Annotated in this window: 59 protein-coding genes (2 of these 59 cut by a window edge); 39 read left to right on the top strand and 20 right to left on the bottom strand. The window is 63.9% G+C overall.

The window, feature by feature from the left end:
* The 4 genes from MYCSM_RS01320 to MYCSM_RS01305 all read left to right on the top strand — a co-directional run.
* A protein-coding gene (locus tag MYCSM_RS01320) for an APC family permease (protein ID WP_015304316.1) crosses the window boundary here: on the top strand, positions 1-260 show its 3' portion. It extends 1,237 nt beyond the left edge of the window; only the last 260 of its 1,497 coding nucleotides appear in the window; its start codon lies beyond the left edge, outside the window; the stop codon is at positions 258-260.
* A gap of 25 nt (positions 261-285) precedes the next feature.
* The gene (locus MYCSM_RS01315) at positions 286-1,302 is read left to right on the top strand and encodes an aminotransferase class IV (protein WP_015304315.1); all 1,017 of its coding nucleotides are present in this window, start codon (positions 286-288) and stop codon (positions 1,300-1,302) included.
* 63 nt (positions 1,303-1,365) lie between these two features.
* Positions 1,366-1,647, top strand: a complete 282-nt coding sequence (locus MYCSM_RS01310; RefSeq protein ID WP_015304314.1) for a hypothetical protein — start codon at positions 1,366-1,368, stop codon at positions 1,645-1,647.
* Between the two features lie 35 nt (positions 1,648-1,682).
* The gene (locus tag MYCSM_RS01305; RefSeq protein WP_015304313.1) at positions 1,683-1,994 is read left to right on the top strand and encodes a hypothetical protein; all 312 of its coding nucleotides are present in this window, start codon (positions 1,683-1,685) and stop codon (positions 1,992-1,994) included.
* Positions 1,995-2,139: 145 nt separating this feature from the next.
* Here MYCSM_RS01305 and fadD2 read toward each other — a convergent pair whose 3' ends face one another.
* Entirely contained in the window at positions 2,140-3,837 is a 1,698-nt protein-coding gene (gene fadD2 / locus MYCSM_RS01300; protein ID WP_015304312.1) for a long-chain-fatty-acid--CoA ligase FadD2, read from the bottom strand.
* Positions 3,838-3,891: 54 nt separating this feature from the next.
* Between fadD2 and MYCSM_RS01295 the strand changes: the two genes are divergently transcribed.
* From MYCSM_RS01295 to MYCSM_RS01280, 4 genes are all read left to right on the top strand, one after another.
* Positions 3,892-5,127 carry a DNA polymerase domain-containing protein gene (locus tag MYCSM_RS01295; RefSeq protein ID WP_015304311.1) on the top strand — a complete coding sequence of 412 codons (1,236 nt, stop codon included), beginning with the start codon at positions 3,892-3,894 and terminating at the stop codon, positions 5,125-5,127.
* A gap of 116 nt (positions 5,128-5,243) precedes the next feature.
* Positions 5,244-5,657, top strand: a complete 414-nt coding sequence (locus MYCSM_RS01290) for an STAS domain-containing protein (RefSeq protein ID WP_015304310.1) — start codon at positions 5,244-5,246, stop codon at positions 5,655-5,657.
* A gap of 133 nt (positions 5,658-5,790) precedes the next feature.
* On the top strand, positions 5,791-6,465 hold the full coding sequence (locus MYCSM_RS01285) for a GAP family protein (protein ID WP_015304309.1): 675 nt from the start codon (positions 5,791-5,793) through the stop codon (positions 6,463-6,465).
* 29 nt (positions 6,466-6,494) lie between these two features.
* Positions 6,495-6,845 (top strand): hypothetical protein, encoded by a 351-nt coding sequence (locus MYCSM_RS01280; RefSeq protein WP_015304308.1) that lies wholly within the window; start codon positions 6,495-6,497, stop codon positions 6,843-6,845.
* A gap of 3 nt (positions 6,846-6,848) precedes the next feature.
* Here MYCSM_RS01280 and MYCSM_RS01275 read toward each other — a convergent pair whose 3' ends face one another.
* The gene (locus MYCSM_RS01275) at positions 6,849-8,060 is read right to left on the bottom strand and encodes an acyl-CoA dehydrogenase family protein (protein ID WP_015304307.1); all 1,212 of its coding nucleotides are present in this window, start codon (positions 8,058-8,060) and stop codon (positions 6,849-6,851) included.
* Positions 8,061-8,134: 74 nt separating this feature from the next.
* On the opposite strand from MYCSM_RS01275, the gene MYCSM_RS38860 reads away from it, so the two are divergent.
* On the top strand, positions 8,135-8,344 hold the full coding sequence (locus MYCSM_RS38860; protein WP_041311161.1) for a DUF5078 domain-containing protein: 210 nt from the start codon (positions 8,135-8,137) through the stop codon (positions 8,342-8,344).
* Between the two features lie 10 nt (positions 8,345-8,354).
* Complete coding sequence (locus MYCSM_RS01265; RefSeq protein WP_015304306.1) at positions 8,355-9,767, top strand: NCS2 family permease; 1,413 nt, start codon at positions 8,355-8,357, stop codon at positions 9,765-9,767.
* Here MYCSM_RS01265 and MYCSM_RS01260 read toward each other — a convergent pair whose 3' ends face one another.
* From MYCSM_RS01260 to MYCSM_RS01250, 3 genes are all read right to left on the bottom strand, one after another.
* On the bottom strand, positions 9,768-10,259 hold the full coding sequence (locus MYCSM_RS01260) for a hypothetical protein (RefSeq protein WP_015304305.1): 492 nt from the start codon (positions 10,257-10,259) through the stop codon (positions 9,768-9,770).
* 65 nt (positions 10,260-10,324) lie between these two features.
* Entirely contained in the window at positions 10,325-10,981 is a 657-nt protein-coding gene (locus tag MYCSM_RS01255; protein WP_015304304.1) for a hypothetical protein, read from the bottom strand.
* On the bottom strand, positions 10,978-11,523 hold the full coding sequence (locus MYCSM_RS01250; RefSeq protein ID WP_015304303.1) for a CsbD family protein: 546 nt from the start codon (positions 11,521-11,523) through the stop codon (positions 10,978-10,980). Before MYCSM_RS01250 ends, MYCSM_RS01255 begins: the two co-directional genes overlap by 4 nt.
* A 112-nt stretch (positions 11,524-11,635) precedes the next feature.
* Between MYCSM_RS01250 and ligD the strand changes: the two genes are divergently transcribed.
* Complete coding sequence (gene ligD, locus MYCSM_RS01245) at positions 11,636-12,592, top strand: non-homologous end-joining DNA ligase (RefSeq protein WP_015304302.1); 957 nt, start codon at positions 11,636-11,638, stop codon at positions 12,590-12,592.
* Positions 12,589-13,965 carry an MFS transporter gene (locus MYCSM_RS01240; protein WP_015304301.1) on the top strand — a complete coding sequence of 459 codons (1,377 nt, stop codon included), beginning with the start codon at positions 12,589-12,591 and terminating at the stop codon, positions 13,963-13,965. The genes ligD and MYCSM_RS01240 overlap by 4 nt, the downstream gene beginning before the upstream one ends.
* Before the next feature lie 38 nt (positions 13,966-14,003).
* Here the strand turns inward: MYCSM_RS01240 and MYCSM_RS01235 are convergent, their stop codons facing one another.
* Together MYCSM_RS01235 and MYCSM_RS01230 are read right to left on the bottom strand one after the other, a co-directional pair.
* Entirely contained in the window at positions 14,004-15,350 is a 1,347-nt protein-coding gene (locus MYCSM_RS01235) for an MFS transporter (protein ID WP_015304300.1), read from the bottom strand.
* Positions 15,351-15,578: 228 nt separating this feature from the next.
* Positions 15,579-17,006 carry a S1C family serine protease gene (locus tag MYCSM_RS01230; RefSeq protein ID WP_015304299.1) on the bottom strand — a complete coding sequence of 476 codons (1,428 nt, stop codon included), beginning with the start codon at positions 17,004-17,006 and terminating at the stop codon, positions 15,579-15,581.
* A gap of 542 nt (positions 17,007-17,548) precedes the next feature.
* Here MYCSM_RS01230 and MYCSM_RS01225 point away from each other — a divergent pair.
* Both MYCSM_RS01225 and MYCSM_RS01215 read left to right on the top strand, forming a co-directional pair.
* Positions 17,549-18,616 carry a magnesium and cobalt transport protein CorA gene (locus MYCSM_RS01225; protein WP_015304298.1) on the top strand — a complete coding sequence of 356 codons (1,068 nt, stop codon included), beginning with the start codon at positions 17,549-17,551 and terminating at the stop codon, positions 18,614-18,616.
* 789 nt (positions 18,617-19,405) lie between these two features.
* On the top strand, positions 19,406-20,146 hold the full coding sequence (locus tag MYCSM_RS01215; RefSeq protein WP_015297690.1) for a zf-HC2 domain-containing protein: 741 nt from the start codon (positions 19,406-19,408) through the stop codon (positions 20,144-20,146).
* 236 nt (positions 20,147-20,382) lie between these two features.
* Here MYCSM_RS01215 and MYCSM_RS01210 read toward each other — a convergent pair whose 3' ends face one another.
* The 3 genes from MYCSM_RS01210 to MYCSM_RS01200 form a co-directional block, all read right to left on the bottom strand.
* Positions 20,383-21,033 carry a DUF1345 domain-containing protein gene (locus MYCSM_RS01210; protein ID WP_015304297.1) on the bottom strand — a complete coding sequence of 217 codons (651 nt, stop codon included), beginning with the start codon at positions 21,031-21,033 and terminating at the stop codon, positions 20,383-20,385.
* A 46-nt stretch (positions 21,034-21,079) separates the two neighbouring features.
* Positions 21,080-21,229 carry a hypothetical protein gene (locus tag MYCSM_RS35650; protein WP_015304296.1) on the bottom strand — a complete coding sequence of 50 codons (150 nt, stop codon included), beginning with the start codon at positions 21,227-21,229 and terminating at the stop codon, positions 21,080-21,082.
* Between the two features lie 1,616 nt (positions 21,230-22,845).
* On the bottom strand, positions 22,846-23,787 hold the full coding sequence (locus tag MYCSM_RS01200) for a LysR family transcriptional regulator ArgP (protein ID WP_015304294.1): 942 nt from the start codon (positions 23,785-23,787) through the stop codon (positions 22,846-22,848).
* A gap of 147 nt (positions 23,788-23,934) precedes the next feature.
* On the opposite strand from MYCSM_RS01200, the gene lysE reads away from it, so the two are divergent.
* Positions 23,935-24,534 (top strand): L-lysine exporter, encoded by a 600-nt coding sequence (gene lysE / locus MYCSM_RS01195; RefSeq protein WP_015304293.1) that lies wholly within the window; start codon positions 23,935-23,937, stop codon positions 24,532-24,534.
* A gap of 26 nt (positions 24,535-24,560) precedes the next feature.
* Positions 24,561-25,163: an acyl-CoA-like ligand-binding transcription factor gene (locus MYCSM_RS01190; RefSeq protein ID WP_015304292.1), complete on the top strand. Its 603-nt coding sequence runs from the start codon at positions 24,561-24,563 to the stop codon at positions 25,161-25,163.
* 695 nt (positions 25,164-25,858) lie between these two features.
* Here the strand turns inward: MYCSM_RS01190 and MYCSM_RS01180 are convergent.
* The gene (locus tag MYCSM_RS01180) at positions 25,859-26,203 is read right to left on the bottom strand and encodes a heme-binding protein (protein WP_015304290.1); all 345 of its coding nucleotides are present in this window, start codon (positions 26,201-26,203) and stop codon (positions 25,859-25,861) included.
* Positions 26,204-26,243: 40 nt separating this feature from the next.
* Positions 26,244-26,534, bottom strand: a complete 291-nt coding sequence (locus MYCSM_RS01175) for a hypothetical protein (RefSeq protein WP_015304289.1) — start codon at positions 26,532-26,534, stop codon at positions 26,244-26,246.
* 282 nt (positions 26,535-26,816) lie between these two features.
* Between MYCSM_RS01175 and MYCSM_RS01170 the strand changes: the two genes are divergently transcribed.
* The 17 genes from MYCSM_RS01170 (at position 26,817) to MYCSM_RS01090 (ending at position 42,499) form a co-directional block, all read left to right on the top strand.
* A complete protein-coding gene (locus tag MYCSM_RS01170) occupies positions 26,817-27,371 on the top strand; it encodes a hypothetical protein (protein ID WP_015304288.1) in 555 nt (184 codons plus the stop codon).
* Positions 27,372-27,428: 57 nt separating this feature from the next.
* Entirely contained in the window at positions 27,429-28,754 is a 1,326-nt protein-coding gene (locus tag MYCSM_RS01165; protein ID WP_041312954.1) for a Dyp-type peroxidase, read from the top strand.
* A gap of 10 nt (positions 28,755-28,764) precedes the next feature.
* Positions 28,765-29,766, top strand: a complete 1,002-nt coding sequence (locus MYCSM_RS01160; protein WP_015304286.1) for a hypothetical protein — start codon at positions 28,765-28,767, stop codon at positions 29,764-29,766.
* Between the two features lie 22 nt (positions 29,767-29,788).
* Entirely contained in the window at positions 29,789-30,589 is an 801-nt protein-coding gene (locus MYCSM_RS01155) for an SDR family oxidoreductase (RefSeq protein ID WP_015304285.1), read from the top strand.
* A gap of 34 nt (positions 30,590-30,623) precedes the next feature.
* Positions 30,624-31,715: an AMP-binding protein gene (locus MYCSM_RS01150; protein WP_015304284.1), complete on the top strand. Its 1,092-nt coding sequence runs from the start codon at positions 30,624-30,626 to the stop codon at positions 31,713-31,715.
* Between the two features lie 2 nt (positions 31,716-31,717).
* A complete protein-coding gene (locus MYCSM_RS01145) occupies positions 31,718-33,091 on the top strand; it encodes an aldehyde dehydrogenase family protein (RefSeq protein WP_015304283.1) in 1,374 nt (457 codons plus the stop codon).
* A gap of 19 nt (positions 33,092-33,110) precedes the next feature.
* Complete coding sequence (locus MYCSM_RS01140) at positions 33,111-33,395, top strand: EF-Tu/IF-2/RF-3 family GTPase (RefSeq protein ID WP_015304282.1); 285 nt, start codon at positions 33,111-33,113, stop codon at positions 33,393-33,395.
* Positions 33,396-33,498: 103 nt separating this feature from the next.
* Positions 33,499-34,455 (top strand): ABC transporter substrate-binding protein, encoded by a 957-nt coding sequence (locus MYCSM_RS01135; protein WP_041311149.1) that lies wholly within the window; start codon positions 33,499-33,501, stop codon positions 34,453-34,455.
* Positions 34,456-34,467: 12 nt separating this feature from the next.
* Positions 34,468-35,160: a queuosine precursor transporter gene (locus tag MYCSM_RS01130; RefSeq protein ID WP_015304280.1), complete on the top strand. Its 693-nt coding sequence runs from the start codon at positions 34,468-34,470 to the stop codon at positions 35,158-35,160.
* A gap of 75 nt (positions 35,161-35,235) precedes the next feature.
* Entirely contained in the window at positions 35,236-35,907 is a 672-nt protein-coding gene (locus MYCSM_RS01125; RefSeq protein ID WP_015304279.1) for a 5-oxoprolinase subunit B family protein, read from the top strand.
* Entirely contained in the window at positions 35,904-36,815 is a 912-nt protein-coding gene (locus MYCSM_RS01120; RefSeq protein WP_015304278.1) for a 5-oxoprolinase/urea amidolyase family protein, read from the top strand. The genes MYCSM_RS01125 and MYCSM_RS01120 overlap by 4 nt, the downstream gene beginning before the upstream one ends.
* 100 nt (positions 36,816-36,915) lie before the next feature.
* Complete coding sequence (locus MYCSM_RS01115; protein WP_095532437.1) at positions 36,916-37,500, top strand: GNAT family N-acetyltransferase; 585 nt, start codon at positions 36,916-36,918, stop codon at positions 37,498-37,500.
* Positions 37,501-37,519: 19 nt separating this feature from the next.
* The gene (locus tag MYCSM_RS01110) at positions 37,520-38,296 is read left to right on the top strand and encodes a class I SAM-dependent methyltransferase (RefSeq protein WP_015304276.1); all 777 of its coding nucleotides are present in this window, start codon (positions 37,520-37,522) and stop codon (positions 38,294-38,296) included.
* Positions 38,297-38,392: 96 nt separating this feature from the next.
* Positions 38,393-39,787, top strand: coding sequence for a nitrate/nitrite transporter (locus tag MYCSM_RS01105; protein WP_015304275.1), 1,395 nt, complete (start codon positions 38,393-38,395; stop codon positions 39,785-39,787).
* A gap of 83 nt (positions 39,788-39,870) precedes the next feature.
* Positions 39,871-41,019 carry a uroporphyrinogen-III synthase gene (locus MYCSM_RS01100; RefSeq protein ID WP_015304274.1) on the top strand — a complete coding sequence of 383 codons (1,149 nt, stop codon included), beginning with the start codon at positions 39,871-39,873 and terminating at the stop codon, positions 41,017-41,019.
* On the top strand, positions 41,016-41,696 hold the full coding sequence (locus MYCSM_RS01095) for a sirohydrochlorin chelatase (protein ID WP_015304273.1): 681 nt from the start codon (positions 41,016-41,018) through the stop codon (positions 41,694-41,696). The genes MYCSM_RS01100 and MYCSM_RS01095 overlap by 4 nt, the downstream gene beginning before the upstream one ends.
* Positions 41,697-41,749: 53 nt before the next feature.
* Positions 41,750-42,499, top strand: a complete 750-nt coding sequence (locus tag MYCSM_RS01090; RefSeq protein WP_015304272.1) for a superoxide dismutase family protein — start codon at positions 41,750-41,752, stop codon at positions 42,497-42,499.
* Positions 42,500-42,614: 115 nt separating this feature from the next.
* Here the strand turns inward: MYCSM_RS01090 and nirD are convergent, their stop codons facing one another.
* The 4 genes from nirD to MYCSM_RS01070 form a co-directional block, all read right to left on the bottom strand.
* On the bottom strand, positions 42,615-42,959 hold the full coding sequence (nirD, locus tag MYCSM_RS01085) for a nitrite reductase small subunit NirD (RefSeq protein ID WP_015304271.1): 345 nt from the start codon (positions 42,957-42,959) through the stop codon (positions 42,615-42,617).
* Between the two features lie 8 nt (positions 42,960-42,967).
* Entirely contained in the window at positions 42,968-45,520 is a 2,553-nt protein-coding gene (gene nirB, locus MYCSM_RS01080; RefSeq protein WP_041312950.1) for a nitrite reductase large subunit NirB, read from the bottom strand.
* A gap of 291 nt (positions 45,521-45,811) precedes the next feature.
* Complete coding sequence (locus MYCSM_RS01075) at positions 45,812-46,180, bottom strand: hypothetical protein (protein ID WP_015304269.1); 369 nt, start codon at positions 46,178-46,180, stop codon at positions 45,812-45,814.
* Between the two features lie 9 nt (positions 46,181-46,189).
* On the bottom strand, positions 46,190-46,948 hold the full coding sequence (locus MYCSM_RS01070; protein WP_015304268.1) for an isocitrate lyase/PEP mutase family protein: 759 nt from the start codon (positions 46,946-46,948) through the stop codon (positions 46,190-46,192).
* Between the two features lie 111 nt (positions 46,949-47,059).
* On the opposite strand from MYCSM_RS01070, the gene MYCSM_RS01065 reads away from it, so the two are divergent.
* The 5 genes from MYCSM_RS01065 (at position 47,060) to MYCSM_RS37675 (ending at position 51,164) form a co-directional block, all read left to right on the top strand.
* Positions 47,060-47,350, top strand: coding sequence for a hypothetical protein (locus MYCSM_RS01065; protein WP_015304267.1), 291 nt, complete (start codon positions 47,060-47,062; stop codon positions 47,348-47,350).
* A 45-nt stretch (positions 47,351-47,395) separates the two neighbouring features.
* Positions 47,396-48,217, top strand: coding sequence for a hypothetical protein (locus MYCSM_RS01060; RefSeq protein WP_015304266.1), 822 nt, complete (start codon positions 47,396-47,398; stop codon positions 48,215-48,217).
* A gap of 37 nt (positions 48,218-48,254) precedes the next feature.
* Positions 48,255-50,168, top strand: a complete 1,914-nt coding sequence (locus MYCSM_RS01055) for a fumarate reductase/succinate dehydrogenase flavoprotein subunit (RefSeq protein ID WP_015304265.1) — start codon at positions 48,255-48,257, stop codon at positions 50,166-50,168.
* On the top strand, positions 50,169-50,921 hold the full coding sequence (locus tag MYCSM_RS01050) for a succinate dehydrogenase/fumarate reductase iron-sulfur subunit (protein WP_015304264.1): 753 nt from the start codon (positions 50,169-50,171) through the stop codon (positions 50,919-50,921). It abuts the gene before it with no gap.
* 81 nt (positions 50,922-51,002) lie between these two features.
* A complete protein-coding gene (locus MYCSM_RS37675; RefSeq protein WP_015304263.1) occupies positions 51,003-51,164 on the top strand; it encodes a hypothetical protein in 162 nt (53 codons plus the stop codon).
* On the opposite strand, the gene MYCSM_RS01045 is transcribed toward MYCSM_RS37675, so the two are convergent.
* Positions 51,165-51,650: a flavin reductase family protein gene (locus MYCSM_RS01045; protein WP_041312948.1), complete on the bottom strand. Its 486-nt coding sequence runs from the start codon at positions 51,648-51,650 to the stop codon at positions 51,165-51,167.
* Positions 51,651-51,727: 77 nt separating this feature from the next.
* On the opposite strand from MYCSM_RS01045, the gene MYCSM_RS01040 reads away from it, so the two are divergent.
* Positions 51,728-52,369, top strand: coding sequence for a GAP family protein (locus tag MYCSM_RS01040; protein WP_015304261.1), 642 nt, complete (start codon positions 51,728-51,730; stop codon positions 52,367-52,369).
* Here MYCSM_RS01040 and pe read toward each other — a convergent pair.
* The 3 genes in view from pe to MYCSM_RS01025 are tightly spaced (at most 51 nt apart) and all read right to left on the bottom strand, a layout consistent with a single transcriptional unit that may run on beyond the window.
* The gene (gene pe / locus MYCSM_RS01035; protein ID WP_041312946.1) at positions 52,366-53,505 is read right to left on the bottom strand and encodes an acyltransferase PE; all 1,140 of its coding nucleotides are present in this window, start codon (positions 53,503-53,505) and stop codon (positions 52,366-52,368) included. The genes MYCSM_RS01040 and pe overlap by 4 nt on opposite strands.
* Positions 53,506-53,534: 29 nt before the next feature.
* Entirely contained in the window at positions 53,535-55,295 is a 1,761-nt protein-coding gene (locus MYCSM_RS01030) for an AMP-binding protein (protein WP_257720723.1), read from the bottom strand.
* 51 nt (positions 55,296-55,346) lie between these two features.
* On the bottom strand, positions 55,347-56,305 hold the 3' end of the coding sequence (locus MYCSM_RS01025; RefSeq protein ID WP_015304258.1) for an MMPL/RND family transporter. It continues 2,041 nt past the right edge of the window; the window shows 959 of its 3,000 coding nt (coding positions 2,042-3,000); its start codon lies off the right edge, out of view; it ends in the stop codon at positions 55,347-55,349.

Genomic DNA, 56,305 nt, shown 5'->3' with positions numbered 1-56,305 from the left:
GCCATCGCCGCGGCACGATCCCCGCGGCGGAAGCCGGCACGTTCGATCTGGGTCGGGCGCGCATGCCCGTGTACATCCTCGGCCTCATCGCATTCACCCTGGTGTGTGCCGCGCTGATCTTCCTTCCACAGTTCGTCAACAACGGCTACGTCTTCCTCGGACTTGTGGTGCTTGCCGGCCTTTGGGCCGTCACCGGACTGCGCAAGCGCCTGGCCAACGGGGACGCCGGACCGAACTACGCCATGACCCACCTCTCCTGAATCCTTCGAAAGGACAACACTTCTCATGACCGTCGTAGACCAGGGCACCAGCAACCTCGTGGCCGTCGAGCCGGGCGCCATCCGGGAGGATACCCCGCCCGGATCGGTGATCCAGTACAGCAACTACGAGCTGGACACCTCGAGCCCCTACGCCGGCGGAGTGGCGTGGATCGAAGGCGAGTACATGCCGGCCTCAGAGGCACGTATCTCGATCTTCGACACCGGCTTCGGCCACTCCGACTTGACGTACACCGTTGCACATGTGTGGCACGGCAACATCTTCCGGCTCGGCGACCACCTGGACCGGCTGCTGGACGGAGCACGCAAGTTGCGACTCGATCCCGGGATGACAAAGGACCAGATCGCAGAAATCACGAAGCGCTGTGTGGCCATGTCACAGCTGCGCGAGTCGTTCGTCAACCTGACTGTCACGCGGGGATACGGAAAACGCAAGGGCGAGAAGGACTTATCGAAGCTGACCCATCAGGTCTACATTTATGCGATCCCGTATCTGTGGGCGTTCCCTCCGCATGAGCAGATCTTCGGCACAACGGCGATCGTGCCGCGTCATGTGCGACGCGCCGGCCGCAACACCGTTGACCCGACCATCAAGAACTATCAGTGGGGCGACCTGACCGCGGCCAGTTTCGAGGCCAAGGACCGCGGTGCGCGCACGGCGATTCTGATGGACGCCGACAACTGTGTCGCCGAGGGCCCGGGCTTCAACGTCGTGATCGTCAAGGACGGCAAGCTCGCGTCGCCGTCGCGAAATGCGTTGCCTGGTATCACCCGCAAGACCGTGTTCGAACTTGCAGACGCCATGGGGATCGAGGCGACGCTGCGCGACGTCACCAGCCACGAGTTGTACGAGGCCGACGAGTTGATGGCGGTCACCACAGCGGGCGGAGTCACCCCGATCAATACGCTCGATGGCGAACCGATCGGTGACGGCACGCCTGGTCCGCTCACAGTCGCGATCCGTGACCGGTTCTGGGCGCTGATGGACGAGCCGTCACCGCTGATCGAAACGATTGATTACTGACGATTACGTCGAATCGGGTCTACGATTGAAATAGTCGATAGCCCCAGGTCGTTGGGATCAGTTATGAGCACAATCCGACGACGCATCATGCGCCTCACTCTCGGTGGAGCCGCGGCCGTCGCAATCGTCTCTGCCCCCGCCGTCCTGTTCACCGTTGGTGCGCCGGCCGCGTTGGCGCAACCCTGCTACAACGGCGTCCTCCCGTGGGGGCCGTACGTTCCGAGCTGCACACTGCCCGGTCCGCAAGGCGCCAAGGTGCCCGGATCCGCGCCCGACGCCAACGCGATCATCGCCTGCCGCAACCGTCCCGGCTGCCTGTCCTGGTACGTGAACGGCGGCCCGTAGCGTGTCTGCTCTCGTGAGCAGGCAACCCTAAAGCCATGACGCACGACGTTGAGAAGCGTTTCGACCGGCCCGGCACCTTCCATCAGGCCGCGCTGTATGTCGGTGCGGTCGTCGCGTTCGCAGGCATCATGTTCGCCGTTTGGGCAACGACCTGGCGAGAGAACGTGATCGTCGCATCGTTCGTGCCCGCGATCCTGTTCGGTGGCGGCATCGGCGCATTCGTCAAGACGTACCGGGTCTGGAAGGAAGAGGGCGCCTGGCCGGCATGGCAAGGCGCAGGCTGGTTCTTGCTTACCCTGATGCTGGTGAGCCTGGCCATTCCGGGCGCAGCGATCATGGCGCCCTAGTTCGTGCTAGCGCGAAATTGCGCTCAGGGCTGTGGTTTTCACGTTTTCGCGACCGTGAACGCAAAATTGAGCATCCACTTGTGACCGGGGACCGTCAGTTCTTCTCGTCGTCTCGCCGACTATGACTTCTCGTCGTCTCCGCCGACTATGACTTCTCGTCGTCTCCGCCAACGGAAATCTCGCGCAACTCGCGCTTCAATACCTTGCCCGTCGGATTACGCGGTAGTTCGTCGAGGAAGACCACTTCGCGCGGCACCTTGTAGCGCGCCAGATGCTCTTTGACGTACGACTTGATGTCGTCCTCGCCGATGCTGGCGCCGTCGGTCTTGACGACGAACGCACGCAGTCGATGGCCCCACTCCTTGTCCTCGACGCCAAGCGCCGTCGCCTCAACGACGTCCGGGTGGCCGCTGATCAGATCCTCGACCTCTGCGGGGAACACGTTTTCGCCACCGGACACGATCATCTCGTCGTCGCGGCCACTGACGTAGAGCAGGCCGTTTTCGTCGAAATAACCCACGTCGCCCGACGACATCAGGCCATCGATGATCTGCTTGTGCCCACCGCCGGTGTAACCCTCGAACGGGAATGTGTTGCCGACGAAGATCCGGCCGACCTCTCCCTGGGGCAACTCGTTGCCGTTCTCGTCGAGGATCTTCACCTTGACGCCCTTGACGACTGGGCCAACGGTCGCCGGGTTCTTCTCCAGGTCCTGCGGCCGGGCGATGGTGGCGAACGCGATTTCCGTTGAGCCGTAAAGGTTGTAGACAACCGGACCGATGTCTTTGAGCGCACGCTGCGCCAGCTCGGCGCCGAGCTGCGAGCCGGACACGAACACGATCCGCAGGCTGGATAGGTCCGGTTTGGAGTCCATCTTCTCCAGCGCGTCGAGCATCCTGGACAACATCACCGGCACGACAACCACCGCGGTCACCTTGTGTTTCTCGATGTCCTCGAACACGGTCGGCGGCTTGAAGCGGCGCCGCAGCACCAGGGTGTCTCCGAGCATCATGGCGATGGTGGCGTGCAGGTAGCCGAGCGCATGGAACATCGGTGCCGGCAGCGATGTCACCTCGCCGGCTTTGAACGGCACATGCGACAGAATGCCGCCGATCGGCGCCAGCGACGGTGGCGTGCTGCGATTGGCACCCTTGGGAGTTCCGGTGGTGCCGCTGGTCAAAATGATGATCGACGAATGCTTCGTCACCTTGGGTGCAGGCTTGCCCGAACTCCGTGCGACGAAGTCTTCCAGCGTCTCGTCAGTGCTGTTCGACGACTCGTCCTTATCCGGGTTGGTGCCGAGCGCCCGCAACTTGCCCAATTCCGGCTCTGCTTTGGACACGGCATCGAAGTACTCGTCGTCGTAGATGATCAGCTTGGCGCCTTCCCGCTCGGACACCTCCTTGATCTGCGGTCCGGAGAACTCGCTGTTGAGCAGGATTATGCGTGCTCCCGCACGCGCCGCCCCGTACACGGCGATCAAGAACCACCGGTGGTTTCGGGCCAGGATGGCCACCCCGTCGCCGCCCTTGACCCCCTTTTCCAGCAGGCCGTTGGCCACTTCGTGGGCAGCTTCGTCGAGTTCGGAGAACGTGATCTCGCCGAAGTCGTCGATGATCGCGGTGCGGTTGGGCGTGCGACGCGCGTTGAGCGCGGGGATCATCCCGAATTCGCCCCAGCGTCGAATGTCGGCGAGCATCGCGGCAATGTTCTGCGGCGGCTCGAGCTTGAACGCTCCTGCCTCCATCATCTTGCGGAAGTAGTGAAGTTCGGCGGACCCTCGCTCGGCGAACTGCTGGACTTTTGCGACTGCCTGCAACGGAAGATCAGTGAGCTTAGGCATGACCCCACCCTAGTGACGAGCATCTCCGCGCGACCGGGAAATTACCATGACGGTATGGCCGCTCCCATGTCGCTGGACGTGGACGGTCGGCAGGTGTTGATCACCCACCCTGACAAGGTCGTTTTCCCGGATATCGGGGTTACGAAACTCGACTTGATCCACTACTACCTCGCCGTGGCCCCAGGCGCGCTGCGCGGTGCGAGCGATCGGCCGATGATTCTCAAGCGGTTCGTCAAGGGCATCACCGAAGAAGCCGTCTTTCAGAAGCGCGCACCGGAGAAACGGCCCGACTTCATCGACGTGGCCGAGCTGAAGTACGCATCGGGCACCTCGGCCAAGGAGGCCGTCATCCACGACGCAGCCGGCCTGGCGTGGGCGATCAACATGGGCTGCGTCGACCTCAATCCGCATCCGGTGCGCGCAGACGACCTTGCCCATCCGGACGAATTGCGCGTCGACCTCGACCCGATGCCCGGTGTGCAATGGCGCCAGATCGTCGACGTGGCCCTGATCGCGCGCGAGGTTCTCGAGGAGCACGGCCTAACGGCCTGGCCAAAGACGTCGGGCTCCCGCGGGTTTCACATCTACGCGCGCATTCAGCGGCGGTGGCCGTTCAAATTCGTCCGGCTTGCGGCGCAGACTGTGGCCCGCGAGGTCGAACGCCGCGCACCCGAACTCGCGACCGCGCGGTGGTGGAAAGAGGAGCGCGAAGGCGTGTTCGTCGACTTCAACCAGAACGCCTTCGATCGCACGGTCGCCTCGGCGTACTCGGTTCGGGCCACGCCAGACGCCCGGGTGTCGACGCCGCTGTTCTGGGATGAGGTCGCCGACTGCCAACCTGAGCGCTTCACGATCGCGACAGTGCCCAAGCGTTTCGAGGAGCACGGTGATCCGTGGGAGGGAATCGACGACCAGGCGGGCACGCTGGACGCGCTGCTCGAGCATGCCGACCGGCTGGGACCGGCCGAGAAGGCGCCGCGCGGCGCCAAGAAAGGCACCGGCCGCCGTGAGTCGGCGATGCCACTGATCGAGATCGCCAGAACCAAAACCAAAGACGAAGCGATGGCCGCACTCGACGAATGGCGCGGACGTTACCCGGCAGTAGCCGAAAAGCTCCAGCCTGCAGACATTTTGGTCGACGGAATGCGGGGGCCCAGCTCGATCTGGTACCGAATCCGGATCAACCTGCAGCATGTGCCGGAGAATCAGCGGCCACCGCAGGAACCGCTGCTGGCCGACTACAACCCCTGGGAAAATTACTCAGGACCGCAATGGATGCGGCGCGGGTGAGCTGTTTGCTGATCGACGCAAAACCGGTTCTTAATAAAGTATTAGCGGTTACTCCCCGTTGCCTTAAATCGGCTCCGTAGCTTCGGTAATAGTTACCGATCGAGGGGAGGCGCCAGATGTACGGCAATCCGGCATTCGACTGCGATGGCGCCCAGGTCCGGGTGTGCAGTCGCCAGCTAGCAACCGTGGTGACGGTCACGGGCGATCTCGACGACGCGAGCCTCGACAAGGTCTGCGCATACGCGAAGCGCTTCGTGCTACGGGAGAAGCCCGTCGTGCTCGACTTGAGCGGCGTGAATTCCGCTACACCACACATCATTTCGTTGTTGAGCGACCTCGACGACGCCTGCATCGCCGCAGGAGTCGAGTGGTCACTGATCGCGAGCCAGCCGGTCAATCGCGCGGTACAAACCTTTGACGACCGAGTCGAGCTGCCCACGGTGGCCTCGGTCGCAGACGCACTGCACAATTTCGCCGACGCCATACTCGAACGGCGTCGCCTACTTCCGCTCCTTACCAAGAGCGCTTAGAGACGGGATCGCTTCGGTGCTTATCGACATTCGGTGGCTGGCCTACCTGGTGCATGGCCGGCACAAGCCGCGTTCGCGGCCCCTGGCGCTCACGGCCCGCTGATCTCGCCATAGCTGATTAAGATCGCTGCCCATGTCGGGTAGTTGGACGGCGATGCTCGGCCAGCTGATTCCGCTGGCGTTGGTGGTTGCGATGTCGCCGCTGACGATCGTCCCGGCAATCGTTCTGGTGCTGCAGTCCGACCGCGCCCGGTCCACCGGCCTGGCCTTTATGTTCGGCTGGCTCATCGGGCTTGCAGCGACGACGGCGTTGTTCGTCCAGTTGCCTCGCCTGCTCGACGGGCTCAACCGGCCCGTCCCGACCTGGGCGGCGTGGGTGCGGCTCGCGGTCGGCATCGCGCTGATCGTCTTCGGTGTGTGGCGGTGGCTGACCCGTCATCAGGTCACCCGGCAGCCGGCGTGGTTGAACAGGCTGAGCAGGTTGACGCCCGTCGGCGCCGGCGCCGTCGCGGTGGGGCTGATTCTGGTCAATCCCAAGGTGCTCGTGATGAACGCCGCCGCGGGCCTGGTGATCGGCACAGCGTCGCTGGAGATGCCCGGCATCTGGGTCGCCGTCCTTTACTACACCGTCATCGCCGGTTCATCGGTGCTGCTTCCGATACTTGCGTATGCGATCGCCGGTCACCGGGTGGACCACCAGCTCGAGCGGATGAAGCAGTGGATGGAACGCCAGCACGCAGCGCTGATGGCGGGCTTCCTGGTCATCGTCGGTTTGTTGTTGGTGTACACGGGGATTCGCGCGGTTTGAGGCGCCCGGCCGCAGGGTACGCGGCGACAGTGACCGCGATCGACCGGCCAGACAGCCGCGAAGCGGGGCGCACGGCCCGCGTGGTGAATTGGGTCCTCGCCCTGGCCACGATTCCAGGCGCCATCGCGGTCGTCGTATTCCTCTATATGCAGATCCTCGGGACGGCGGGCTGCAACAAGCAGCCGTGCCCACGACAGGGCCCTGGTGAGCTGGGTTTCACGCTCATTCAATACGGCGCGCCCGCAGTCGCGGTCGTCGCCGTCATACTGTCGTTCTTCACCGCACGACGGCGAGGCGGGATCGTGGTTCCGGTCGTGGCGTGGTTGTTGTTGATCGCCGCCTTTGGGGTGCTTGCGTTTTCGTTCACCCCGACCGGATAGCAGCTATCGAATCGGCAGCCCGGTGATCGCCCTGCCCATGACGAGCCGCTGAATCTCGCTGGTGCCCTCGAAGATCGTGAAGATCTTGGCGTCGCGGTGCATGCGCTCGACGGGGTATTCGCGGGTGTAGCCGTTACCGCCGAGGATCTGGATGGCCTCATCGGTTACGTAGACGGCAGTTTCACTGGCGACAAGCTTGGCCATCGAACCTTCGGCGTTGGTGAACGGTTTGTTGTTGCGCGCCATCCAACCTGCGCGCCACACCAACAGCCGCGCGGCGTCGATTCGGGTCTTCATGTCGGCCAACTTGAACGCAATCGCTTGGAAGTCACCGATTTTGCGCCCGAACTGCTCTCGCTGTTGCGCGTAGTCCAGCGCATACTCGTACGCAGCGCGCGCCACGCCGAGGGCCATGGCACCGACGGCAGGGCGGGTGCGTTCGAACGTCTTCATCGCCGCTTGCCCTGCGGCACTTTGGCCTTCGCGGATGCGGGCGATTCGCTCGTCGAACTTGTCCTTGCCGCCGACGAGGAGACGGCCGGGCAGTCGCACGTCTTCGAGAATCACTTCAGCGGTGTGCGACGCCCGAATTCCGTGCTTCTTGAACTTCTGCCCCTGTTTGAACCCAGGTGTGTTCGGCGGGATGATGAACGTCGCCTGTCCGCGGCTGCCGAGATCGGGGTGGACAGAGGCAACGACGATGTGCACGTTGGCAATTCCGCCGTTTGTGGCCCACGTTTTCACGCCGTTGAGGACCCACTCGTCGTTCGCTTCGTCGTAGACGGCACGGGTGAGGATGGCGCCGACGTCGGACCCGGCGGCGGGTTCTGAGGAGCAGAACGACGCAAGCAACGGATCCTCGGGCGTGCCGAACATCTGTGGCAGCCATTCACCCAACTGTTCGGGCGTGCCGTTCGCGGCGAGAGACGCCGCGGCCAGCCCGGTGCCTAGGATCGACAACGCGATGCCCGCGTCGCCCCAGAACAACTCCTCAAACACGGTCAGCGTGCCGAGGCCCGACGGTTCGGCGGCCTGGGTGGCGAACAAGTCCATCGAGTAGAGCCCGACCTTGGCCGCCTCCTGGATGATCGGCCACGGAGTCTCTTCGCGCTCGTCCCATTCAGCCGCTGCCGGGCGCACGACGTCGGCCGCGAATTCGTGGACCCAGTCCCTGACCTGGATCACGTCCTCCGACAGTTCAAGAGAAAACGACACGGTTCACCCGCCCTTTCTACGATTCGGTGAACAACTGTACACCGATACTTACCGCTCGGTAAGGTCCATCTGCTGTGGGTTGCCTCACCACCGTCGACCAGTACATCGCCGCCGTGCGCGACGTCGAGTCGGTCTACTACGAGCAGATGGTCACCCACTGGGGCATCTGGGCCAAACTGCTCTTCAACAATTGCGTAGCCGCCCACGGCACCGACATCTGCATGAACTACCCCCGACCGACCAATCCGGGTGGAACTGGTAACGACCTAACGCAGTCCTCCTAGGGTCTGAGGCGTGGGTCGCCTCGATCGATTCTTCGAAATCTCGGTACGCAAGTCGTCGGTCGCCGCGGAGGTACGCGGCGGGGTGGTCACGTTCATCGCGATGGCCTACATCATCGTGCTGAACCCGATCATCCTGTCGAGTGCTCCAGATGTCACCGGCCACAAGCTGGAGTTCACTCAGGTCTCCGCGATGACCTCGCTCGCCGCGGGTGTGATGACGATCCTGTTCGGGGTCATCGCGCGGTTACCGTTCGCGTTCGCGGCGGGGCTGGGCATCAACTCGTTCCTGGCGACAACGGTGGTCGGCTCGCTGAGTTGGCCCGAGGCGATGGGCCTGGTGGTCATCGACGGGCTGATCATCGTGCTGCTGGCGGTGACGGGGCTGCGCAGAATGGTGTTCGACGCAGTGCCGATGCAGCTGAAGCTGGCCATCACCGCGGGCATCGGACTGTTCATCCTGTTCATCGGACTTGTCGACGCCGGCTTCATCGGTTCGACCGGAAAGCCTTCGCCGCCAGTCGGTCTGGGGCACGGCGGCATCGGTTCGATCACCACCGTTCCTGCAATCGTGTTCGTGTTCACGCTGTTGGTGACCGCCATCCTCGTCGTACGCCGGGTGCGTGGCGGCATCCTCATCGGGCTGGTGATCGGCACCCTCGTCGCTGTCGCCATCGAGGCGATCTGGCATCTGGGGTCGTCGACGAAGAATCCTGGCGGCTGGAGCCTGTCGGTGCCGACGTTGTCGGGCTCCCCGTTCGCGCTGCCCGACCTGTCTCTCGCAGGCGACGTCAGCCTCGGCAGCTTCGGACGGATCGGCGTGCTCGCCACGGTCATGCTGGTGTTCACGCTGGTTTTCGCGAACTTCTTCGATGCCATGGGAACGTTCACCGGGCTGGCCCGCGAGGCAGGACTGGCCGACGCGCAGGGCACCTTCCCGCGATTGCGTGCGGCGCTGATCGTCGAGGGTGCGGGCGCGGTCGTAGGTGGGGCGACATCGTCGTCGTCCAACACCGTGTTCATCGAGTCGGGCGCAGGCATCGAGGAAGGCGCGCGCACCGGTTTGGCGAATCTCGTTACGGGCGTGCTGTTTGTGGCCGCGATGTTCGTCTCGCCGCTCGCGTCGATCGTGCCGACGGAGGTGGCTGCGGCGGCGCTGATCATCGTCGGCGTGATGATGATGGCGCAGTTGCGCTACATCGACATCTCGGAGTTTTCCGTGGGATTGCCGGTCGTCCTCACGGTCGCGGTGATGCCGTTCTCGTACTCGATCGCCAACGGCATCGGTGTCGGCTTCATCGCGTGGGTCGTGCTGCGTTCGGCGGCTGGCAAGGTGCGCGAGATCAGCCCGCTGCTGTGGATCGTGGCCGCAGGTTTCGTTCTATATTTTGCGCGCAACGGGATCGAGTCGCTCATCGGCCTGTGATTAGCGGCCGCCGACTTCCGCCGGCAATGGCGGCGGCAACTGCGTAGTCGGAGTTGTGGTCGTCGGGGCGGGCGGGGCCGGCGCTGACGATGCTTGCTGCCCGTGCGAGTCAACCATCGTCTCCTCACGAATCACGTTGCCGCCCTGGCTGATAATCAGTGACGTCGCAGTGACGGTGTAACTGACGCCGTTGCTGTTCGCTACGAACCCTTCGCCAGTCTGCGAGGCGGACAGGATCAACTCGGCGCCGTCTCGCACGCGCACGCCGCGGTACTCGTACTGACCGTCAGGCGCTTTGCAGATCGCCACACGCGAGGAGTCTGTGCTGCCGAAGAGGACCACCACGCTCGGCGACGCGCATCGTGCGGTGGAGTCGACGTAGCCCTGAGGGTCAGTGCCGGGTGCGGCAATGGCGGAAGGTGACGCGAACACCACCGAACACGCCGCCGCAGCGGCGATCATTCGGGCTTTGCGCATCCGCGAAGAAGGCATCACCTCTCACGGCAGCACGGCGAACCGATGAAAGCGAGCGTCGACACCGAAACACGACACAATTGTTAGCTTCGGCGCTCCTTCTCGCTGTCGGCCAATTCCGCCAAACGGTCGGCCTGTGCAACCTTGCTTGCCGCGGTGTCGCGCTTGTCCTGAGCGTCCTCCAGTTTCGCATCGGCGGCTGCGGTGGCGTTTTGTTCGGCCGCGCGACTGATCGCCAGCTCCTCGCGCTTGGCCGCTTCGACAGCCCCTACTCGCGCGGTGGCCGCTTCGTCGGCCCGCTCCTTACCTGAGACGATGCGCTTTTCGGCGTTCGCCACCGCATCGCGTTTGCGGTTCTGCGCCTCGACGCGGGCGTTCTTGACAGCGGACTCCTTCTCGGCGTGTGCGTCTTCACGTTCTTGATCGGCCTTTTCGCGAGTAGCCCTGACGTTCGAGCCCGCGGCCTTGATGTTCTCGGATGCCGCCGCGTCGAGTCGGGCCGCGCGGCGCAGTGCGTCGCTGCGCGCGATCAACGCAGTGCCTCGCTGCTCGAATTCCGGTGCCCGCAGTGCGTTTCCGATCGTCACGTCGAGCATCCCGAGCGAACGCTCGAAGAACAGCCGCGCAGGTGCGTCCGACTCCATCCGGCCGAACACCGTTTCGTCGACCAACTGAAGCGGCAGCCGCGCTAGTCGATACTGAATCTTCAAAACTGCGAACGACAAATCGGTGATGCTCATCGGTCGCTCCTCGTGTCGGCCTGCTGCCTTAACCGGTCTGCTTCGGCGCGTGCCTTTGCGGATTCCCGCACCGCATCCTGGTGGTCATCAAGTGCGTCGATGACCTCCTCATCCGCAGCGCGGATGGCTTCGCGCTCCTGCGCCTTCGCGTTCTCGATGCGGCGCGCGGCATCGCGTTCGGCATCGGACTGTTGCTTGGCCAGGTCAAGATGCGCCGCCTGCTCGGTCGCTCGCTTTTGCGAAGCGCTTTCCGTGCGGATGGCGGTTTCTTCCGCCGCGGCCTCTGCGTTGACCGCACTCCGCTCAGCGGCACCTTCGAGCTTGGCGTTCGTGGCCTGCTCCCGAGCCTTCCTGGCCTCCGCGTCCGCGATCGCCTCCGCCGTACTGGCTTCCCTGCGCTTCTGCGCCTCGGTCTGCTCCAGTTGTCCCTCGGCGGTCAGCGAATCGTTGCCGGTCACCGCACCGATGACTTCCTTTGCCTTCCCTTTCACGGAGTCGATCAACCCGTGACGTGCCTGATCGGCTTTTCCAGAATCAGTCATCCCAGTCCTCTCGTGGTCGTCGCTTGCGGCACACATTCCACTGATCAGGCACCTCGAAACATGATGTGGTGGGAGCCGCGAGCACCGCCCCGACCCGGATATGGTCGGGGATATGAGCGGCGGAGAGCAGCGCGCCGGTGTCGACCTGACCAACCTCGATCAGCCGCTGAGCCCGGATGCCGGGGCCACGAAGCGGGATCTGGTCGACTATCTGGACGCCGTGGCAGATCGGATGTTGCCGGGTTTGGTCGATCGGCCGCTGACGGTGATGCGGGTGCTACGTGGGCAATCCCCGTTCATGCAGAAGAACGCGCCGAAGTACACCCCCAACTGGGTGAAGACCGTGCCGATCTGGGCTGAGGCCTCAAAGAGGGAGGTGCGTTACCCGCTCTGCAACGACCGGCGCACGCTGTTGTGGCTTGCCAACCAGCGGGCCGTCGAATATCACCCATCTTTGGGCCTGGCCGACAACATCTACCGCCCAACACATTTGGTGCTCGACTTGGACCCGCCCGCCGGCAACGACTTCCGCGCGGTGGTGGCCGTCGCCTCGCTGGTTCGTCAAGCGCTAGCCGACAGCGGTCTTGCCGGCGCCCTGAAGACCAGCGGCGCAAAGGGGGTGCATATTTTCGTCCCGGTCGACGACTACGCCCCGGCCGATGATGTCGCGGCAGCTACCCGCGCGCTGGCTGCGCGGGCCGAGGCGCTCGATCCTTCCTTGGCCACAACGGCTTTCATCGTCGAGGACCGAGCAGGAAAAGTATTCGTGGATTCGACTCGCTCCGGCGGTGCGACGATCGTCGCCGCCTACAGTCCTCGCCTGCGGGCGGGCGCACCCGTGTCATTCCCGTTGAGCTGGGCCGATCTTGACGACGTCAACCCCTCCGATTTTACGATCCACACAGCGGTTGACGCCCTTGCCGGGCGCGACCCTTGGTCGGACACGATGCCCGCACCCCAGCGGCTGCCGAGCGACCTCATCGAGCACGGCCGGACGATTCCGGTCGCTCGGGTGGCTGCCATGCACGAAGGAAAGCGCCGCGCCCGTGCGGCGAGGAGGCGTCCATGACGGTTAGCGAATCGGTGACGGTGTCGTCTGTCCTGGACGGGCTTCCGGTCACCCGGTGGCATTGGCGCCTGGTGGTGTTCGTCGGCCTCGGGTCGTTCTTCGATCTCTACGAGGTGTTCCTCGGCGGTGTGCTCGCGCCGGTGTTGGCCGCCGAGTTCAAGCTGGGCACCATCGGGAAGGCGATGGTGATCGCAGCCGGGTTCGCCGGCATGTTCGTCGGCGCAAATGTGCTGTCGATAGTCGCTGACCGGCTCGGCCGGCGTCGGGTATTCATCCTCAATCTGCTTGTCTACTCACTGTTTTCGCTGGCTGCCGCGTTCTCGCCGAACGTCGAGACATTTCTGGTGCTGCGCTTCCTGGCCGGCATCGGGCTTGGTGCCGAGCTCGTGCTGGTCGACACCTACCTGGCCGAGTTCGTCCCCGCCCGGGTCCGTGGCCGGATGACGGCTTGGGCGTACACGATCGGCTTTCTCGGCGTGCCGTTGGCGGCACTGCTCGGCGGAAAACTCGTTGCACACCACCAGCTGCTCGGCATCGACGGGTGGCGGTGGCTGCTGGTGTTCGGCGGGCTCGGCGCGGTGTTCGTGTTGGCGGTCCGGACGCTGCTGCCCGAGTCGCCGCGCTGGTTGGAAAGCCGCGGCCGCGACGCTGAAGCACGTCGGGTCGTCGCGTCGGTGGTGGCCAAGGTCGCACCGGGCACACCCATTCCGGAACAACTGCCCGCCAACGCTGCGCACGCCGGCGACGATGCCCGTAGCGTGGCCGAGGTGCTGCGGATCGCCTTTCGCGATTACCGCAAGCGCACCGTCATGCTGGTGATCTTTCAGATCCTGCAGACAGTCGCGTATTACGGCTTTGGCACATTGGCGCCGCTGGTACTCGTGAGCAAGGGTTTCGAAGTGACCCAGTCCCTTGGATATGCGGCACTCACCTTCGCCGGCTACCCCCTGGGCTCACTTCTTTCCATACCACTAGTGGAACGATTCGAGCGTAAGCACCTGATCATCGTCTCCGCATTGGGAATCGCCGTGTGCGGCATAGTATTCGCCGCGGCAGATCATGTCGTGGTGATCGTCGCTGCAGGGTTCCTGCTCACCGCCGTATCGAACATATTCTCCAATGCATTCCACATCTATCAGGCTGAAATCTTCCCGACGGCCATCCGCAGTACGGCGAGCGGCATCTGCTACTCGCTGTCACGAGCGACCTCGACAGTGCTGCCGTTCGTGGCAGTGCCGGCACTCGCGATGTTCGGCCCAGTGGCGGTGTTCTCCGGTTCGGCGGCGCTCGTCATCTTGCTGTGCCTCGATGTCGGTCTGCTCGGCCCGCGCAGCACAGGACGTCAGTTGGAGCAGGTCGACAAGATCGGTTGACACTCGCGGCCTCAAATTGACCGCCCATACGCCACCACTTAGGTGCGGCTGTAGACCGCCAAGTCGTCGATGTCGGCGCGCGACCGGTCAGGCAGGGCAAGACAACAGATCACCGTGACGACCGCTGCTACGACGATGTAGACCGAGATCGAATACGGAGTTCCGGTCTCGTGGAGCAGCCAGGTGGCCAGCAGCGGAGCGGGTCCGCCTGCAAACACCGATGCCAGCTGGTAGCCGAGACCGGCTCCGCCGTAACGCAAACGCGTCGGGAAGCTCTCGCCGATCAGCGCCGCCTGCGGTCCGTACATCATGGAGTGCACCACCATCGACAGCACGACCGCGATGAATATCGGTGCCTGCCCGCCATGGGTGAGCACAGCAAAGTAGGGGAACGCGCCAAGCCCGGCAATCACTGCGCCGGCGAGGTAAACCCGTTTTCGACCCACCGAATCCGACAGGTGCGAGAAGAACGGAATCGTCGCGAGCTCCACGACGGCACCGAGCAGCACCGCGGTCAGCACGAACGTCTTGCTGTAGTGGTGGCGCTGGACAACGAAGGTCAACACGAATGTGGTGAAGAGATAGAAAGGCATCTGCTCCGCGAACCGCAGACCGGCGGACAGCAGTATCTCGCGCCAGTGCCGCCGGATCACCTCAGCGACGGGCGCGGTTGCAGCCTTGCCTTCCTCCAGCACCTTGCTGAACATCGGCGTCTCGAGAATTTTCAGCCGGATCATCAGGCCCACGGCGACGAGGATCAGGCTGGCAAGGAACGGCACCCGCCAACCCCACGAGTTGAACGCATCGTCGGACATCGTCGCGGACAGCAGCGTCATGCCGCCGGTGCCGAGCACCAAGCCGACCGGCACCCCGACCTGAGCGAAACTGCCGAGCAGCCCGCGTCTCTTCTGATCGCCCCATTCCATGGTGAGCAGCACCGAACCGCTCCACTCACCGCCGACGGCAATGCCCTGCAGTACGCGCAGGGTAACGAGCAGCAGTGGTGCCGCAACGCCGATGCTTGCGGTGCCGGGCAGGAGGCCGATGACCGCCGACGCGAGACCCATCACGAGCAGCGTGATGATCAACGTGGTCTTGCGGCCGATCCGGTCTCCCCAGTGCCCGAAGATCGCCGCTCCGATCGGGCGTGCGGCGAAGCCGACGAAGTATGTCGCGAACGACTGCATGGCGCCGGCGTACGTGCTGGACGCGGGGAAGAACAAATGGGGAAAGACCAGCGCGGCGGCTGTGTTGTAGAGGAAGAAGTCGTACCACTCGATCGTCGTGCCGATTGCGCTGGCGAGCGCGGCGCGCCGTACCTGCACCCGTTGTGATCCCGGGTCGGCTTGTGCTGTAGCGCCGCCCCCGTCCTGTCCGGTAACCATGAGCAGCGCCTCCTGTTGACCGTTGTCAGCACTTAGAATGCGCCCCGGCGACGGGTTTTAAACCCAAAACGGAACTCGTGACAGTGGTGGCATCAGGTGAGCCCGGCAGATGCCACCACTGTGCAGTTCTCAAAGTTCGCACGGGACATGAACTTTCGCATGTCTCGCCGCTGTGCACACGGCCTGGCCGGGTGCAGCGATTGAAATAGCCGGTAAGCCTGAGGGTGACTAGGAAGACTTCTTCGCGTCCGGCTTGATGGTCAGCGTGACGGGCTTGCCGTCGCGGAGCACATCGACCGGCGCATCCTGACCGATCGTCAGCTGACGAACCGCGACGGTGAGCTCGTCGAGACTGTTGACCTTGCGGTCGCCGAGCTTGACGATGATGTCCTTCTCCGCGAGGCCGGCTCGTTGGGCGGCACTGTTGGGGTTCACCTTGGTCACCCTGGCCCCGCCTGTTCCGCTGTCGTTCACCGATTCCGCCATGATGCCGAGCGACGCGTGAGCGATCTTGCCGTCGCGGATCAGCACCTCGATGACGGATTTCACCTCGTTCACCGGGATCGCGAAGCCAAGGCCGCTGGCACTGTCGGACAGCGACTTGCTGGCGGAGTTGATGCCGATCACCTCGGAGTCCATGTTGACCAGCGGGCCGCCGGAGTTGCCGTGGTTGATCGACGCGTCGGTCTGCACAGCGTCGATGACGGTCTTGGTATCGGAGCCCTCACCGGACAGTGGCACCGCCCGGTGCAACGCGCTGATGATGCCCTGGGTATCCGTGCTGCGCAGGCCCAGCGGCGCACCCGCGGCCATCACCTGATCGCCGACGCGGAGCTTGCTCGAGTCGCCGAGCCGCGCAACGGTCAGCTTGTCGACGTTATCGACCTTGAGCACCGCCAGGTCGGTCTCGGGATCGCGTCCGACGAGATTGGCCGGCGTCTCCTTGCCGTCGTTGAAGATCACCGTCAGCTTGAACTTGTCAGGGCTGGCTGCCGCTTCGGAGATCACGTGGTTATTGGTGACGATGTAGCCGCGTCCGTCGACGACCACGCCAGAGCCCTGTGAACCCGCCGAATCGCTGATCGCTTGGATCGTGACCACCGAATCAGCAACGGCTGCAGCGACTTTCGCCATCTGACCAGCAGGTAGATGGCTGGTGTCGGTGGTGTTGAGGGTGACCTTGGGGGTGGTGAAGGCCTCGATGACCTCCGCGGTCTTGCGCCCGACCCAGCCACCGCCAAGGCCGATCACGATCGCCAAGGCAGCAAGGACCACCATCGCGGGACGCGACAGCCTGCCGCCGAACAGGATGTCGCGCACGCCGAGCTTCTCGCGTGGAACGGCGTGGACGACGGATGGCGGTGCCGCGGGGACAGTGGTCTCGGCGGCGGCGCTAGGCACGTCGGCCGGCTGAGCGTTGTCGTCGTCTTGGGGATCGGACACCAGTGTCGGGCCGAACGCCTCAGCGAGCACCGCCTGTGGCGCCTGGTTGGTCGGCGTGTATTCGCCCTGGTCGCGATGCTCGTCGGAACCCGAGAACGAGCTGTCGACGCCGGCGGGCCGGCCGAACGCGCGCTGCGTCGACGCGTCGACGGGTGGACGCGAAACAGCCCGCGGCGACGACTTGTCGCTGCTGGGCTGGTCGCGATTGGACACAGGAACACGCTACCGGAGCCACGGAGACAGCCGTTTCACCAGCACCGAGGCTGCTGAGGTGGAGAACCGAGCGCCCTGCGCAACCCTTTGACGTCTCTGCGCGTAAAGGGATTCTCGAAAATACGGCGGCCGCGCCGTGATGCGCTCGGGTGCGCGGCGGACGATCCGGTCGACTCAGCCAAGCAAGCCGTCCGATTCTCCCACTCTTGTCGGGCTTGCCAGGTGCTCGCCAATCGGTTACCTGCTGAGTGCGCTAGATCTAGACGGCCTCGGTCCTGGTGGTGCGTCGCAGGCGACGTTGAGATCCCCACGGCTGCAATTGGTTTCGAGCTAGCCGCGACACGTGCTGAGACGCCGGCCTTGGTTCGTCAGATCTATCAGCTCGGACGCGAATCCGCGGCGTAGGGTGGCTGAGCGCAAGACCCTTTGTGCCCTTTGCAGCTAACCGGATGCCCGCTCACAAGGCCCTCACAGGAAGTGCGTTTTCGAGGTGGTGTCGCGTAAATTGCTGTGCGGCAATAGGACATTGGCAAGGAGTGGGCATGATTGTGGACTGCGCGCATTACCTCAAGGGCGCCCGGCAAAGCGATGCGCCGCTCCCATTGGAAGATGCCGCCAGATTCTGTCTAGAAGGCGGATTCGTGTGGCTCGGGCTGTTCGAGCCGAGCAGCGAAGAGATGGAGCGGGTCCGGCATGCTTTCTCGCTTCACGAGTTGGCCGTCGAGGATGCCCGGACCTTTCATCTGCGTCCGAAGATTGAGGACTTCGAACCCAACGTCAAACTGGTAATCCTGCGGACCGCGCGTTACGACGACGAGTCGGAAGAAGTCGAATTCGGCGAGATCAGCGTTTTTGTTGGCCCCAACTTCGTGATCACGGTGCGCCAAGGCGTCGCCAGCGAACTGCACGCGGCCCGGATGCGCCTCGAATCGCATCCCGAGTTGATCGAGCTGGGCACCGATTCGGTTTTGTGGGCGATTCTCGATCAGGTTGTGCGGGGGTATGAGCCGGTGGTTGCGGGACTCGAACACGACATCGAGCAAGTCGAGGGCACGGTGTTTGCCGGCGATGTCGCGCCGACCGAACGGATCTACCTGTTGCGTCGGGAGGTGAGCAATTTCTATCGCGCCGCCCACCCGCTGCACGCCGTGTTGACAGCAGTCCAACGGGGCCTCCACTCCGCGGCACTTGTCCCCTACATTCGCGACGTTCACGACAGTTTGCAATTGATCAGCGAAGAGGTATCCGCGCAACGCGACTTGCTCGCCACCATCCTGCAGGCCAACATTGCGGTGATCTCGGTCGAGCAGACCAGGGTCAGTGTGCAGCAAAGCACCACGATGGAACGGCTGACGATCCTTGCGACAGTGTTTCTGCCTCTGACGTTCATCACCGGATTCTTCGGACAAAATTTCGACTGGCTCGTTGGAAATATCACCGGTTTGGCCCGATTCGTCGAGTTTGGAATCGGGGGGCTGTTGATCCCGCTCGTCTTGTTGTGGATCTGGCTGCGCAAGGCCCGCCTCGCCGATATCGGCCCACCTCGGCCGCCACAGACGGCCGCGAATCCGGCCAGCACCCGGCCGCGGCTCTCACCGCCGGAGTCCTAAGCCTTAACGCCGGCCGAGATCTGGTCATGCGTCACGTCCTTGCGCATCTGTCGGCTCCGCTTCCGAAGGTGAAGAGTTTTTCTTGAGTTCGCTTCGCCGCTTTGGCGAATCTTCGGCTTCACCCGCAAAACTTCGCCGTATGCGCTGCTGCCCAATGCTTTTCATCCGCGGCGATGGTTTAGCGCTCAGAGATCAACGACGATGCGCATCTCCTGCCAACGGCGGTATCGTCAGCCGTTGACGCCTGGCTTGCCCGCCGCGCCGGTGTTGCCCCCAGCTCCACCGGCGCCAGTGCTTGCTGACGCCCCTGGAGAATACGGACCAGCGGTTGATGATCGACGATCAGAGCCTGGCGGCATTTGAACGTTTGTGCACACAGTGATGTCGCGAGAGGGAAAATGTTTCGCTCATCGGGTACTGCGTGCAAGCGCGTGGAGCGCCTCGTGGAGGCGACACTTCACTGTGTCTTCCGGCAGCTGCTCCAGTCTGGCGATCTGGGGGACGGCCTGGGCGAGGTAGTACGCCCGAATGACCGCGGTGCGATGCTCGGCGCTGAGGGAGTGGAGAGCTTCAGAGACTGTCATCATGACCGGTAGAACGCCTAGTTGCACCTCCGAGTAGCGAACACAAGCAATCGCTCTTGTCTACCTGACGATTCGTCAAACCCTCGACGCCCGTTACGTTCGCCCGGGGGCAGAGGTCAGGTTAGCGGTTGCAGAGCGTCACGTCGGGGCTGCACGACACGGCGTGGCAAATCGCGGTTACCCTACAAATAGTGAGGTAACAGCGATGACGAGCATTGACGGGCGAGCTGGTGGAGGATCGCAAACGGGCGATCCATTCGCCATGTGGGACGCCGCCTACGTGCTCGGCGCATTGGGTGCCGAAGACCGACGTCAGTTCGAACAACATCTGACTCACTGCACTCGATGCCACGATGCCGTCGCTGACGTCAGCGGCATGCCTGCCTTGCTCGCAATGCTGGAGCCACACGAGGTCGCGGCCCTCGACGAGGGGGCCCCTGAGCTATGGCAGCCGCGGCCCGAACTGCTTACGTCGCTGTTGGCGAAGGTCGGCCGCCGACGGCGACGCACAAGGGCGCTGTCGTGGTCGATGGCCGTCGCAGCCGCCGCGGCGACAATCATCGCGTTGATCGTGGGAATCCATGTCGGAGGGACGTCACCATCCGCCGTCCCGCCCGCAACGTCGGCATCGCCACTGACCATGAATCCGGTGGCGCCAAACTCCATAACCGCGACGGTGAGCCTGACACGCCAGGCCTGGGGCACCGACATCGACATGAGCTGCACCTACCCGAAAGAAGCCGACAACGCCGGCCAGCGCGGGGACACGCTGGCAATGGTGATAGTCGGCCGCGACGGCAGCCATACCCAGCTGGCGACGTGGTTGGCGGTCCCGGGCGTTACCGCACGCCCCAACGGCAACACGCCGACACCCATCGACCAAATCTCTGCGGTGCAGATCGTGGCCGCTGATAGCGGCGAAGTGCTCTTGCAGCGCCCGCTGTGATGCCGTCACATCCGCTAGGACGACTGCTCTGCGACGCCGAGGCCATACGGCCATCGAAGAAGTTCTCGCCGATGGGCACCGCTCGACGCATCCGACCCCGTGGACAAACGGACGTAATTGACGTCCTAGCCGACAGCGAACCGTGCAGAAACATTCATCGATCAAGCAAGACAGCACGATTGCGGGTTTAGAGGGCGCGCAAGGCCCCCACCGGCGCATCCTGCTGTGGGCGGAGATCAGTGGGTGCCCAGTCCTGCGATCAAGTTGATCGTGGTCGCCAGGACCACGGCGCCCAGCACGTAGGACAGCAACGCCTGGCGCAGGGCTGTCGCGCGGATGGCGCGGGTTTGCAGATCGGTATCAGAGACTTGGTAAGTCATGCCGATGGTGAAGGCGAGATAAGCGAAGTCGACATACGTAGGCGGCTCGTCCTGGTTGAAATCGATCCCGCCGGTGGGCCCTAGGTAGTAGAGCCGGGCATAGCGCAACGTGAATACCGTGTGCACGATCAGCCATGCCGCGATGACACTGGCGATCCCGACGGCCGCCGCTGCCTCGGCTTCGCCGCCGTGGGAGGACGCAGCCAGCAACACATAGCCGACGCCGGCCAGGCTCGCGATGCTCGCCACGACCATGATCGTGCCCGTGGCGGCTCGAGTGGGGTCTTCGCCCGTCGCGTGCGACGCGGTTTGTTGAGATGTCATTCGCCCGACGGCAATCCAGGTCCAAATCAGATAGGCCGCCGAAGCTGTGATCCAGCCTGCTACCGGCGCATACCTCACCTCGATGACGAGACCGACCAGCAGTGCAACCGCCACTCCGGCCACCGCAGCCACTGCTAACCGAGTGGCGGCAAGTGCATCGGCCCCGAGCAACCGTGATGACATCTAGGCGGGCTCGGCGACGAAACTGACTAGACCGGATCTCATCGGACTAGTCCTTTTTACTGGGAATGATCGCGATGACGATGAGCGTCAGGATGCTGAAGAACAGTCCGAGGAGACCCCAACCCATCGGGTTGCGTCCCTTGGCGCCGGCGATGCTTGCACACATCATCGCAGCGATGATGCTGCCGATCGTCACGAAGATGCCCTTGATCCCCCTGAGGATGAATCCTGCGGCGTCGAGATCGTACTGCGCCGCGAAAAAGCAGCTGATGGAACATCAGTTCGTCTCCTGCGCCCGGTGATGGCTGTCACGGCCGAATACCCGCACGCGGGTAGCCACAACCGACAGGTTCTTCACAGACAGTATCGAGCTGAGGAGAGGGTCGGAGGTCGGCTGGTACTCAAATTCGTTGCCTGGCTAAGGAGTGGGATGGCGAGCCGCGAAGGCCCCGATCAGCGATGACGGCCCAGTGGAGGCAACACCGTGCTGATGAAACTTGATGAGCTGATCCGGGCTACCGCGGACGCCACGCCCGCCACGGTCCATCCAGGTTTCCGGCTTGCAAAAAAGCGACTCGTTGTCCTCACGCCGAGGCCGTCAGCGGCGGCCGCACACCTGACCAAACACCAAGCCGCTCAGGGCTACGGCTGCCATCGCCGGACCCTGCGATAGCACGATTTCTGTTCCGACGCAGCATGTTTCGCATCTGATTGTTCGACGGCGCAGAAGCTCGTCGAAGTCGCCGACGCTACACGACCTCGGAACTCAAGTCACTGGCGGACGTCGGCGGCGGCACCCGTTAGTCGCAAACGGAGCCCGTGGGCGATGCCGACCCTGATCGGCGAGGCCATTTCCAGGCGTGCTTGCACGTCTGCGCGTACTTGTCGAACGGCGGATCCCTGCTCACCTCAATGCCACGCAACAGCGTTTCTACAACGAGCTATCTGTCCGAAGCCGGGACATCTAATGTTTGCCATGGCAAGGCGCCGGGAATGAATCTGCAGATGAAGCGGGAGCTGCCGACGGCCTCAGAGCTCGCTGTGCCGATGTCGAGCAGGGCGCCTTTCGGTCGGTGCCGAGATGATCCGCGGCGGACTTAGCACCCACTGAAGCTCCAACAAGTGAAGCTGCACAAGAACGCATTTCATACAGCGCCCGTTGATTGATCAGCCAGTCACGACGGAATCCTGCCAACAAACGAACGCCCGCAATGAGCGTCGGTGACGGCTCCACGTGTAGCCCGTAGCGCCAGCGCAGTGCCTCAACGATCTGGCGAGTCCAGGCGCAAATCTTTTGAATTCACGGGTTTTCGAGCCTCTCTGCACGTACGACGTCGATAACTAGCGGTCCGTCGTCCGTCGCAACCAGGAAGTCAGGTGTGTGTCGACGGACCCGCCTGTCGACTGACGCAGACAACTGACGCAGACAATTGGAAGGGCTGGGCGATAATTCGGTGGCAGGAGGGATCGAAGTCAGCGAGCATCAAGACCGCCAGTTCCAGACGCGACTCGTAGATGACGCGACCACGTTCCGCTCACGACGGCTAAATCTTCTCTAAGGCAACGGTATTAGGTGTTTACCGAAGTTTCGACGTGATCATTTCGGCCGAAAGGTCAACAATGCCGGGCAAATCACGCGATACTCCTTGCGAATACGTCCCTACGCAAAGCACCACAACCTATGACCCCCCAACAGGGTGCAGCAACTCAGGATGGCGAGGGCACGTGACATTTACCTGCCAACATCACACGTTGCCTCAAGCGAGAAACTGGATGCCGACAATACATCGGCATGCGCTGCCCAGACGGCCGTCACGCATGACGTCTGCGTTGTGCTGGTGGTCGGGCCCGGCGCAAGTCTGACGCAGACGACCTCACCGCAGCCGTGACGGCCTCCATCACCACGCTATTCAACTTCCAGCACTGCCAATACAGCGGTACGTCGAGGTATGAATCCGCGGTCCGGACGAAGGAACCGTCCGCTAGGGCCGGCGCAGCCAGTTGCTCTGGAAACATGCCCCACCCGACTCCGGCTCGTACCGCGGCGCCGAACCCCTCGGCGGTCGGCACATAGTGGATAGGTCGTGAGATTGCTCGGCGGAATACCTTGCGCAGCAACACGTCCTGTAACGCGTCGTCACGATTCCATGCCAGCGACGGAGCCAAAGCGGCGGCATCCGATGTGAAACCACCATGTAGGTAGCGCTCGACATAAGTGGGACTCGCCACCGGTACATAACGCATTACGCCCAAGGATTCCACTCGGCACCCCGGTATTGACGATCGCTCAGTGGTCACAGCCCCCATGACCGTGCCGTCGCGCAACAGTCGGGCAGAGTGGTCCTGGTCCTCAATTCGTATGTCAAACAGGACATGGTCCAGTTGACCGAGCACGCCAGTGAACCACGTCGCCATCGAGTCAGCGTTGACCGCGATTGCCGCTCGCAATCGTTGCGCATCTGGGCGGCCGAGCGCGTCAAGCGCCTCTGACTCCAGCAACGAAGTCTGGGCCGCCAGTCGCACCAGCGGAACGCCGGCCGCCGTTGCCTTGCAGGGCTTCTCGCGAACAACTAGGACTTGGCCCACTCGTTGTTCGAGCGCCTTGATCCGCTGACTAACCGCCGACGGTGTCACGTGCAATCGCTCGGCAGCCGCATCGAAGCTGCCGAACTCAACTACCGCCGCGAGCGCCGCAAGCTGGTCGGCGCCTAACCGATTCTCAGAGTCGTGGCGGGTCCGCCAACTATCCGCCATTTGACCTGCGAACCCGCTCACCAACTTGAGAACCTACAGCGGCGAACGCCGCGAGCTGCTGACCGTCCGCTGCCACATTAACGATTCTAATGCATATGCAGAATCATTATCTGTACTGATCCGCCCAGCTCTCCTACCGTCGATTCCATGAGCTCGCCCCTGATCGTCGGCTTCATCGCCTCGTTCACGCTGATCGCCGCAATCGGCGCGCAGAACGCCTTCGTGCTGCGCCAGGGCATCCGCCGCGAGCACGTCCTAGCCGTCGTCGCGCTGTGCACGGTGTCCGACATCGTGCTGATCTCGGCCGGCATCGCCGGCGTCGGCACGCTCATCAGCGCCCACCCCAGTGCCGTGACCCTCGTCAAATTCGGCGGGGCCCTCTTTCTCATCGGCTACGGACTGCTGGCCGCTAGCCGCGCGTGGCGCCCCTCGTCACTGACTGCGTCGGAATCCGCGCCGGCGCGACTGCTCGACGTACTTCTCACGTGCGCCGCGATGACATTCCTCAATCCGCACGTCTACCTCGACACTGTGGTGTTGCTCGGCGCGCTGGCCAACGAGCATCGTGACCAACGCTGGCTCTTCGGTGTTGGCGCGGTAACCGCCAGCGCAGTGTGGTTTTTCAGCCTCGGCTTGGGGGCACGCCAATTAGCCGGACTCTTCGCCAAGCCGATGACATGGCGCATCCTTGACGGCTTGATCGCCGCCATGATGATCGCGCTTGGAGTGTCATTGGTCTTGTCCTAGGCCTTTTACATCGACACAATGGCCCCATGGGGGCCACTAATCAAATCCTTGGTTTGCGGGACCGTAAGAAGATCAAGACCCGCGAGGCCATCCGCCGCGAGGCTATGCGGCTGATCGGGGAAAACGGCTACGCCAACACCACGGTCGAGCAGATCGCGGAGGCGGCGGAAGTCTCACCGAGCACCTTCTTCCGGTACTTCCCGTCCAAGGAAATGGTGCTGATGGCCAACGATCTCGACCTCGTCACCATCGAGGCACTCGAACAGCAGCCGCCCGATCTGCCGTCCTTGCAGGCTTTTCGCCGCGCGCTCGAGATCACCATGGCGACCCTTTCCGAGGCCGAGTGGCGGTTCGAGCGAGCTCGGTTGCGAATGGTGCTGTCGATCCCCGAGCTAAAAGCCGCCCAGTTCGACGAGTATCGCCACACCGTTGCCGCGCTAACCGAAGCGGACTGTCGCCGGACCGGGCGCGAACCCGACGACTTCGAGGTGCGGGTATTCGTCGGCGCACTCGCAGGCGGCCTGATGGCCGTCCTCGATCACGCATCGGGGATACCTGAGCGAATGTATCGGGCGCTGGACTTCATGGAATCCGGTATGCCGTTGCGGTCGAACAACAGCCACTCCTGACATCTGCGCAATCACACATAATTGACGAGCCTGTCACGGTAGTTTGAGCGCGTAGTCGCGCCAGTGGTCACATGAATGCTGCTGTGCGTCCGTGGGTCACCACTGGAGTCGCCCTGGTCGGCGCCAGCGTCATCGCCGTGAAGCCCATGGCGCCACCGCCACCGACATTGCCACCGTCAGCGTCAAATTGACGGCCTCCGCAACAGGATTGGGCCAATCGATCGCCCGGCTCCCCCGACACCGGTAACGGTCATCCAACAAGTCCTCTCAGGCGATCTTCTCGGTGCACCACGTTGGTGGTCGGGTCATTCGTCGAAGGCGGCCAACATGTCGTGGACGGCATCGTCTCCGCGCAACAGACCATCGCGACGGCGCTGGCGGCCCAGCCCGATTCGCCGCTACCGCGGTGAGCGTGAAGATCTCGAGCGCTGAGGCGACCGACGTCCCCGATCTGTCACACAGGACAACGATGGCCGATGTCAGTCCTTCGACCGACAAATCCAAAGCCGACAAAGACTCTGCGAACGACGCGGATCAGTCCACGACGGCGCACACGGCCGACGGACCCGGCGCCCAATCAGCCAAGGGAGATACCCGACAGACGAAGAACGGCGACTCGCCGAAGCATGAAACTCCCAAGGCTGACAACGAATCTCAGTCCAAAGCCGCTGAAAAGAAGTAACGCTGCTCGACCGCTAGCCCATAGGTCCGTCGGGCATCAGCGCGTTGCAGCGATCCCGGAAGTCGGACGCCGGCTGCCTGACTGCGCGTATCTCGTCCTGCGCCTGAGGGTTCGCGTTGAAGTAGTTCGTGATTTCCGTTCGCATTTCATCCCTGGACTTGCCCTTGAGGCCGGTAAAGAACGTGTTCACGTCAGGATGAGTGAACAGGTAGGACGACATTGCAGCGTTGACGCCAGACATCACGCCCGCAAGGTCGGCGGCCGTACAGTTCGGCGGATCGGCCACCGCGGTCGCTGCGGAACCGATGAGCGTCGCGCCGGCGATCACACCGGCGCCGATCAAACTGCGAATGAACATATGAGACTCCTTGGTTTCGTGGGTGATTAAGGGAATTGACTCAACGGGGACCGATGCCACCGCCGCCGCCTGGGCGGCCCGGGCGGATAGGCGGCAGGACCACATCGACGTCCCAGCCGTTGTCGCAGTACCACGGGTCGGCACAGTAGGACGGGTAGTAGGGCCCGGCCGATGGCGCGTCAGGACCACCACCCCGGACCGTGCCCTGCGCACACACGGTGGCGTTGCCGGCATTCGTGCAGTCGGCCGACGCCGGTGACGCAGTGACAATGCCGACGGGAACCGCCACCACTGACAATCCCAGAATTAGGTAGCGCTGGCTTCTTCGCACGGCAGCTCCCCCTCTCCGAAGTAGGTGGCCCGCCACCGTAAAAGTCCCCCGACAACGGGCCGGATAGTTATGCGCGAAGCCTAATTCGAACCGCTCGGGTGCGGTGGATAAATGACAATCTTCATGATCATTATTTCTTGTGTTGGGAAACATCACGATCATCACCTTAGCTTCGCTATCTGGACAGCTGAGGTCGGCGTTCCCTAGCGTAAACGACCGCCACCACCCAGGTGGCGGTGTAGGTTTTCCTCTATCGGACTCGCGAATCTAGGGGCTCAGAATATGCCGGATCAAGACTGGACTAAACCCGCCGCGATGGCCATCCCGAAGGAAGGCTATTTCGAACTCGAGCGCGGTCGATATGGACCCGTTTTTCCGAGGACACCTGCCTGCTATGGCTTTTCGATCATCGCCAAAGTAAAGGAAGGCCGCGAAGAAGCCGTCCGTGCGTATGGCAAAACGATCGAGGACACGATCGCCAGCAGCCCCGAAGCCCTCGCGCCGCTGAGGCTGCACTACCTGCGCTGGGTGCTGTTCGACGTCGGATCGGGATTGCACTTTCAGTATCAAGGCATTTTCGACACTGACTTCGACAAGTACACCGAAGACGCAGTACAGCTATTCACCCAGACCGGCATCACCACCGTTTTCACGAATCTTGAAGGCTTCCCGGAGGATTGGAAGGAGAATCCGGAGGCGTTCGTGAAATTCGTTCGCGACCACCAGTGCCCCAGCTTCCTCGAGTACGGCGAGTACCCCTACGTGACAGCCGATGAGATCAAAAAAGCGTTGCGGCTCAAGGCCGCTTTCTCCACCATGCTCGATCAGATGCAATGACATCGACACCATTCGATGCCGTAAGGCGGCGGCGCGGGCATGGACGAAGGGCAGGCAATGACGACGCTCGAACTCGACGATATCCAACACATCCTGCTTACCCGCACACCGGCAATCACAGGACGCTATGAGTTTTTGACGTTCGACACGCCAGCTGGTGGCCGCGCCTGGCTCGCCGAGCTGCTCGACAAGGTGCAGTCCGCGGCCGACGTGCAGGCGACCATGGACGAGTCGGATCGCTGGGTTACGTTGGCATTCACGTGGAGTGGTCTTCGAGCGCTTGGTGTTTCCGACGAGTCCCTGGCCACCTTCCCCGATGAGTTTCGGGAGGGCATGGCGGCTCGCGCCAGCATCCTCGGCGATACCGGTCCTGCCGCTCCCGAGCGCTGGGTTGGCGGCGTAGCCGGTGACGATATGCACGCGATCGCGATCTTGTTCTCGCGCACCGAGGAGCAGTACAAGCGCTCCATCGATGAGCACGACAAGCTGCTGGCCCGAACTGACGGCGTGCGGTCGCTGTCGTATCTCGATCTCAATGCGACGCCGCCGTTCAACTACGCCCACGATCACTTCGGCTTCCGCGATCGACTCTCGCAGCCGGTAATGAAGGGGTCCGGTGAGGAACCGACACCCGGGTCCGGCGACGCGTTGGAGCCCGGCGAGTTCATCCTCGGCTATCCCGACGAGAACGGTCCTGTCGCCAATCTTCCTCAGCCCGAGGTGTTGTCGCGCAACGGCAGCTACATGGCGTACCGGCGACTGGAGGAGCACGTCGCTGCGTTCCGCGACTATCTGCGTGAGAACGCTGACAGCCCCGACGGCGAGGAACTGCTCGCCGCGAAATTCATGGGCCGCTGGCGCAGCGGTGCCCCGCTGGTGCTCGCACCGGACAAAGACGATCCCGAATTGGGCGCAGATCCGATGCGCAACAACGACTACAACTACAAAGAAATGGATCCTTTCGGATACGCATGCCCGCTGGGATCGCACGCGCGCAGGCTCAATCCACGCGACACTGCCCACTACATGAACCGTCGCCGGATGATCCGGCGCGGCGCCACCTACGGACCCGCGCTTCCCGAAGGCGCACCCGACGACGGCGCGGACCGCGGCATCGCCGCATTTATCATCTGCGCCGATCTTGTCCGCCAATTCGAATTCGCCCAGAACGTGTGGATCAACGACAAGACGTTCCACGAGCTCGGCAATGAGCACGACCCGATCAGCGGCACGCAGGACGGCACGCTGGACTTCACCGTCCCCAAACGACCGATCCGTAAGGTACACAAGGGGATTCCCGCGTTCACCACGCTCACCGGCGGGGCCTACTTCTTCCTTCCCGGGATGAACGCGCTGCGCTACCTCGCCTCGCTCGACAGCTAGAAGGATCATCATGCGGGCACGCACATACAACCAGAGCCACGTCACGCGCACCCACGACGGGCGCAGACGCATCAGCATCTACTGGACCTGGAGCTATCCCTGGGAATCGCAACGCGATCCGGCCGTGATCTACAACCGCTTCTCCACGATGACGGAGGTCCGCAATGTTGCGTGGCCCTCGTATGAGACCCCCGAATACGACGCCGCGAACTTCCTGCAAGGCATCGCAGGCACGCTGGAGCTGTTCCACAGGTCCACACTGCAATTCCAAGAACTGGCCGAAGAGGCAACCGGCCACCCCGTCGCAGTGTTCCAGCGCATCGACCAGGCCGGCTACAAATGCCCGATCGATGAACGCATCCTGGCCGACACCGACACGTTGATGGTGTTTGGACTCGACCATCTGCTGTCCGAACAGGAGGCCGCGCCCGAAGAGATCGCGGCGATCCGCGATTGGCTGAAACGAGAAGGCACCTGCTTGCTGCTGGCTCCGCACCACGACGTGGGCTTCACCGACGATCCCAATCAACAGCAGGTCGAATACCAACACCACGGCGACCGGCTCGTCCCGCGCCAGCAGCGCTTCGGCCAGTACACCCGGTCATTGATGACGGCCCTCGACGTGCCCGTACACAACACGTGGGGTCTTCGGCCCGCGGTCGTCGAAGGCACCAAGGAGATCGCGCCGCTGACCGGTTTCCGTGACCTCGACACGCCGCGGCTGCTCGACAACGTCACCACCTTCAACTTCCATCCGCATCTTCCGCACTACGAACTCACCGCGCCGGAAGGCAAGGACCTACACGTATTGGGACGTCAGCGGGTGGACCCGAACCGACCACATCCGTTCACCGAGGCAGGCAATACCGAGTTCAACGCACTCATCTGGATGCCACCGGCCGCTCAGCGGGCCGGCGACATCGTGCTCATCGACTCCACGCACTTCACGACGCTGTTCGGCGGTACCGACAGCCTGCGCAACCTCTGGCGCAACCTGGCCACGATGAAGTGAGGCAGATGGGCAATCATGGTGCATGCCCAATCGAACCGTGTTCATTACCGGAGCCGCCGCCGGAATCGGCCGCGCAACCGCGCTGACCTTCGCGAAGAAGGGCTACACCGTCGGCGGTTACGACATCGACGAGGTCGGCCTCAAAGCCTTGGCCGACGAGATGGACCAGCTTGGCGCAACCGCGATCGTCGGGCATCTCGACGTCACCGATAGTGACGAAATGGCGCGGCGGGTCGGCGAATTCGCGCAGGCGGCCGGCGGCCGGCTCGACGTGATGATCAACAACGCCGGCATCCTGTTGGCGGGCCGCTTCGAGGACATCGACGTCGCAAGGCATCTGCGAGAGATCGATATCAACGCCAAAGGCGTCGTCAACGGACTGCACGCCGCGTTCCCGTACCTGCGTGACACCGCCAACTCAGTCGTCGTCAATCTGTCCTCCGCGTCGGCGATTTACGGTCAGGCCGAACTCGCCAACTACAGCGCCACCAAGTTCTTCGTCCGCGGCATCACCGAGGCACTCGACATCGAATGGCAGCGGTACGGCATCCGGGTCATCGCGATGTGGCCGCTGTATGTGCAGACCGCGATGACGGACCACATCAAAACCGGCACCACCGAGTCGCTCGGGATCCGGCTGACGGCCCAGGACGTCGCCGACGCGATCGCCAAGGCCGTCGAGCCGTCGCGGCTGCGCCGGGCCATGCACCAGGTGCACTTCCCCGTCGGTTCGCAAACCAAGGCCATGGTGGCCGGTTCGCGGTTCTCACCTGCGTGGCTGACCCGACTGGTCAACAAGCGGCTCGCGCAGTCGGCGAGTTAACCTTCCGGTCAACCTGCTGCGACACGATGGCCGCGTGTTTGACATCGACTACTCCCTGCTGGACGTTCCGCGCCAGGCGCGGCCTGAGGATCCCGAGGCCTACCTGCGCACCGCGATCGCCTGGCACTTCGGCGCCGACACGGGTTCGCCGTTCTGGCTTCGTTTGGCGGCGACGCTTGATTTCGACCCGCTGACCGACGTGCGCACGTTCGCCGATCTGCGCCGGTTTCCCAACCTGGTCGACGAACTACGTAACGTCCCCGTCGAGGACCTCATCCCCCGCGGTTACGGCGCGCCCGCGCCGATCCCACGGATCTTCGAATCCGGTGGCACGACGGGCGCACCGAAACGCACTGCGCAGCTTCCGGATTGGGTCGAGCAGGTCACCCGCTGGCAGGTCGAAGACTTCACCGCGGGTGGGTTCGTGCCTGGCCGCGGACTGCTCTGCCTGATGCCGAGCGGTCCGCACGGTGTCGGGCACTTCGATCGTGTCGTCGCCGAACGGCTGGGCTCGACGTTTCATCCGATCGACCTCGATCCGCGTTGGGTGAAGAAGCTGGCCGCGCGCAATGCGACGGCAGAGATGGCTGCCTACGTCGACCATGTGCTGGAGCAGGCGCGGCATGTGTTGGAGACCCAGGACGTCGTAAACCTGCATGCGACACCGCCGTTGGTGGAGGCGATCACCCGCGACCTCGGGTTGGTCGAAATGGTGAATAGCAAAATCCGCTACCTGTTGCTCAGCGGCGCCCATGTGGATATCGACACCCTCGACTTGCTCCGGCAGATCTTCCCGGAGGCGACCATCGCCATGGCATTCGGCAGCACGATGGTGCTGTCGCAGGCGGCGACGCGGGTGGAAGGCGACGCGATTGTTTTCGATCCCCGGTCGCCGTACGTTTTCTTCTGGGTGATCGACCCGGACACCGGTACCGAGGTGCCGTACGGAGAACGCGGTCAGGTGGTGATGAACCACATCAGCAAGGGCATGTTCATCCCCAACAACCTCGAGCGCGACACCGCGATCCGACTCCCTTGCCCCGACGGGTACATTGGCGACTCGGTCAGCGAGGTTGCGCCCATCGCCGTCTTCGACGGTGAACCAGTCATCGAGGGCGTGTACTGACCATGGCCGACGGCCCGATCGATCTTCCCGCACTCGGCCCCGACGGGGACTATCGGACTCGAAAGCGCGAGATCATTTCCGACACCGCGGGTGTACCGGTGGCGGAATCAGCTCTTGTGCCAAGGCTATTCGTGACGCGGTCGATCGATGCCCAGCGCAAGCTGCGACTCCTTCCGCTCGTGGAGCGGGAGGCGGCTCTGACAAAGGCTGCGGCCGTGTTCGTGTCGTCGACGATTGCCGGACTCGACTTCGACCGCTACGTCGACCTGACGTGCCGAGTGACCGGCCTACCGATGGCCGCGGCGCGCGCCGGTGCGCACACCGTCGCCGAATCCCTCGCCACCGCATTCGATGCCGTGCATCCGGCCCGGCCGACGGGTGCGAGTGTCGACTGGCGTGACCTGAGCCCACGTGGCGGCGCCGTCTGGGCGCGACGTGGCACGGTGCTCGCCGTTCACGCGCCCGGGAACGCCCCCGGCGTGCACGGTCTCTGGCCGCAGGCGCTGGCGCTTGGCTACCGCGTTGCGGTCCGTCCATCGCGGCGCGAACCGTTCACCGCGCATCGGCTCGTTCATACGTTGCGGCAGAGTGGCTTTCGAGACGGCGATGCGCTGTACTTGCCAGCCGACCACACCGTCGCCGGTGACCTCGTTGCGGCCGCGGACCTCGCCATGGTCTACGGCGGCCAGGATGTCGTGGACAGGTACGCACACGACCCGAACGTGCTCACCAACGGACCGGGTCGCAGCAAGATCGTGATCACCGCCGAGTGCGACTGGCGCGGTTACCTCGACGTGATCGTCGACTCCATAGCCCACCTGGGAGGTATGGCGTGCGTCAATGCGACCGCCGTTTTGTACGAAGGTGACGCCGGGCCGCTTGCGCATACCATCGCTGAGCGGTTATCGGCGCTGGAGCCATTACCGAACACTGACGAACGAGCCGTTCTGCCAACAACTTCGATCGCTGCAGCGCACGCGCTCGCCAACCAACTGGCAGCAAGGGCTGCCGGGGCGGTAGCAGTGCTGGGCGCCGATCAGGTGGTCGCCGATCTCGGTGACGGGTTCGCCGCACTGCGCCCCGCCGTGCACCTGCTGCCTACACCAGACCCGGCCAAGCTCAACGTCGAGTTGCCGTTTCCCTGTGTCTGGGTTTCACCGTGGTCACGCGCGGACGGGATTGCGCCGCTGCGCAACTCGCTGGTGCTCGGTGCGATCACGACGGACGACGAGTTGGTCGGCGAACTGATCAGCGAGCCCACGATCACCAACGTGTACCGCGGTGTTCGCGCTACGCATCACAGTGCGCCGCACATTCCGCACGAGGGATTCCTGGCCGACTTCTTGATGCGCAACAAGGGCTTCGTCGGCGGTTAGGTCTGGCACACTGCTCGACATGTTTCGGTTGACGGTCGAGGACGTGTTCGTCATCAAGAATCGCGGGGTTGTCGCAACCGGCCGAGTAGAGAGCGGCACGCTGCGGGTCGGCGACACCGTGCAGATCGACGGGGCGCTCGCGGTGCGGGTCGACGGCATCGAAGTCTTCCGCAAGTCGATCGACGAGGCCACCGTCGGCGACAATATCGGCGTGCTGTTACGGGGTCTGGAAAAGAGCCAACTGAACCGCGGCTCCGTGCTCACCGCTGCGTCTTCCTCCTACGGCGAAGCGCCGCCGATCTGACTTTCGCTTCGCGGACATCGCGAGATCACCGGTGGTGACGCGCGATCTGCCTGTTTGCCGTACCGGAACCTTGTTTTGCAGAAAAGCGAGTTAAGCTCGCCGAGTGCGAGCTGCGTTGTCCCGCCGGGGTTTCCTCACGATGACTGCGGGCGCGGCGTTGGTTGCTGCCTGCAGTTCGCAGAAGCCGGGCGAAGTCGCCAAGGACGGCTCCGTCACCGTCAAACACATCTTCGGCGAGACCAAGGTCGCGGCGCCGCCCAAACGGGTCGTCAGCGCAGGGTTCACCGAGCAGGACGACCTGCTGGCCGTCGGAGTCGTCCCGATCGCGGTGACCGATTGGTTCGGCGCCGAGCCGTTTGGCGTATGGCCTTGGGCGCAGCCCAAATTGGGTAACGCGCAGCCGACCGTGCTCAACCTCAACGACGGCATCCAGGTAGATCAGATCGCGTCGCTGAAGCCGGACCTGATCGTGGCGATCAACGCCGGGCTCGATGAGGACACCTACAAGAAGCTGTCGGGCATCGCGCCGACCATCGCACAGTCCGGGCCTGACGCGTTCTTCGAGCCGTGGAAGGACCAGGCCACCGCGATCGGGCAGGCCGTGTTCAAGGCCGACGAGATGGCCGGCTTGATCACCGCGGTCAACGAGAAGTTCGCAGCGGTCGGCAAGAGCAACCTCCAGTTTGCGGGCAAGAAGGCGCTGCTGCTCGCCGGGACCTTGTACCAAGACAGCGTCCGCGTGACCGAGGCTGGCTGGCGCACCGACTTCCTCACCAGCATGGGGTTCACCATTCCCGACACTGGCGGCTGGTTGATTCCGCGCGACAAGATGGCGTCTGTGCTCGAGGACGCCGATGTGCTGATCTGGACCACCGAGAGCGACGAGGAACAGGCCGCGCTGCTTGCCGATCCGGTCATCGCAAAGCTGCGGGCGACGACACTGAACCGCAACGTGTTCACCGGCAAGGATCTCTCCGGTGCGATCGCGTTCGCATCGACGCTGTCCTACCCGGTGGTGGCCGACCAGCTGCCGCCGATGCTCACGAAGGCGCTCGCCTGATCTAATTGGCGTGTGACAAGCGACCAGACCACCGCCGAAGAACAGCACGCCGCGTTCGCGGAGGTCGGGTCGAAGTACTATCCGATCTTCGTCGCGGTCTTCACCGCCCTGGTGATCATCTCCAACGTCACCGCCACGAAGGGCGTCGCGTTCGGGCCGATCATCACCGACGGCGGGTTCATCGTCTTCCCGCTCACTTATGTGATCGGCGACGTGCTCTCCGAGGTGTACGGCTTCAAGGCCGCACGAAGGGCGATCTTGCTCGGGTTTGCTATGAACATCCTCGCCGCCCTCACGTTCTGGGTGACGATCTATCTGCCCGCGGCCGACTTCTATCCCAACCAGGAGCACTTCGAGAACGTCGTCCATGCGTACACCCAGCTGATCATCGCGGGACTTGCGGGCTTCATCGTCGGGCAGACCATCAACGCCTGGGTCGTGGTCTTCATCAAAGAACGCACGAAAGAGAAGCACCTGTGGGCACGGCTGGTCGGCTCGACTTTCGCGGGTCAGCTTGGCGACACCGTGGTGTTCTGCAGCATCGCGGCTGGGGCCATCGGCATCAGCACGTTCCGCGACTTCCTCACGTACACGGCTCTTGGCTGGTTCTACAAGACCGCCGTCGAGGTTGTCATGCTGCCGGTGACCTATCGCGTCATCGCCTACATCAAGCGCCACGAGCCGACGTACGGCGCCGCAATATGAGCTATCGCTAAGGCTCCTCTGGCAAGGCTCATAGAGCCGGTTCTTTCTTAGCTACCCGCGGGTAAGTTCCCCTTCATGAGCGTGACTGCGGATCTGATGGACGTGCGGGCTCTTGGCACCGTTCGTGACTATGGCGACCAGGCGCTGCTGCTGGAGTTCGACAGCACCGCCGAAGTATTGGCGTGGGCTGACGCGCTGCGCGAAGCCGAGCTGCTCGGCGTGCTGGACATCGTTCCGGCGTCGCGCACGGTGCTGCTCAAGCTCGCCGGACCGCGCTATCAGGCGCCGACCCGGCAACGGCTCGGCAAGCTGCGCGTGACGGCCGAAGCGCTGACCGAACCCAGCCAGGGGCAGGCCGATATCGAGATCGGCGTGGTGTACGACGGCGCCGATCTCGAGGAGGTGTCCCGGCTGACAGGGCTGACCACCGACCAGGTGATCGCCGCTCACACCCGCACGCCGTGGCGGGTCGGATTCGGTGGATTCGCACCGGGTTTCGCCTATCTGATCGGTGGTGACGAGCGGCTCAACGTGCCGCGGCAGTCAGAGCCGCGGACCAAGGTGCCCGCCGGGTCGGTGGCGCTGGCCGGGGAGTTCAGCGCCATCTATCCGAGGGAATCCCCTGGGGGCTGGCAGCTGATCGGCCAGATGGCCGACGACTCGGTCGCGTTGTGGGACATCGATCGCGACCCGCCCGCCCTGCTGAGACCCGGCATGTGGGTGCAGTTCCGGGAGGTGAAGGCATGACCACCGTTGAACGCGCGGCTCAGCCGCGCACCACACTCGAGGTGCTGCGCACCGGACCGCTTGCGTTGATCGAAGACCTCGGCAGGCCCGGCTTGGCGCATATGGGCGTCTCGCGCTCCGGTGCGGCCGACCGGCGCTCGCATCAGCTGGCCAACCGGCTGGTCGCCAACCCCGGCGATCACGCCACCATCGAGGTGACGTTCGGCGGGTTCTCTGCGCGCGTCCGTGGTGGCGACGTCGCGATCGCGGTCACCGGTGCCGACACCGATCCGGCAGTGAATGGAAAGCCGTTCGGCAGCAACAGCATTCACTATGCGCACGATGGCGAGGTGATCTCGCTGGGTGCCCCGCACACCGGCCTGCGCACCTACCTTGCAGTGCGCGGCGGCATCGACGTCTCCCCCGTGCTCGGCTCGCGTTCGTACGACGTGATGTCGTCGATCGGTCCGCTACCGCTGCAACCTGGCGACGTGCTGCCGGTCGGCGAACACAGCGGCGAGCTCCCCGAACTCGACCAGGCGCCGGTAGCTGCCATCGAGGACGAGGTGTTGGAGCTGCGGGTTGTCCCCGGCCCGCGCGACGACTGGTTCGTCGACCCCGACATCCTGATCCGAACCAACTGGCAGGTCACCAACCGCACCGACCGGGTGGGCATGCGGCTGGTCGGCATGCCGCTGGAGTACCGCTGGCCCGATCGTCAGCTGCCCAGCGAGGGTGCGACGCGCGGCGCAATCCAGGTGCCGCCGAACGGTTTTCCGGTGATCCTCGGTCCCGATCATCCCGTCACCGGCGGCTACCCGGTAATCGGCGTGGTGACCGACGAGGACATCGACAAGGTCGCGCAGATCCGTCCCGGACAGACGGTGCGGGTGCACTGGTCGCGTCCGCGCAAGCCGTTCGAGGAGTAAGCCGGCGAGTGTGAAGGCATGACACGCATTCGGCCGAAAACTGTGCAATAAGTTCACACTCGACGGGCCAGCGCGCGCCTGATCCTGGTAGACAGGCAGTGTGCACACGCACGATGCCGCCGCTCCTCGCGTGCGCGAGATCTATACCGCCCGCCTCGTCCACACCTCCGACCTCGACAACGAGACGCGCGAGGATGCGCGCCGGATGGTCAGCGAGGCGTTCGCCGGTGAGTTTTCCGACACCGATTGGGAGCACGCGCTCGGCGGCATGCATGCGCTGATCTGTCATCACGGCGCGCTGATCGCACACGCCGCCGTCGTGCAGCGCAGGCTGCTCTACCGAGACACCGCGCTGCGCTGCGGCTACCTCGAAGCCGTCGCGGTGCGCGAGGACTGGCGCGGTCAGGGCCTGGCGCACGCACTGATGGATTCGGCCGAACAGGTGATACGCGGCGCCTACCAACTCGGAGCGCTCAGCGCGTCCGAGGCGGGCAGGCACATGTACACCGCGCGTGGCTGGTCGCCGTGGCGCGGTCCGACGTCCGTGCTGGCGCCGACCGGCGTGACGCGCACACCAGACGATGACGACGGGTTGTTCGTGCTGCCGATCGACCTGCCGAACAACTCAGAGCTCGACACCACTGCCGAAATCACCTGCGACTGGCGCGAGGGCGACGTCTGGTAGCGGGCGTACGTTGGGAAGCGTGAGCACTCCAGCGTTTCGCCCCGACCCCGAAACCTTCGACAAGCTCTACCGCGGCGAGCCTATGGTCGAGGGCGGGCCGGCGCCAACCGGCGTGCCGTGGGACGTGCATCAAGCCCAACCAAGATTGATGGAACTCGAAGCGCTGGGCGGCTTTTCGGGTGAAGTGCTCGACATCGGCTGCGGTCTCGGTGACAACGCGATCTATCTGGCGTCGCGGGGACACTCGGTCACCGGGCTGGACGGCTCGCCCGCTGCAATCTCCGAAGCTCGTCGACGCGCGGAAGCCGCCGGCGTCAGCGTGACATTCGACGTCGCCGACGCCACCGACCTCAGCGGCTACGTGAGCCGGTTCGACACCGTCGTCGACAGCGCGCTGTATCACTGCTTGGACGAAGAAGGCCAGCAGGCCTACATCGCCGCGGTGTATCGCGCCACACGCCCCGGCGCCCGTCTGCACCTGTTCTGTTTTTCCGACGGCAACATCAACGGCGTGATCGCGCCGATGGGTCACGTGCCCGAGACCAACATCCGCGATACGTTGACTGCCAACGGCTGGCGCATCGACTTCCTCGGCCCCACTACCTATTTGGGCAACGCCGTCGGATTCCGGACGGGCGACGACGCTTTCCCGGAGGCGATGGCCGAGCAGATGCCACCCGAAGCACTCGAGCAGATGCGCGAAGTGACCGAGCGGTTTGCCAGGATCGCCGATCTGCTCGACGGCGACCGGGTGCACCTTCCGTTCACCGTCGTGCACGCTCACCGAGTCGACTGAAACTCACACAAGCGCTGGAAGCTACGTGAGCGGAAGTTCACGGCGGGGTTATCGCGGGGCGTTTTCGCGCAATAAAGCATTCCTAGCGTTGTCCGCATGTCGAAAACCATCACGGACTGGGATCCCGAGGACGTCGTCGCTTGGGAGGCAGGCAACAAGAACATCGCGCGCCGCAACCTGATCTGGTCGGTGTTCGCGGAGCATATCGGCTTTTCGGTGTGGTCCATCTGGTCGGTGATGGTCCTGTTCATGCCGGAGGCCGTCTATCACTTCTCCGCCGGCGACAAGTTCCTGCTCGGCGCCACCGCGACGCTGGTCGGCGCGGGCCTGCGAATCCCGTACACGCTGGCCACAGCGACCTTCGGCGGCCGTAACTGGACGGTGTTCTCGGCGTTCGTGTTGCTGATCCCGACGCTGGGCACCATGTGGCTGCTGGCCCACCCGGGCCTGCCGCTGTGGCCGTACCTGGTGTGCGCGGCGCTGGCCGGCTTCGGCGGCGGCAATTTCGCGTCGTCGATGACCAACATCAACGCGTTCTACCCGCAGCGCCTCAAGGGCTGGGCGCTCGGCATCAACGCCGGTGGCGGCAACATCGGCGTACCGATGGTTCAGCTCGTCGGCCTGCTCGTCATCGCTACCCTCGGAAACCGTCAGCCCTACTGGGTGTGCGCGGTTTACCTGGTCGCGCTGGTGATCGCCGGCATCGGCGCCGCGCTGTTCATGGACAACCTGGAGCAGCACAAGATCGATACGACCGCAATGGCCGCGATTCTGAAGGTGCGCGACACCTGGGTGATCTCGCTGCTCTACATCGGCACGTTCGGCTCCTTCATCGGCTTCGCGTTCGCCTTCGGTCAGGTACTGCAGATCAACTTCGCCGCCGGCGGCCAGAGCGCGGCGCAGGCATCGCTGCACGCCGCACAGATCGCGTTCATCGGCCCACTGCTCGGCTCGCTGTCGCGGGTGTACGGCGGTAAGCTCGCCGACCGCATCGGCGGTGGCAAGGTCACGCTGTGGGTGTTCGCCGGAATGATCCTTGGCGCAAGCGTTCTCGTCGGTGTCAGCACGCTGGACGACCACACCAAGGGTGCGGCGACGGGTGCCATGATGGCCGGTTACGTGACGGGTTTCATCGCCTTGTTCTTACTCTCGGGCCTCGGCAACGGCTCGGTCTACAAAATGATTCCGTCGATCTTCGACGCCCGCAGCCGCTCGCTGGATGTCCCGGAGGCCGAGCGCGTGGCGTGGGCACGCGCGATGTCTGGCGCGTTGATCGGCTTCGCCGGTGCTATCGGCGCCCTTGGCGGCGTCGGCATCAACATGGCGCTGCGGCAGTCGTACCTGAGCAGCCATTCCGCGACCACGGCCTTCTCGATCTTCCTGACGTTCTATGTGGTGGCGTGTGCCGTGACCTGGGTGATGTACGTGCAGCGGCCGGTCTCGGCACCCGTCACCAGCGCAGCACCCACCACGGACCTGGCCCGGACGTGACCTCCTTCGTGTGCGCCAGGGTGGACACGGTCAGGCAATGGCGAAGTAATGGGTTGGAAACATGCTTTTCGTAGACATGGAACATGAGTGAGCCCGACTGGGCACCGCTCACCGGTTTTCGGGTGGCGGTGACCTCTGCCCGACGTGCGGACGAACTGGCGACCCTCCTGGAACGACGCGGTGCCACCGTCACGTGTGCCGCGGCCATCGCGATGGTGCCGCTACCCGACGACGAGCAGCTGCGTGCACACACCGAAGGGCTGATCGCCCGACCGCCCGACATCGTGGTCGCGACCACGGGGATCGGGTTTCGCGGCTGGTTCGCCGCCGCTGACGGCTGGGGGCTGTCTGACGAACTGCTCGGAGCGCTCGGCAATGCGCGCATCGTGTCGCGGGGACCGAAGTCGACCGGCGCGCTGCGCGCGGCAGGCCTGCCCGAGGAATGGTCGCCCGAATCCGAGTCGTCGCGCGAGGTACTGCACTACCTGGTCGAAGGCGGCATCGCCGGCAAGCGCATCGCGGTGCAGTTGCACGGAGCCACCGATGACTGGGATCCGTTCCCCGAGTTCATCGACGAATTACGTTCTGCCGGTGCGGAAGTGGTGCCGATTCGGGTGTACCGCTGGCATCCGGCACCCCGCAACGGCGATTTCGATCAACTGGTGGCGGGTATCGCCGAATTCAAGTTCGACGCGGTCAGCTTCACGTCGGCGCCCGCGGTCGCCTCGGTCCTGATGCGCGCAGTCGAGCTTGGTATCGAAGACAAGGTGTTGTCCGCGTTGCGAACTGACGTACACGCGATGTGTGTCGGACCCGTGACAGCAAGGCCATTGGTCCGGCTCGGGGTGCCGACGTCGGCGCCCGAACGAATGCGGTTGGGCGCGTTGGCCCGGCACATCACCGATGAGCTGCCGCTGCTGCAGTCGCGCACCCTGCGGGTGGCGGGGCATGTACTGGAGATCCGCGGCACGTGCGTGATGGTTGACGGCGTGGTGAAGGCGCTGTCACCCGCCGGGATGGCGACGATTCGCGCCCTGGCCCACCAGCCCGGCGCGGTGGTCTCGCGGTTCGATCTACTTGGCGCACTGCCTGGCAGCGGTACCGACACCCACGCAGTTGAGACCGCAGTGCTGCGGCTCCGAACGGCGTTGGGCGACAAGAACATTGTGTCGACAGTGGTCAAGCGCGGTTACCGGTTGGCGATCGACGACGAATTTGCGCACTCGCTATGAGCTTGATGTTGGTTGCACACGGCACTCGCAAGCAGCAGGGTGTCGCGATGATCGGTGATCTGGCGGAGCAGGTGTCGGCCACACTCGGGCAAACCGTGCACGTGTCGTTCGTCGATGTCCTTGGGCCGACGCCGTCGGAGGTGCTGGCGCAGATGGACGGGCCGGCGATTGTCGTGCCCGCGTTCCTGTCGCGTGGCTATCACGTCACCAGTGATATCCCGACGCACGTCGACGCGAGCCGACACCCCGACGTCACCGTGACGGAAGCGCTGGGTCCTGGACCACAGCTGGTGCGCGTGCTCGCGGATCGGCTCATCGAATCCGGCTGGCGCCAAGATGATTCGGTGGTGCTGGCCGCGGCGGGTACGTCAGACCCCGGCGCCCAACGTGATCTGCACATGATGGCAACGGGACTGTCGGCGATCACGGGTTCGCGAGTGGAGTTGGCGTTCGCCGCGACGGGCACACCTCGGGTCCACGACGCCGTTGACTCACTGCGGCGAGGCGGTGCGCGCAGGATAGTCGTCGCGTCGTACCTGTTGTCGGAGGGCCTGTTTCAGGATCGCCTGCGCGACAGCGGCGCTGATGTGGTGACCGAGCCGCTTGGCACGCATCCAGGGTTGGTGCGGCTGATCGCGAACCGGTTCAGCCGCGCGCGCTATTCGGTGGCCGCCTAACTCGCTCGCAGACTCGCAGTTTGTTCAGGGCGGCGCGGGGGTACGCCGCGCTCATGACCAAGCATGTCGCCGCTGCCATCGCCTTGCTCGCCACTCCTGTCGCCGTGATGAGCGGGTGTTCGAACCAATCAGGCACGAATCCATCCGCAACCACCACCACCGGGCCAGCATCCAGCGCTCAGAAGCTGACCACGCAGCTCAATACTTCCGATGGCAAACACGTCGCCGATGCGACGATCGACTTCACCAGCGGCTACGCCACGGTGACCGTCGAAACTTCGGAAGCAGGTGTGCTGTCGCCCGGCTTCCACGGCCTGCACATCCACGCGGTCGGCAAGTGTGAGGGCGACTTCAGCTCCGCTGGTGAGCACTTCCAGGCGTCGGGGCATACAGGACAGCCCGCCAGTGGCGATCTGCCGCCGCTGCTGGTGCGCTCGGATGGCTCCGGCAAACTCGTCGCAACGAGTGACGGTTTTACCGAGGATCAGCTGAAGGGCCCGCAGGGTTCGTCGATCGTGCTTCATCAAAGCGCCAACCTCGACGGCGGGTCTGACCAACGCCTCGCCTGCGGCGTGCTCAGCCCTGAGAGCACCACCAGCACATCGGTGTCGGTGTCAACGTCGACGTCGACGGTCACTACCGGAGCGACGACGACCGCCGTTCCACCCGCGACCGTCACGGAGACCACGCCATCCCCGACGTCGGTCACCACGACCACCGCTCCGAGCATGAGCACCAGTACCAGCACCGTGACGGTGATCCAGCCGCCGTCCATCCCGCCGATCACCGTGCCCGGCGGCTGACGTATCGACTCGGCTAGTGGCGCATTGTGTCCCGGCAGCACCGCTGTGAAGAACGCGGCGTTGTCTGCAAGGAAGTCCTCAGTTTGTGTGGCGAACGCTTTGCCGAACGCGAGAGTTAGACGCCGACCTCGACCTGGCCATCCACGATGCGCGTCGCATAGACCGGGAGCGTGACCTCGGGATCATCCAGGCAGCTGCCGTCGTCAAGCGCGAAGGCCTGCTTCTTGATTGGCGTCTGAACCGTGGCGCGGCCGCCCCGGTCGCCGACGATGCCGCGCGACATCACCGCCGCGCCGGAGAACGGATCGATGTTGCCGACGGCATGCAGCGAACCGTCATCGAGGCGGAATAGCGCCGCCTGCACACCATCTGGCAGGAGCACGCCCACCCCGCGGTTAGGGATCAGGAAGTCATAGCGGCAGGCAGCCGTCCACACCTGAACATCGTTGAGAAGAGTCATCTCCTGCGTTACCCCCGTACCGTAGGTATGCCAATGGGAACGATGCGGCCCGACTGTTCGGTGAATTCGATCGTCGGATCCGCGACCTCCGGCGCATTGACGAACGACACGAACCGCGACAGCTTCTCGGGGTCTTCGATGACACCCTTCCACTCACATGAATAGCCCTCGACGTGGCGGGCCATTGCGTCCTCGAACTCAGCTGCGAGCCCGAGGGAGTCGTTGCAGACGACCTCGCGCAGGTGATCCAGGCCGCCGTCCATCGCCTCGAGCCACGGCGCGGTGCGCTGCAGCCGGTCGGCGGTGCGGATGTAGAACATCAGGAACCGATCGATGTAGCGGATCAGCGTTTCGTCGTCCAGATCGCTGGCCAGCAGCTGCGCGTGCCGCGGCGACATGCCACCATTGCCGCACACGTAGAGATTCCAGCCCTGTTCGGTGGCGATGACGCCGACATCCTTGCTCTGTGCCTCCGCGCATTCGCGCGCACACCCGGAGACGGCCATCTTGATCTTGTGCGGTGCGCGCAGGCCTCGGTACCGGTTTTCGATGTTGACCGCCATGTCCACGGAATCTTGCTGACCGTAGCGACACCACGTGCTGCCCACACAGCTCTTCACCGTCCGCAGTGCCTTACCGTACGCGTGGCCGGACTCCATGCCACCGTCGATCAAGCGACGCCAGATCTCCGGCAACTGATCCACTCGCGCGCCGAACATGTCGATGCGTTGGCCGCCAGTGATTTTGGTGTACAGACCGAAGTCACGCGCGATCTCGCCGATCAGAATCAACTGCTCTGGGCTGATTTCACCGCCGGGCGACCGCGGCACCACCGAGTAGCTGCCGTTCTTCTGGATGTTGGCAAGGAAGTGGTCGTTGGAATCCTGCAGCGAGGCCTGCTCGCCGTCGAGAATGTGCTCCGAACTGGTCGACGCGAGGATCGACGCCACCACGGGTTTGCAGATGTCGCAACCCTTTCCGGTGCCGAACCGTTCAATCAATCCCGTAAACGTACGGATCGACGTCGCGGCAACGATCGAGAACAGCTCGGCACGCGACTGGCTGAAGTGTTCGCACAACGCCTTGGACTGCTCGACCCCCTCGGCTTCGAGCAGTTGCTTGAGCAGCGGCACGCAGGAACCACACGAGGTACCCGCCTTTGTGCAGCTCTTGAGGGAAGGCACATCGCTGCAGCCACCCGCGATCGCGTCGCACAAGTCACCCTTGGTGACGTTGTTGCACGAGCAGATCTGTGCCGCGGCCGGCAGCGCACTGACACCGAGTCCCGTTGCACCACCGTCGGATCCGGCCGGTGCGATCAGAGCCATTGGGTCGCCGGGCAGCTCCTCGCCGACCATCGGCCGCAGCACGCCGTACGACGACGCGTCGCCCACGAGGATGCCGCCCAGCAGCGTCTTGGCGTCATCCGACAGCACCAGCTTGGCGTAGGTCTGGTTGACCGCGTCGTTGACGACCACGTCGAGGCAGTTCGGTGTGCGGCCCATCGCATCGCCGAAGCTGGCCACGTCGACACCGAGCAACTTGAGCTTGGTCGACATATCGGCTTCGGGGAATTCGGCGGCGCCACCGAGCAACCGGTCGGCGACGACCTCCGCGCTGGTGTAGCCGGGGCCGACCAGGCCGTAGCAGCGCCCCTCGATGGCTGCCACCTCACCGATCGCGTAAACGTTGGGATCCCGTGTCGCACAGGATAGATCGGTGAGTACGCCCCCGCGCTCGGCGAGTTCGAGGCCTGAGTCCCGAGCCAGTTCGTCACGGGGCCGCACGCCCGCGGCGAAGACGACAAGGCCTGCGTCGATGACCGTGCCATCCGAAAGTGTCACTCGCAGCGAGTCGTCATCCGCGGAGCGGCGCACGGGTCGGTTGCGTTGGGTGGGCTCGATTGACGACGTGCCGACGCCGGTGTGCACGGCGATGCCGAGCTCGCCGATCATCCGGCCCAGCAGTGCACCGCCCGCCTCATCGAGCTGTTGTGCCATCAACCGCGGCGCCATCTCCACGACATGCGGGGTCAAGCCGAAGCTTCGCAGCGCGTTGGCGGCTTCCAGACCCAGTAGGCCGCCGCCAATGACGACGCCGACCGGAGCGGTCCCGGATTTGAGAGCACGCTCGGCGTCGGCGCGGATGTCGTCGAGGTCGTCGAGCGTGCGGTAGACGTGGCAGCCCGGCAGGTCGTGGCCGGGCACTGGCGGCACGAAGGCGTACGAACCGGTGGCAAGCACCAATGCGTCGTAGTTGACACGGCTTCCATCTGCCGTGACCACCTGCCGTGTGGTGCGGTCGATCTCCGCGACGCGGCTGCCAAGTCGAAGCTCGACCTTGTCATCCCCGGCGTAGTCATTGCCGGGCAGCGCCAACTGGGCGCGATCCCAGTGCTCGGTGTAGCTGGTGAGGCCGACTCGGTCGTATGCGGCGTCGGCTTCCTCGGCGAGCACGGTTATCTGCCAGGCACCCTCGGCGTCGCGCGACCGCAGTGCCTCGACGAACCGGTGACCGACCATTCCGTGGCCAACGACCACAACGTTTGATGAAGACCGCATGCCGCCGAGGTTAACCAGCGGATATTGCCGCAATGTCGCCTGATGTGAACCCACCATCACGGACTTCTCACGGTCGTCGGCACACCCCTGTGAGCGTCCACAGACGGTAAACTCGCTGCTGGAACATCAGCGTCATCGACTCAAGTTCTTCCGGTAGCGGACCGCTGTGGCGCCGGTCACGACGCGAAATCCGGTGGGATCCAACAGGTTCCACCGGATTTTCAGCTACCCGCAGAACTGACCGAGTACGTCGACGCCGATCACCCGCAACAGGTTGGCGACCTTGCGGTCCTAGATGTGGCCGGCGTTGGTCGGTGTCGTCGTCGGGTACGGATTGGTGATCGTGGTGGACGTCGTTGTCTCGTCGCCGGAGCCGTCATCTGATGGCGTCGCCGCCGGCGGCCTGGTCACGATCGGATTGTCCTGACTGGTTTGCACACTCGGCACGGTGTAGCTGGTGCTCGACGACGAGCTCGTCGTGTATGTCGACGAGGTGGCCGACGACGGCGGCAGATCGGTGGGCCCGGGTGGACTCGACGAGTTGTCGGCGGTGCGGATCACCGCCCACGCCAGGATCACCAGAAGTACGACGCCCGCGACTCCGGCGGCGACTATCAGGGGTTGCTGGTCATGCCAACTGCCGTCGTCATCAGGGCTCACGCCGGAATGCTAAGCCCAGCGGGCCAGCATCTCATTGGCATGTGCGGAAAGTGCGCGCTGCAGGAATGGCCCAAAACTGATGCGGCCGACGCCAAGCGGCCCGAAGGACGCCGGATCATCCTGATCGGGCAACGCGATCGCATTGATCGGCAGCGGTAGCTCAGTAGCCAAGCGCCGCAACGTATCCGGGTCGTGACGGCCAACCGGATACAGCGAGTCTGCTCCGGCTGCGGCCGCCTCTTTCAGCCGCGCGATCGCCCGGTCCACCCGATCGGACTCATCTCCGTCCTGCCGGAGAAACAGATCCGTGCGGGCGTTGACCACCACGTGCACGCCGGCGGCGTCGGCAGCCTTACGCAGCGCGCCGACGAGCTCGGCGTGCTCGCTGGACGACCGCAGCCGCCCGCCTTCGCTGTGCACGGTGTCCTCGATGTTGAGGCCGACCGCACCGGCCTCGAGCAGGCCGGTGATCAGGCGGGTGGCCGGTTCGGCATAGCCCGACTCGATATCGACGGACACCGGCACGTCGACGGCCGAAGTGATCTGCTTGACGCGGGTCACCACGTCGTCGAACGACATGCCCTCCTGGTCGGCCTTACCCACCGAGTCGGCCATCGGGTGGCTGCCGACGGTCAGCGCGAGAAAGCCTGCATCGACCGCCAGTTGCGCCGACCACGCATCCCAGATTGTCGGCAAAACCACTGGATTGCCGGGCTGGTGCAGACCCAGCAATGTCTCGGCATGCTTCTTGAGGACCTCGCTTGACATGGACCTACCTCCGGTTCGCTGACGTGACCTGTCTCACTCCAAACCCCCTGATGTAACTAACATCGGGTGTCGTACTGTGATCCGAGACACCCTTCAGCCCAAGGAGGTCAAATGTCGAGCACTACCGAACTTACCGAGCTGCACGAGCTAATCGGAAGCCTGCGGCGGTGCGTGACATCGTTGGCGTCGAAATACGGGGACAGCCCCGCGACCCGCCGCATTGTCAATGACGCCGAACGCATCCTGAACGACATCGACCGACTCGACATCGATGCCGAGGAGCTGGAGCTCACCCGGGGCGTGACGCGCCATCACCATGGCACCGAGAAGATCACCATCCCTGACACCCCATACGACACCGCCTTCTGGGGCGATGAGGACGACAGAGGAGTCGCAGGCTAGCGCCGCGGCCATCTGAGCGGGACATAACCACACCGAAAGGGAAACGTGAGCGCACCCACCGCCGACCGCAAAGCGACCGGCGTCTTTTCACCGAGCCGTGCCCAGATTCCACAGCGCACCCTGCGCACCGACCGCTGGTGGCAGTCGCCGCTGATCGTCGACCTGGGCTTCGCCGCGTTCCTCATCTACGGGTTTGTGCGGGCGTTCCTGCAGAACAACTACTACGTCGCCGAGTACCACTACCTGACGCCGTTCTACTCACCGTGCATCAGCAAGGGCTGTCTGCCTGAGGCCAGCCACTTCTGGCCACAGATCCTGCCCGACGTGTGGTGGTTGCCCTATGCGGCGGCAACACTGCCATTCCTGCTGCTGTTCCGGCTGACGTGCTACTACTACCGCGGCGCCTATTACCGGTCCGTGTGGCAGGCCCCGACGGCATGCGCAGTCGCCGAGCCGCACGCGAAATACACTGGTGAGACACGCTTTCCGCTGATCATCCAGAACACCCACCGATACTTCTTCTACATCGCCGGCATCATTTCGGTGATCAACACCTATGACGCGATCGTGGCGTTCCAGTCACCGTCCGGCTTCGGATTCGGTTTGGGCAACGTCATTTTGGTTGTGAACGTGGTCCTGCTGTGGACGTACACGCTGTCATGCCACTCGTGCCGTCACATCGTCGGCGGGCGCCTCAAGCACTTCTCCAAACACCCCGTCCGCTACTGGTTCTGGACGCAGGTGAGCACGTTGAACACCAGGCACAAGACGTATGCGTGGATCACGCTTGGCACGCTGATGATCACCGACTTCTACATCATGCTGGTGGCCAGCGGCACCATCAACGATCTCAGATTCATTGGCTGACAGAACTTTTCAACAGAGACAGTAGTGAGGTTTATTTATGGCTGAAGTCGAACGGCACGAATATGACGTCGTCGTCATCGGTGCCGGCGGCGCGGGTTTGCGTGCGGTCATCGAGGCACGTGAGCGCGGTTTGAAGGTCGCCGTGGTCTGTAAGTCGTTGTTCGGCAAGGCGCACACCGTGATGGCCGAAGGCGGCTGTGCGGCCGCGATGGGCAATGCCAACCCGAAGGACAACTGGCAGGTCCACTTCAAAGACACCATGCGCGGCGGGAAGTTCCTCAACAACTGGCGGATGGCCGAACTGCACGCCAAGGAGGCACCAGACCGCGTCTGGGAGCTGGAAACCTACGGCGCACTGTTCGACCGCACCAAGGACGGGCGCATCAGCCAGCGGAACTTCGGCGGCCACACCTACCCGCGACTGGCTCACGTCGGCGACCGCACCGGGCTGGAAATCATCCGCACCCTGCAGCAGAAGATCGTCTCGCTGCAGCAGGAGGACAAGGCCGAGTTCGGCGACTACGAGGCCCGCATCAAGGTGTTCCACGAGTGCACGATCACCGACCTGATCAAGGACGGTGACCGCATCTCCGGTGCCTTCGGCTACTGGCGCGAAAGCGGACGCTTCATCCTGTTCGAGGCGCCTGCCGTGGTGATGGCCACCGGCGGAATTGGCAAGTCCTACAAGGTGACATCGAACTCGTGGGAGTACACCGGCGACGGGCACGCACTCGCGCTGCGCGCGGGCGCGACGCTGATCAACATGGAGTTCGTCCAGTTCCATCCGACCGGCATGGTCTGGCCACCCAGCGTGAAGGGCATCCTCGTCACAGAGGGTGTGCGCGGCGACGGCGGGGTGCTGAAAAACTCCGAGGGCACCCGGTTCATGTTCGACTACATCCCACCGGTGTTCAAAGGTCAGTACGCCGAGAGCATCGAAGAGGCCGACCAGTGGCTCAAGGACAACGACTCGGCGCGTCGCACCCCCGACCTGCTGCCCCGCGACGAGGTGGCCCGCGCCATCAACTCCGAGGTGAAAGCCGGGCGTAACTCGCCGCACGGCGGCGTGTTCCTCGACATCGCGTCGCGGCTGCCCGCCGAGGAGATCAAGCGCAGGCTGCCGTCGATGTATCACCAGTTCATGGAGCTGGCCGAGGTCGACATCACCAAGGAGGCGATGGAGGTCGGGCCGACGTGCCACTACGTGATGGGTGGCATCGAGGTCGATCCCGATACGGGTGCGGCCAAGACGCCGGGGCTGTTCGCCGCCGGTGAATGCTCCGGTGGCATGCACGGCTCGAACCGGCTGGGCGGCAACTCGCTGTCGGACCTGCTGGTGTTCGGCCGCCGCGCCGGGCTCGGTGCGTCCGACTACGTGCGGGGGCTGTCCGAGCGGCCGACGGTGTCCGACGAGGCCGTGGCCGAGGCCGCCAAGCTGGCCCTCGCGCCGTTCGACGGGCCGACCAATGGCGACAGCGCCGAGAACCCGTACACCCTGCAACTCGACCTGCAGGACACGATGAACTCCCTGGTCGGCATCATCCGCAAGGCCGAGGAAGTCACCGAGGCGCTGGACAAGCTGACCGAGCTGCGCGAGCGGTTCAAGCGCGTGCAGGTGGAGGGCCACCGTCAGTTCAACCCGGGCTGGCATTTGGCCATCGACCTGCGCAACATGCTGCTCGTCAGCGAATGCGTGGCCAAAGCCGCGTTGGAACGCACCGAGAGCCGCGGCGGCCACACCCGCGACGACCATCCGTCGATGGAGGCGGGTTGGCGCAAGGTTCTGCTGGTGTGCCGCGCAGAAGGTGCCGCCGTCGTCCCCGACGTCAGCATCACCCGCGAGGATCAGGTGCCGATGCGTGAGGACCTCCTCGAGCTCGTCGACATCGAAGAGCTCGAGAAGTACTTCACCCCAGAAGAACTCGTCAACCACCCGGCAAGGAGAAGCTGAATGGCCTATCAAGCGAAGCTGCGGGTGTGGCGTGGCGATGACGACGGCGGCGCGCTGCAGGACTTCTCCGTCGACGTCAATGAGGGCGAGGTGGTGCTCGACATCATCCACCGGCTGCAGCAGACGCAGGCCGGTGACCTGGCCGTGCGGTGGAATTGCAAGGCAGGCAAGTGCGGCTCGTGCTCGGCCGAGATCAACGGCAGGCCGAAGCTGATGTGCATGACCCGGATGTCGACATTCGACCCGGCCGAGACCATCACCATCACCCCGTTGCGGACGTTCCCCGTCATCCGCGACCTGGTAACCGATGTGTCGTTCAACTACGAAAAGGCCAGGGAAATACCGTCCTTCACGCCGCCCAAGGATCTGCAGCCGGGCGAGTACCGGATGATGCAGGAGGACGTGAACCGGTCGCAGGAGTTCCGCAAGTGCATCGAGTGCTTCCTGTGCCAGAACACCTGCCACGTGGTGCGTGATCACGAAGAGAACAAGAGGGCGTTCGCCGGTCCGCGCTACCTGATGCGCCAGACCGAACTGGACATGCATCCGCTGGACACGAACGAACGCCGTGCGGTGCAGGCGCAGGACGAGAACGGCCTCGGCTTCTGCAACATCACCAAATGCTGCACCGAGGTGTGCCCCGAGCACATCAAGATCACCGACAATGCGCTGATCCCGCTCAAGGAACGGGCAGCCGATCGCAAGTACGACCCGGTGGTGTGGCTCGGCGACAAGTTGTTCCGGAGGGGCTGAGCGCGGGTACTCTCGCAGAAAGCGGCCAATCAACGCGGACGAGAGGAGCACCCCTCCGTTCAACCCCAGAAAGGCAGCGTGATGAACCTGCGAGAGCCCCATAGCATCAACGACATTCGCACCGCGATCCGTGAGCTGAGCGCGCGGGCGGATCTGGCCCGCAAAGAAGGCCGGCCGGAAGACGCTGAAGAACTCGAACAACGCATCCAGGGGTATCGCGAGGAGCTTGCCGCCCGCCCGTAATCAGGCGCCGAGTCGGCGAAATGTGCTGCGGTGAAAGACGATCGGCGGCACATCGGCATGCACGGTGATGTCGCTGACCCGCAGAATCACTATTGTGTGATCCCCTGCGGGGACCAGCTGCTCGATGGCGCTTTCCAACCAGACACTCGTACCCGAGACAAAAACCGCGCCGGACTCCCGCGACACCGTCTGCAGGCCCGCGAACCGGTCGCCGGTCTTGGCCGCCAGTGTGCGGGCCGCCTCATCGTGAGCTTCGCCGAGCACGCTGATCCCCAGCGCGGGCAGCCCCTTCAGCTTCGGCCACGTTTCAGAGGTGTTCTGTACGCAAAACGACACCAGCGGCGGATCGAGCGACACCGGGACAAAAGTACTGGCCGCCAACCCGATCCTGGTGCCGTCCACCTCCGCGGCGATCGCGATGACGCCGGAGGGGAAATGCCCGAACGCTTCCCGCAGCGTGGTCGGTGTCAGATCGGTATCGCTCATCAACTCCATCTTCACACGCAGCGGGTAGCGGTGGCCATCGTCGCTCCCGACGACCGGGACGATAACCTGACGCCCTTATGTGGATAACGCTCCTGGCGATGGCCATTGCGGTCAGCCTGGAGCCCTTCCGGATCGGCATGACCGTTCTGATGATCAACCGGCCGCGGCCGGGGTTGCAACTACTGGCCTTCCTCACCGGCGGATTCGCGATGGGCATCACGGTGGGCCTCATCGTGTTGTTCATCCTGCGGCCGGCCTTGGGGTCAGCGCATTTCACCCTGCCCAGGGTGCAGATCGTCGTCGGCGCAGTGCTGCTGATCAACGCTGCGCTGGTAGCGACGGGCGTATTGGGTTCACGGCGATTCGAACCGCTGGCGACGCGCACCCAACCACTACTCAACGGCCGATCGCTGTGGATGGCGGGCGTCGCGGGCCTCGGCATCGCGCTGCCGTCGGTCGACTATCTCGCCGTGTTGGCGCTCATCGTCGCCTCGGGTGCCGCGGCTTCTGTTCAGTTCGGCGCCTTGCTGCTGTTTAACATGGTGGCATTCGCGTTCGTGGAGATGCCACTGGTCTGCTACCTGGTGGCCCCGGACCGCACCCGCGCAATGCTGTCGGCAGTGCAGGACTGGCTGCGATCGAGACGCCGCCGCGCGCTCACCGTCCTGCTCGCCGCGGTCGGCTGCGTACTGCTCGTCGCGGGGCTCGCCGGGCTCTAGCCGCCCTTGTGATTCAACACGTACTGGGCGCCGGCAAGGATCTGCGAAATCGGATCGGCGCCGCCACCGAAGGCGGCCTGGGTTGCCGGGGCGGTGACAGCCGCGGGGTCGTAGCCGTTCACCGGATCCACTTCAAGCGGAGCAGTCAGCGGATTGTCGTTTCGCGAATATCCGGCATCCACATAGGGTTTCAGCACCCCGTCAAGCTGATTCAGCGTGTCCTCGGGCACCCCAAGGTATTTGAAGGGCAATACCAGCGGAAGGTGCTTCTCTGGGATCAGATACGTGGTTGTCTTCGCACCTCGTGAGTTGACGGTCGTTCTGATGTTCTGCGGAGGCACCATGCTCGGGTTGGTGAAGGCGACCGCGGTGTGACCGGTCGCGAGGCCTACGACTGCGTTGGCCAGCGACATCCAGTTGTCGGGGCGGTCCGGCCAGTCGGCGATGCTGTCGTACGCAGAAACGAATTGGTAGGTGTCGTACTGGCTCTCCACCGGGGCCGGCATGCGGAAGTCAAGCGCGGGAACGACGCTGCCAACGGGAAACATCTGCGTCAGGAAACTCTCGCCGAACGCGTGCTTCGCCAACGGGTCGCCGTACGTCGCGAAGCTCAATTGATCCGGCGGCGGCGCGGTCGGATCGTTGGCGAGCTTCGCTTGCAGGACGTCGAGCACCATCGCGCCCTCGGACAACCCGATCGCGGTGCCGGGACCGCCGTTGCGGATCGTCGCTTCCAGGTTGCCCTGACCCTCGTCGACCGACTCGCCGATGCTCGGGCCGTCAATACCGAGGCCGGGGAAGCCGTCATCCAGTCGGCCGATGCCCGGGAACATCCGCTCCAGGACATGGCCCTGGACCTGACCCGCGGGATAGTCGACGATCTGCCGGTTCAGCCCCGGGAACCAGTCGGCACCCGTGCGCTTGATGTACTCGTCGTACGGAATGCCCAGAACGTGCGCGCCACCCAGCGCGTAGCCCCGTCCAGGCGTCCCCAGCGGCGTCGGCCCATTGTCCGGCGCCCCGTGGTCTGGCGTCCAACCAGCAACCGAATCATCGGCTGCGGCGACCCCGACACCGAAACAGCCTGTGGCACCTACGGTTACCAGCGCGCTGACCGACGCGACCAGTCTCCGCATTTCCATTCTCACGACCTTACTCCGCCAACTCAGGCGTCCAGCCGGACGAATTGGTCCTGCCGGTACTGCTCGGCGCAGGCGGCGCGTCGGATCTTGCCGCTGGTCGTGGTGGGAATCGAGCCGGGCGGCACCAGAACGAGATCGCCGACATTGAGGCCGTGTGCATTGGATATCGCCGAGGTGACATCGGTCTTGACGGCACTGAGCCAGCGCACCGCGTCGTCGTTGAGTTCGCTTCGCTTCTTGAGCTCGATGACGGTGACCAGCTTCTCGGTGCTGTTCACCGGAACCGATATCGCGGCGACACGACCGCGGGTGATCTCCTGGACTGTTGCCTCGATGTCCTCGGGATGGTGGTTGCGCCCGCGGATGATCAGCAGATCCTTGATGCGGCCAACGATGAACAACTCGCCTCTGTAGATGAACCCGAGGTCGCCGGTTCGCAGCCACGGACCATCGGGAGTGCCGGGCGAAGGCTCGACAAGTGTTGCGCCAAAGCAGGATTGCTCGGATGGCGGTCTGCTCCAGTAGCCGCTCGCGACGTTCTCGCCCTGCACCCAGATCTCGCCGACCACGTCCTGCGAGGATTCCCGGCTCGTGTCGACGTCGACGATCCGCACCACCGGCGACTGCGGCAGTTCGTAGGAGACCAGCGCCGCCGCGCCCTTCCCAGCTGGGCATGGCCGAACGCGGCCAGCGCCGAGCTCGTCGACATCGAAGTGAGTCGCCGGCGACGATTCACTCCAGGTGCCGCTCGTCACGAAAACCGTGGCCTCCGCCATGCCGTACGACGGCCGCAGCATGTCGTCGCGAAAATTGAAGTGAGCGAACCGATCTGCGAAGCGTTCCAAGGTGGCGGGTTCGACGCGTTCAGCGCCGTTGATGATGCCCAGCACGCCGCCGAGGTCGAGGCCGGCGAGGTCACTGTCCTTGGTCTTGCGGGCGGCCAAGTCAAAGGCGAAGTTAGGGGCCGCCGAAAACGCGTGCGGAGTCTGCGCGAGTGCTTGCATCCATCTGGCCGGTTTCTCCAGAAACCCAGTCGGGCTCGTCAGCTCGGCACGATAGCCGCCCAGGATGGGTGCGCAGACGCCCAGCACCAGACCCATGTCGTGGTAAAAGGGCAACCACGACACGATCGAAAGGTCGGTTGTCGATTGGACGTGCGCACCCGCGAACAAGCTGCGCATTAACTGGTCGAAATTCACCTGGAGGTTGCGGTGCGAGAGCATCACGCCAGCCGGCTGGCGGGTGGAACCCGAACTGTATTGCAAATACGCAATGTTCGGCACGTCGGCCGGCGTCAGACTTGTCCCGGTGCCGGCATCCAGATTCAAGGAATCGATTTCGACGATCTTTGGCACGCTGTCCATGGGTGACTGATCGACATAGTCACCGACGTCTTCGGCGGCCGCGCACGTCGTGAGAACAACCGCGGGCTTGGTGTCGCCAACGACCGCGCTGACCCGCTCATGACTTGAGCCGCGATGAGGCATCGGCAGCGGAACCGCGACGAATCCGGCTTGCATCGATCCCAGGAACGCCAGGATGTACTCCAGGCCCTGCGGGGCCAGGATCACCGCCCTGTCACCACGCGACCCATATGGACGGAGCTCGCGCGCGACATTCATTGTTCGGCGTGATAACTGCGACCAAGTCAGGCTCTCGCGAACGCCCGCCGCGTCGTCGGCGTAATCGGTGAACGTGAATGCCACATCGTTCGGCCGCAAGCTCGCACGGCCGTGCAGCATTGAGAGAATTGATGATTGGGGCTTCGGCGTCGTCGGTGTCACGTTCCGTCCGTATATTAACTCGTCGAGTTCCGTTTCGTAGCCTCACACACATCACGAGGCCGCGCTGACCTGGGCGCTGCCTGTGCGCCACATGCTCAATCGTGATGGCCACCAGTTCGCCCGCCCCACCAAGGTTGCCATGGCGGGCACCATGATGGTGCGCACCACGAACGTGTCTAGCAGGATTCCAACAGCGATCATGAAGCCGCCCTGCACCACGATGCCGATGCTGGAGAACAACAGACCGCCCACGGACGCGGCGAAGATCAGCCCCGCCGCAGTGATCACCCCGCCCGTCGAACTCAGGGTACGGATCACGCCAAATCGCGTGCCGTGCGGCGATTCGTCGCGCATTCGCGACACGAAAAGCATGTTGTAGTCGGCACCCACCGCGACTAATACCACGAAGGCCAGCGGGGGAACGCTCCAATGCAGTTGCTGGCCAAGGAGGTACTGAAATGTCAGCACGCTGATTCCCAGTGCCGCAAAGTACGAGATGACCACGGAGCCAACCAGGTAGAGCGGCGCGACAATCGCACGCAACAACGCCATCAGAATCAGTAGGACGACGATCAGGGTCACCACGATGATGAAACGGATGTCGTGTTGGTAGTAGTCGCGGGTGTCGCGCAGCGCAGCGGGATACCCGCCCATCGTTATCTTGGCGTCCGCCAGTTGGGTATTCGGTTGCGCGCTGCGGGCGGCGTTGGTGATCTCATTCACCTGATCCATCGCTTCGGCGCTGAACGGATTGAGTGTGGTTTGCACCAGGTACCGGGCGGAGTGACCGTCCGGCGAGATGAATACCTTCGCGGCCTTTTTGAAGTCGTCGAGTTGGAGGATCTGCGACGGAATGTTGAATCCCGCCATCGACGGATCCGCCGCATCCTGCCGCATCGCCAACAGAAACGCCGCCGCTTCGTCGAGTCCGGCGCCCATCAGCTTGACCTGGCCGACGAGTTGATCGACTCCGCCGGCCACCTGCTGACTCCCGTCAGCCAACCGATTCG

Source organism: Mycobacterium sp. JS623 (assembly GCF_000328565.1).
Lineage (GTDB): Bacteria > Actinomycetota > Actinomycetes > Mycobacteriales > Mycobacteriaceae > Mycobacterium.
This window is presented reverse-complemented; position numbering and strand designations above follow the sequence as displayed.

What these genes read in the sequence shown, in the direction of transcription:
- MYCSM_RS01140 (WP_015304282.1), top strand. Translation starts at nt 33,111, where the DNA reads ATGTTTCGGTTGACGGTCGAGGACGTGTTCGTCATCAAGAATCGCGGG.
- MYCSM_RS01120 (WP_015304278.1), top strand. Translation starts at nt 35,904, where the DNA reads ATGACCACCGTTGAACGCGCGGCTCAGCCGCGCACCACACTCGAGGTG.
- MYCSM_RS01105 (WP_015304275.1), top strand. Translation starts at nt 38,393, where the DNA reads ATGTCGAAAACCATCACGGACTGGGATCCCGAGGACGTCGTCGCTTGG.
- MYCSM_RS01180 (WP_015304290.1), bottom strand. Translation starts at nt 26,203, where the DNA reads ATGTTCATTCGCAGTTTGATCGGCGCCGGTGTGATCGCCGGCGCGACG.
- MYCSM_RS01100 (WP_015304274.1), top strand. Translation starts at nt 39,871, where the DNA reads ATGAGTGAGCCCGACTGGGCACCGCTCACCGGTTTTCGGGTGGCGGTG.
- MYCSM_RS01065 (WP_015304267.1), top strand. Translation starts at nt 47,060, where the DNA reads ATGTCGAGCACTACCGAACTTACCGAGCTGCACGAGCTAATCGGAAGC.
- MYCSM_RS01285 (WP_015304309.1), top strand. Translation starts at nt 5,791, where the DNA reads ATGTCGGGTAGTTGGACGGCGATGCTCGGCCAGCTGATTCCGCTGGCG.
- MYCSM_RS01170 (WP_015304288.1), top strand. Translation starts at nt 26,817, where the DNA reads ATGCCGGATCAAGACTGGACTAAACCCGCCGCGATGGCCATCCCGAAG.
- MYCSM_RS01095 (WP_015304273.1), top strand. Translation starts at nt 41,016, where the DNA reads ATGAGCTTGATGTTGGTTGCACACGGCACTCGCAAGCAGCAGGGTGTC.
- MYCSM_RS01190 (WP_015304292.1), top strand. Translation starts at nt 24,561, where the DNA reads ATGGGGGCCACTAATCAAATCCTTGGTTTGCGGGACCGTAAGAAGATC.
- MYCSM_RS01200 (WP_015304294.1), bottom strand. Translation starts at nt 23,787, where the DNA reads ATGGCGGATAGTTGGCGGACCCGCCACGACTCTGAGAATCGGTTAGGC.
- MYCSM_RS01070 (WP_015304268.1), bottom strand. Translation starts at nt 46,948, where the DNA reads ATGTCAAGCGAGGTCCTCAAGAAGCATGCCGAGACATTGCTGGGTCTG.
- MYCSM_RS01160 (WP_015304286.1), top strand. Translation starts at nt 28,765, where the DNA reads ATGCGGGCACGCACATACAACCAGAGCCACGTCACGCGCACCCACGAC.
- fadD2 (WP_015304312.1), bottom strand. Translation starts at nt 3,837, where the DNA reads ATGCCTAAGCTCACTGATCTTCCGTTGCAGGCAGTCGCAAAAGTCCAG.
- MYCSM_RS01235 (WP_015304300.1), bottom strand. Translation starts at nt 15,350, where the DNA reads ATGGTTACCGGACAGGACGGGGGCGGCGCTACAGCACAAGCCGACCCG.
- nirB (WP_041312950.1), bottom strand. Translation starts at nt 45,520, where the DNA reads ATGCGGTCTTCATCAAACGTTGTGGTCGTTGGCCACGGAATGGTCGGT.
- MYCSM_RS01290 (WP_015304310.1), top strand. Translation starts at nt 5,244, where the DNA reads ATGTACGGCAATCCGGCATTCGACTGCGATGGCGCCCAGGTCCGGGTG.
- MYCSM_RS01260 (WP_015304305.1), bottom strand. Translation starts at nt 10,259, where the DNA reads ATGCCTTCTTCGCGGATGCGCAAAGCCCGAATGATCGCCGCTGCGGCG.
- MYCSM_RS01315 (WP_015304315.1), top strand. Translation starts at nt 286, where the DNA reads ATGACCGTCGTAGACCAGGGCACCAGCAACCTCGTGGCCGTCGAGCCG.
- MYCSM_RS01240 (WP_015304301.1), top strand. Translation starts at nt 12,589, where the DNA reads ATGACGGTTAGCGAATCGGTGACGGTGTCGTCTGTCCTGGACGGGCTT.
- pe (WP_041312946.1), bottom strand. Translation starts at nt 53,505, where the DNA reads ATGCGGAGACTGGTCGCGTCGGTCAGCGCGCTGGTAACCGTAGGTGCC.
- MYCSM_RS01295 (WP_015304311.1), top strand. Translation starts at nt 3,892, where the DNA reads ATGGCCGCTCCCATGTCGCTGGACGTGGACGGTCGGCAGGTGTTGATC.
- MYCSM_RS01050 (WP_015304264.1), top strand. Translation starts at nt 50,169, where the DNA reads ATGGCCTATCAAGCGAAGCTGCGGGTGTGGCGTGGCGATGACGACGGC.
- MYCSM_RS01125 (WP_015304279.1), top strand. Translation starts at nt 35,236, where the DNA reads ATGAGCGTGACTGCGGATCTGATGGACGTGCGGGCTCTTGGCACCGTT.
- MYCSM_RS01225 (WP_015304298.1), top strand. Translation starts at nt 17,549, where the DNA reads ATGATTGTGGACTGCGCGCATTACCTCAAGGGCGCCCGGCAAAGCGAT.
- nirD (WP_015304271.1), bottom strand. Translation starts at nt 42,959, where the DNA reads ATGACTCTTCTCAACGATGTTCAGGTGTGGACGGCTGCCTGCCGCTAT.
- MYCSM_RS01040 (WP_015304261.1), top strand. Translation starts at nt 51,728, where the DNA reads ATGTGGATAACGCTCCTGGCGATGGCCATTGCGGTCAGCCTGGAGCCC.
- MYCSM_RS01310 (WP_015304314.1), top strand. Translation starts at nt 1,366, where the DNA reads ATGAGCACAATCCGACGACGCATCATGCGCCTCACTCTCGGTGGAGCC.
- MYCSM_RS01055 (WP_015304265.1), top strand. Translation starts at nt 48,255, where the DNA reads ATGGCTGAAGTCGAACGGCACGAATATGACGTCGTCGTCATCGGTGCC.
- MYCSM_RS01155 (WP_015304285.1), top strand. Translation starts at nt 29,789, where the DNA reads ATGCCCAATCGAACCGTGTTCATTACCGGAGCCGCCGCCGGAATCGGC.
- MYCSM_RS01090 (WP_015304272.1), top strand. Translation starts at nt 41,750, where the DNA reads ATGACCAAGCATGTCGCCGCTGCCATCGCCTTGCTCGCCACTCCTGTC.
- MYCSM_RS01045 (WP_041312948.1), bottom strand. Translation starts at nt 51,650, where the DNA reads ATGAGCGATACCGATCTGACACCGACCACGCTGCGGGAAGCGTTCGGG.
- MYCSM_RS01145 (WP_015304283.1), top strand. Translation starts at nt 31,718, where the DNA reads ATGGCCGACGGCCCGATCGATCTTCCCGCACTCGGCCCCGACGGGGAC.
- MYCSM_RS01210 (WP_015304297.1), bottom strand. Translation starts at nt 21,033, where the DNA reads ATGTCATCACGGTTGCTCGGGGCCGATGCACTTGCCGCCACTCGGTTA.
- MYCSM_RS01165 (WP_041312954.1), top strand. Translation starts at nt 27,429, where the DNA reads ATGACGACGCTCGAACTCGACGATATCCAACACATCCTGCTTACCCGC.
- MYCSM_RS01215 (WP_015297690.1), top strand. Translation starts at nt 19,406, where the DNA reads ATGACGAGCATTGACGGGCGAGCTGGTGGAGGATCGCAAACGGGCGAT.
- lysE (WP_015304293.1), top strand. Translation starts at nt 23,935, where the DNA reads ATGAGCTCGCCCCTGATCGTCGGCTTCATCGCCTCGTTCACGCTGATC.
- MYCSM_RS37675 (WP_015304263.1), top strand. Translation starts at nt 51,003, where the DNA reads ATGAACCTGCGAGAGCCCCATAGCATCAACGACATTCGCACCGCGATC.
- MYCSM_RS01305 (WP_015304313.1), top strand. Translation starts at nt 1,683, where the DNA reads ATGACGCACGACGTTGAGAAGCGTTTCGACCGGCCCGGCACCTTCCAT.
- ligD (WP_015304302.1), top strand. Translation starts at nt 11,636, where the DNA reads ATGAGCGGCGGAGAGCAGCGCGCCGGTGTCGACCTGACCAACCTCGAT.
- MYCSM_RS01250 (WP_015304303.1), bottom strand. Translation starts at nt 11,523, where the DNA reads ATGACTGATTCTGGAAAAGCCGATCAGGCACGTCACGGGTTGATCGAC.
- MYCSM_RS01255 (WP_015304304.1), bottom strand. Translation starts at nt 10,981, where the DNA reads ATGAGCATCACCGATTTGTCGTTCGCAGTTTTGAAGATTCAGTATCGA.